We start from the raw sequence: 54620 nt of genomic DNA, 5'->3' as shown, positions 1-54620 counted from the left end.
ACAGCCCGGTCCCGTTTAACGGGATGCGCCCAAATAAAAACCCACTCAATTGAGCGGGTTAGTTAATTATTTTGAGCGATTTTCAATCCATTCTCGGGCATTGACAAAGGCTTCAATCCATGGCGAAACTTCGTCTTTTTTATCGCTTGGATAATGCGCCCAATTCCATGGGAAAGTAGAACGTTCAATGTGTGGCATCATCACCAAATGTCTTCCTGTTTTGTCACACATCATTGCGGTATTATAATCGGAACCGTTTGGATTGGCAGGATAGCCTTCGTAAGCGTATTTGGCTACGATATTATATTGACTTTCTTCGTATGGTAAATTGAATTTCCCTTCGCCATGCGAAACCCAAACCCCTAAGGTAGTTCCGGCAAGTGTTTTTAGCATTACCGAATGGTTTTCCTGTACTTTTACAGAGGTGAATATGCTTTCGTGTTTGTGCGAATCATTGTGCTTCATTTTACCGTGAACTTCGTGTTCCGGATTGATGACTTCCAATTCCATGAACAATTGGCAACCGTTGCAGATTCCTACTGATAAAGTGTCTTCGCGTTTTAGGAAGTTCTTTAAAGCGGTGTTGGCTTTTTCGTTGTATAAAAAGGCTCCGGCCCAACCTTTGGCTGACCCCAAAACATCGGAATTCGAGAAACCACCCACAGCTCCAATGAATTGAATATCTTCCAGGGTTTCACGTCCCGAAATCAAATCGGTCATGTGAACATCTTTGACATCAAATCCGGCCAAGTACATCGCATTGGCCATTTCGCGTTCGGAATTACTTCCTTTTTCGCGGATAATGGCCGCTTTTGGTCGTGGTTTTGTGTTGTCAATTTGCGGTTTTAAACCAGTGAAATGGCTTGGGAAGATATACTGTAATGGTTGATTACTATAATTGTCAAAACGCTCTCTGGCCTTATTATTTTTGGATTGCTTTTGGTCTAACAAATAAGAAGTTTCAAACCAAACGTCTCTCAAAGCTCTGATATCAAGCACTAAATCTTCAATAGTCAATGATTCTGAATCTTGAACTTTTCCTATTTTGAAGTATTCAATTCCTTCTAAGGCTTTTTCGAATGTGGCATCATCTTTAGCTTGCAATACCAATCCGATGTTTTCTGCGAATAGGATTTTGACTAAATCATTTTCTTCGAATGAAGAGAAATCGATTTTGGCCCCTAAATGATTGTCGGCAAAACACATTTCCAACAAAGTCGTAATCAAACCACCGCTTCCGATATCATGTCCGGCAGCGATTTGTCGGTCTTTGATTAAATCTTGAATGGTATTGAAGGCTTTTTTGAAGAAAGCGGCATCTTTAATGGTTGGTGTTTCCGAACCAATTTTATTTTGGGTTTGGGCAAATGAACTCCCGCCCAATTTAAATTCGTCTTGAGATAAATTGATATAATAAATCGAACCACCGTTTCTTTGTAAAACCGGCTCAACGACTTTAGTAATATTGGAACAATTTCCGGCTGCCGAAATAATTACCGTTCCCGGTGCAATCACTTCATCATTCGGATATTTCTGCTTCATTGAAAGCGAATCTTTTCCGGTTGGAATGTTGATGCCTAATTCGATGGCAAAATCAGAACAAGCCTGAACCGCTTCATACAAACGGGCATCTTCACCTTCATTTTTACATGCCCACATCCAGTTAGCTGATAAGGAAACACTTTTTAAGTTTTCTTTTAGCGGCGCAAAAACAATATTGGATAACGCTTCGGCAATCGCATTTCTACTTCCCGCTTTCGGGTCAATTAAAGCCGAAATAGGAGCGTGACCTATGGATGTAGCGATGCCTTCTTTTCCGTTGAAATCCAAAGCCATTACCCCTACATTATTCAGAGGCAATTGTAATGGTCCGGCGCATTGTTGTTTGGCGACTCTTCCGCCTACGCAACGATCGACTTTATTGGTTAGCCAGTCTTTACAAGCTACCGCTTCTAATTTCAAGACATCTCTTAAATAATCTTGGATGTAATCGCTGCTATATTCTAAATCGGTGTAATTTCTATCGATGGTTTTATCCGCCATGATGGTTTTAGGCGAACTGCCGAACATGTCTTCCAAGGCAAAATCCATTGGTTTGGCTCCGGTTGTTTTGCTTTCAAAAGTAAAGCGTTTGTTATCACTAACCTCACCAACCTGATACATTGGTGAACGCTCTCTGTCGGCGATGCGTTGTAATGTATCAATATCTTTTTGACCAATAACCAATCCCATTCTTTCCTGAGATTCGTTACCAATGATTTCTTTGGATGATAAGGTTGGATCGCCCACAGGCAATTTATCCAAATCAATCAAGCCGCCTGTTTCTTCCACTAATTCGGAAAGACAATTCAAATGTCCACCGGCACCGTGATCGTGAATGGAAACAATCGGATTGTTATCGCTTTCTACCAAACCGCGAATGGCATTAGCGGCGCGTTTTTGCATTTCAGGGTTGGAACGTTGAATAGCATTTAATTCAATTCCGGAACCAAAAGCACCGGTATCGGCTGAGGAAACTGCTGCGCCACCCATTCCGATTCGGTAATTTTCGCCACCCAGGATTACGATTTGATCTCCGGCTGTCGGTTTCTTTTTGATGGATTGGTCTAATTTTCCGTAACCAATGCCACCGGCTTGCATGATAACTTTGTCGTAACCGAGCTTTCTGTTTGTATTGGGTTCATCCACAAATTCGGATGGTTCTTGGTGTTCAAAGGTTAGAATCGAACCCGTAATCAAAGGTTGCCCGAATTTATTACCGAAATCGGAAGCACCATTGGAAGCTTTGATTAAGATGTCCATTGGGGTTTGGTACAACCATTTTCTTTCCGTCATCCCATTTTCCCAAGTTCTGTTGTCTTTCAAACGAGAATAAGCCGTCATATAAACGGCAGTTCCGGCTAACGGTAATGAACCTTGTCCACCGGCTAATCTATCACGAATTTCTCCACCCGAACCGGTTGCCGCACCGTTGAAAGGTTCAACTGTAGTTGGGAAATTGTGGGTTTCTGCTTTTAGCGAAATCACCGAATCAAATTCTTTGGTTTCGTAAAAATCAGGTTTGTCGGCGCTTTTCGGCGCGAATTGGGTCACTTTCGGACCTTTGACAAAAGCCACATTATCTTTATAAGCCGAAACGATATCGTTTGGATTTTCGGCTGATGTTTTTTTGATGAGTTTGAATAGAGAAGTTTCTTTTTCTTCGCCGTCAATGACAAAAGTGCCGTTGAATATTTTGTGACGACAGTGTTCTGAATTGGCTTGCGAGAAACCAAAAACTTCTGAATCGGTTAATTTGCGGCCAATCTTTTGGGCAACACCATTCAAATAATCAACTTCTTCAGAACTTAAGGCTAAACCTTCTTGTTGGTTGTAAGCGGCAATGTCCTCAATTTCTAAAATCGGTTCCGGTTGGATATTGATGGTGAAAATTTCTTGGGTTAACTCGCTGTATTTTTGAGAAAGCATTGGGTCAAAATCGCTAAAGTTTTCTTTTACTTTTTCGAATTCCTCAATTCTGATGATGCCTTCGATGCCCATGTTTTGAGTAATTTCCACAGCATTGGTACTCCAAGGTGTTACCATTGCGGCACGTGGTCCAACAAAAAAATCCGTCAGGGCGGATTTTTCTATTTTATGTGCGTTGCCAAAAAGCCAGTTTAATTTTGAGATAGTTTCTGCCGAAAGTTCGTTTTGCGCTTGCACGGCAAAAACAGTAGTACTTTCGTTTCCGAAGAAATGAATCATTGTGTTTTTATTAGTTGTTGTTGTAGGTGCAAATTTAGGGTAAAAAAACGAAACCCAAAATCAGTTTTGAAAAAATTAATCCTCAGGGAACACAATCGAATTGTAAGCTCCTAAATCAAACACACCATTGCGCAGATTTCCTAAAATATCATTTGGAACGCCAACGTCCACTCCAAATTCTTTGGCATCAGAATCGGCTCCGATAAACAGTTTATTGTTATAAATATCTAAGAAATCAGGAGTTCCGTTTTTAATGATTTCATTGGTGTCGTTTAAAAAAGCATAATCAGGATTATTGGTAAACTGATTGTTGGAGTTGTTGAATTTGATTTGGCATTTGCTGAAAATAGGTGCTGTCCAATTGGTATCCGGGCTAACTGTACTTTTGTCTAAAAACAATTCAATTTGATTGGACCCGAAAATGATACAGTTGTAAAAATTAGCTTGTTCTAAATCGAAAGCCACTTCTTGATTGGTTGTATTGTCGGTGTAATAATTGTCAATTCTTACCGCCAATTGTTGGGAACTCGACCAATTGTTGTTGAATGTACAATGTTTGAACTCATAACTGCCACCAAGCGTACACGCTAAAGCATATTGTCCGGCAGAGTTAATTACTAAGTTTTCGCCATATATTTTAGCGGTTTTAGCATAAATTCCCATATTCGAACAATCATAAATTTGACTGTTTTTGATGGTCGTGGTAGTACCGTCATTGTGGTCGATTAATAAACCAATAACGGCGTTTTTCAGGGTCAAATGTTCTATATAATTGTTGGTACTTCCGTCTGTTAACCAAATTGTTCCCCATTGTCCCGGAACGTCTGAGAAATCGGGTTCCAATCGGTCACCTTCAAAGATGACTTCGTTTTCCAGCGCTTCTGTGGTGGATAATTGACCGTTGACTCTTAACGAACCACCGCTACCAACAATCAATCCTGATTCGGCATGAAAATGAACTCTTGCGCCGGGTTGGACGTTGAGCGTTTTGCCATCAGGTACTGCGGCATAGCCATATACCACGTAAGGTTTGTCATTGCTCCAAACATATTCATTACCGTTAACAGGATCATTTTCATCCAGGAAAAAGCCATACACTTCGTCATCGCCTATGGGTAAGGTTTCGGTCGTGCCGTCATCAAATCGTCTTGGGTATAAGAAATACGCATCTTGAATTAAAGTGACTAAGTCCACATCTTGAACTTCTCCGTTAGCATGACGGAATTCAATAATATCAGTGTACAAAAAATCGGTCGGATTAGCTAAAGCTACATCGGTAGTAACTTCAATAAAAACATACATACTGTCTTTGGCCAATAATTCTACATCGTGAAAAATTCGGTTGTTTTCGCCTACCATACCATCAACAGTTATTCGGTATTTGGAATCTTGACCTCTTCCTAATTGAATGGTGGGAATTTTAATGTCTTTATCGCTTTTATTATACACTTTCAAAGTATAAGTACTCGAACCAATGTTGGTAAAAACCGTATCTAAATAAACCGTGTCTTTGGAAAAAGTCAAATCGCCTGTACTGGGTTCAAATTGAAAGTCTTCACGACAAGAGCTTACGGAAATGGCTAAACCAACAATGAAAAGGATAATAAGTTGACGCATGGATGTTGAAAGATTTTAGGTATAACGTAAATTTTGACGTAAAAGTATATAATTACTATGATTTATTAATCTTTATTGTTTGGGTTTGATTCGTTATCGGATTTGTGATTTTTAAAAAATAGATTCCTTTTGGAAATGGAAAATCAATAGAATTGGTTTTGGTTATAGTTTTTTGAAATGACATAATTTTTTGCCCTAAAGTGTTGTAAAAAGAAAAATCACAATCATTGACAACGGAATTGGCTTGGATATAGAACGAATCATTAACCGGATTAGGATAGAGTACAAAATTTAAATTTTCGGTCTCATTGGTTCCTAAGGCTGATGGATTAAACTTCACAATCCAATAATCATTAAGTCCTTTTGAATTGTCTGTTTTGTCGCCGAATATATCAGAAGCTGTCGTTATAGCGCAAACAACGCTATTGTCGGAAGTTATAGCAATAGAGTAGGTATAATCTTCACCGGTTGCTAAGAAATTTTTATTCCACATCATATGACCGTCAAAGTTTATCTTCGTAATACATGTATTGTAAGAAGAGTTTTGACTGTTGGTCGAATAGTAATAACCGTCATTACCTTCAACAACATCGGTTGCTGTACAATCTCCGCCGTCGGGTTGGATAGAATGGTCCCAAATCAAAATCCCATCAGTGTTGATTTTAAAAATTGTAGAATAGAATTGATTAGATAATGAGTTTGTCCTTGGTGCATATATGCCAAATCTACTTCCAGCCACTAAGTAATTTCCATCACTGGTTTCAATAATGGTGGACGTTTCGTCGAGATCATGTGACTTTTGCCAAATGATAGTTCCGTTCGCATCCAATTTTAAAATCCAAGAATCGGGTGGGGAATTGCTGATGGTTCGGTCACCGGATATTCCAGAATATGATTTTCCGGCCAAAATATAATGTCCAGAACTGGTTGGTTTGATAGAATTCAACCAATCATGTTGGTTTCCGCCTAATGTTTTTTGCCATTCGATGTTGCCTGAAGCATTTAATTTGACTATCCAATAATCAAAATTGCCTCTACAGTTTTCTGTTTTTTCTCCTGAAATATCAGAATTGGAATAGCCACCAAGAATGTAACCGCCATCGCTGGTTTGCTGTGCTTCGGTTAGTATTTCATATTGTGCGCCGCCAATCGTTTTTTGCCATTCTATAACACCGTTTGAATTTAATTTGACAATCCAAAAATCATTGTAACCTCTTGAGTTTTCGGTTTTGTCTCCTGAAATATTGGAAAAAGAATCACCTGCCAGTAAATAGCCACCATCATTGGTTTGGACGAGGTCCTTAATGTCATCAAAGCCGATTCCGCCAATTGTTTTTTCCCAAAGAATGTTGCCGCTTATATTGGTCTTCACTATCCAATAATCATAACCCCCAATTAAGTTTTGAGTTTTATCACCTGATATAGGGGAAACTGACCTGCCGCCAATGATATAACCATCATCGGTTGTTTTTCGAATTATTGAGGCGAGATCTTGATTACTTCCGCCAATGGTTTTTTGCCAATCAATAGCCGGAGCTTGACTGAAGCCGATAGTAATTCCAAAAAAAAATAAGGTAATATATCTAGTCATCATCAAACCGTTTGAATACCAAATATAAGGATTTTATTATCATAATTAAATCGTAACCGTAGTGACTTCGTTTTTTTGTAATTTTATAACCTTAAAAAAAAGCTATGTCCTTTGATAAAGAAAAAGTACTCCAATTATGCAACGAATGGTGTAACAATACTTTGATGCAAACCCTAGAAATAGAATACATTGATGCCGGAGATGGTTTTTTAACCGCTAAAATGCCGGTCAATTCGAGAGTTCACCAACCGATGGGATTATTACACGGCGGTGCCACGGTAGCTTTAGCGGAAAGTGTAGGAAGTGCGGCTTCGTTAATGTTTATCAATACCGATAAACAAGAAGTGCGTGGGATTGAGATTTCTGCCAATCATTTGAAAAGCAAACGTGAAGGTATAGTGTATTGTACCGCCCGAATTATTCACCAAGGCAGAAGTATTCATCTTTGGGAGATAAAGATTACTGATGAAAATGATAAACTCATTTCGCTTTGTAAGTTAACCAACATGATTTTACCCAGACGGTCATGACCGATTTATTCCTCAAAGTAAAAACGCAGCAAGAGCAACACTTGCCTTTTGTATTGTATGCGAAACCCAATTCGGATAAAATGATTGGTTTGTTTCAAAAGAATGACCATCTCTATTTTCTGGAAGATTTTACAGCAAAAGGATTTGTTTTTGCGCCTTTTGATGGCGACTTGATTCCTTTTATTCCTCAAAAGGAGTCGGATGTTTATGTCGAAAAAATGATTCAGACTGATTATCTGGTTGCCCCAACTATTTTGCCTGAAGTGGATGAAACCGCCAAAATTGTTTTTGAAAATTTAGTTCAAAGAGGTGTTGGTGCGATTCTAAAAGGCGCTTTTGAAAAAGTAGTTTTATCCCGAAAAGAAGAGGTGCTTTTGAGGCAATTCGATTTAGAAACCGTTTTTAAAAAGTTAATCTCCTTTTATCCTACAGCTTTTAAATATTGTTTTTTTCATCCAAAAATAGGGATGTGGATGGGTGCTACGCCCGAGCAGTTTCTCAAAATTAATCAAAGAGCATTGCAAACTGTCGCTTTGGCCGGAACGCAAATTGCCACCAATAAAGAGCAAGTCATTTGGCCGGAAAAAGAAACAGAGGAACAGCGACTGGTTACAGAATTTATAACCATGAGTTTGCAAAATAAGGTCAGTGATATGACCCTTTCGAGTCCGTATTCCTTCAGAGCAGGAAATCTTTGGCACATCAAAACCGACATTTTGGCTACCGCCAAATCTAAGAAAGCAATCAAGGATGTTATTTTGGCATTGCATCCTACCTCGGCAGTTTGTGGTTTGCCCAAGGAAGCCGCGAAAGCATTTATTCAAAAAAATGAAAATTATGAACGCGAATATTATTCTGGTTTTTTAGGAGAATTGAATGTAGATTTGGCTACATTTCGGACCGATCAATCCGATTTATTTGTCAATTTGCGTTGTATGAAAATCACTGGTGATACAGCAGAGTTGTTTATAGGTTGCGGGATTACCAAAGACAGTATTCCTGTCGATGAATTTATCGAAACGGTAAATAAATCGATGACGATGAGAAAGGTTTTGTGAATTGATAATTGATAATTTTGGCAATTAATAACGAATATAAAATATGAAACTAGATATATTAGCTTTCGGAGCGCATCCTGATGATGTAGAATTGGGTTGTAGCGGTACCATTGCCAAAGAAGTTTCCCTAGGAAAAAAAGTTGGTATAATCGATTTGACTCGTGGCGAACTTGGTACTCGCGGTTCGGTGGAAATCAGAAATAAGGAATCAAAGTTGGCGGCTGAGATTCTCGGGATTACTACTCGGGAAAACCTAGACATGCGTGATGGTTTCTTTGTTAATGATGAAGCCCATCAAATGGAAATTATCAAACGCTTGCGAAAATACCGTCCCGAGATTGTCATCTGTAACGCTATTGATGATCGACACATTGACCATGGGAAAGGCAGCAAATTGGTTTCGGATGCTTGTTTTTTATCGGGTTTGCGAAAAATTGAGACTACTCATGAAGGGCAAGTTCAAGAAGCATGGCGTCCCAAAGTGGTTTACCATTACATTCAATGGAAAAACATAGAGCCCGATTTTGTGGTAGATATCACTGATTTTATTGCTAAAAAAGAAGCTTCCATTTTGGCCTATAGTTCTCAGTTTTATTCTGAAAATTCTAATGAACCGGTAACCCCGATTGCTACGAAAAACTTTTTAGAAAGCATCCATTATCGCTCTCGAGACTTTGGCAGATTGATTGGCGTAGATTATGCGGAAGGTTTTACTGCGGAAAGGTATGTGGCTGTCAACAGCTTATCGGATTTGATTTAAAAAAATAAAAAGAATGTTTGCAAAAGATAACTTTTGCAGTATATTTGCACTCGCAAAAGAAGCTAAGGCTTTGGTAAGCGACAAATGGTGATTGTAGCTCAGTTGGTTAGAGCGTCGGATTGTGGTTCCGAAGGTCGCGGGTTCGAGACCCGTCTTTCACCCAAAATGATAAAGCCTCCGGTAACGGAGGCTTTTTTTGTTGCTATAGTTAATCGATTATGTTGTCTAAATCCTTAAAAATAAAATTGATGTTACTTGAATCCTGATGAATTTTAAAACTTAGATTTTTGAGTTCTGCACCAATATATCCTTTACCTTTATTTTCAATGATGCCTTTCAATTTAGGTTCTTCCTTTAGAATAGAGAGAATCCCTTTGGCACATAGGCTGTCTCCTTTTATCGCAACATAAAGATAGCGTTGGCCGTTTTTTTCTTGATATCCTTCTAAAAAATAAGTTAGTTTCTCACTATTGGCTAGTCTTAATTGTATGGCTAATTCTTTTTTGTAATCATTATTTTCCGGTAAAGACTCATCAAATATGGGGTTCGTGTTTTTACAGTCTTCTTTGCTACAGGAGATTATAAAACAACAAATGATAAAAGTGTACAAAGGTCGGATTAGACTATTCTTCACAGTTTATTTATCCTTTTTATCAACCTTTAACTTCTTATTTCTATTGGCAATTTCCCAAGCGATGGCAAAAGCATATTGGGTGCGTTTGGTTAGCGAATCAAATTCTATTTTACTAACATCATCACCGGGTTTGTGGTAATCGGCATGCGTACCATTAAATAAAAATACTGACGGAATGCCGTGCTTGGCAAAGTTGTAATGGTCAGAGCGATAATAAAAACGGTTAGGGTCATTTTTATCGTTGTATTTGTAATCGAGGTCGAGTTTAGTATATTCTTTGTTTACGCTTTCGCAAATGTTGTACAGGTCAGTGGATAAATAATCCGAACCAATGACATAAACATAATTATTGCTGTCTTTGTGGAAATCATCGCGGCGACCAATCATGTCGATATTGACATCGGCTACCGTATTTTTTAAAGGAAATAAAGGATTTTCAGAATAATAGCGCGAACCGTGTAAACCGTGTTCTTCACCCGTTACGTGCAAAATTAGGATAGAACGCTTTGGTCCGTGACCTTCATTCTTGGCTTTTTGAAAGGCCAGAGCCATTTCCATCAAAGCTACTGTTCCTGAACCGTCATCATCGGCACCGTTGTAAACCTGTCCGTTTTTAACGCCAACGTGATCGTAATGCGCAGAGATTACCACTATTTCATTCGGCTTTTCCGAACCTTCAATATAGGCCCAAATGTTCTCGGAATCGGGAAGGTTTTCATTTCTTTTGGCATTTAAAAATGCGGCCGGAACGGGTTGGTAATAATCTTTGGCGCCTTTAGGAAAAGCAATACCGTTTTTTTGGTAAAAATCAATTATGAACTTACCTGCTTTTTTTTGTCCTTCGCTCCCGGTTTCACGTCCTTCCATTTCGTCTGAAGCAATATAAGTTAGGTTCGTGCGCAAACTTTCGATAGAAATACTGTTAAGATAAGTGCTGATTTTTGCCGGTGTAGCCGATTTTTTAGTGTCTGATTTTTGGGCGTTGCAACTCGTTGACAAAGCCATTAGCGCTATGAAAAGAAATGTTTTTTTATACATAATTAATGAATGTTAATAAATGAAAAGAAGAAAAGACCGATTATGATAAAGGTTAGGATGATCATGTTAATAAAAAAGATAAAGATACCCTTGATTATGGTTTTAAATCTACTTTGTTCATAAAATCGATGATGTGCCGGGAAAAAGTAATAAAGGCTATAGATAATAATGACCGATTCAACGATGTAACTAATAATGTTCACAATTCTATATTGGTTAAAACATTCAAAAAAGAAATTGAACAGTTCAAGAATCAACGAAGCCAATAATAAAAACGAAAAATAATGCAAGGTAAAAATGCCGTGGTCAAAGTAATACCATCGCTTTTTGCTTTCAAACAACCATAGAACGAAGGCAAACAACGGCATATAAATGAATAAAGCTTTAGGGATATTTCGGAAAAAGGATTCCATCAATTTTTCATTAATTTCTTTTTTGGTTTTCCCTTTTTTGACCAATAAGATTTTTTTATTAATCCAATACTCCCAATCAGATAGTTTTTCATCGGCTTTGCCAAATTTTTGAATCGAGTCCAAGTGTTCCACCGAACGATAACCAAAATTCATATAATCGCTGGCGTCATCACTTTCTTCTCTCTGAACCACTCCTTTTTGCAACGAATCAGCAGCTTTCTTATCGATATACCCTTTTTTTTCCATATCGGCTATCCACTTCTTTTTTTTGAGATTGTCTTGCGCGATTGTAAGGGTGTCCGAAGTTACAACTGTTTCTTTAGCGGCGGTTTGATCGACTTCAACCATTTCGTCATTAGGGCTGTCTTGTATAATCGGAATCAAAAAGAAAGTAACAAAACTGATAAAAATATAAAGTCGAATAGGCGCCAAATAAGACATTCGCTTCCCGGAAAGGTATTCTTTAGTTAACGCCGAAGGTTTAAAAATTAAGTTTCGAATGGTTTTCCAAAACGAATTTTCATAATGGGTTAAGTCTTCAAAAAAATGAACAAATAACTGGACAAAAGTTTTGCGGCTATCGGTATTTTCCTGACCACAATTCGGACAGTATCGGTTTTCAACAACGTGTCTGCAGTTAAGACAGGTTTTATCTTTCCTTAATTCGTTTTTCGACATAACTTTGTAATAAAAATCAGTACGTAAATCTATAAAAATATTTCTACTTTTGAGAAACAAAATCTATTACCATGCAATCCAAAGCACCAACACCGCAAGACTATATTAATGAATTGCCGGCTGACCGTAAAGAAGTCATTCAAAAACTCCGAGAAACCATCAATAAAAACCTCCCTAAAGGCTTTAAAGAATCGATGGGTTATGGTATGATGGGCTATTGTGTGCCGCATACTATTTACCCAAACGGTTACCATTGCAATCCTAAAGATCCGCTGCCTTTTATGGGTTTGGCTTCGCAAAAAAACTTCGTGGCATTTTACCATATGGGCATTTATGCCGATAAAAATTTGTACGATTGGTTCGTTGAAGAATACGGTAAACGCTGTAAATACAAACTCGATATGGGGAAAAGTTGCGTGCGTTTCAAAAAGATGGATGATATTCCGTATGATTTGATAGCCGAATTGGTCCAAAAAATATCAGTAGAAGATTGGATAGCAACTTATGAATCGGCTTTTAAAAAATAAGGCATGATTGTAATTGAACAAAATTCAGATCCTAATTTTACCGATATTATAGCGATTGCTCAAGAAGTTTGGCCTAAAACTTATGGGGCTATTTTGGGTCAAGCCCAATTAGACTATATGATGGATATGATGTACAGTGTAGCTTCGCTTCAAAAGCAAGCCAATGAAAAGCAGCATCATTTTATTTTGGCTAAGGAAAATGAGATGTCGGTTGGGTTTGCGTCTTATGAATTTGATTGTAACGGAACCCATAAAACCAAGATTCACAAAATTTATATTCTTTCCACCCAACAAGGGAAAGGGATAGGCCGGTTTTTATTGGACTACATCGCCAATGAGGCCCAAAAGCACAACAACATAGCGCTGTTTCTCAATGTCAATAAGTACAATCCGGCGCAACATTTTTATAAGAAATTGGGTTTTGATATTACTAAAGAAGAAGTAATCGATATTGGTCAAGGATATGTTATGGATGATTACGTGATGGAAAAAAAGATAAACTAAGCAAGGTTAATGGCATTTTTAAAGAAAATAAACGGTAAAGCCAAAACGGATAGCAATACCGGATTTGGGACTAATGCAACGAGTTATGGCGGTCGATTCATCTCCAAAAACGGAAACGCTAATGTAAAGAAAACCGGTATTGGTTTTTTTGACAGTATCAGTTGGTATCACACCATGGTCAATATTCCCCGTTGGAAATTTATATTGATTATAGTGCTGTTTTATTTTGTGGTCAATTTTTGTTTTGCCAGTTTATACTACATGATAGGAGTAGAACATTTAAAGGGAATTAATGCTGTTACACCTTTAGATAAATTTGGACAAGCCTTTTTCTTTAGTGTTCAAACTTATACGACAGTAGGTTATGGTCATATTAGTCCGAGTGGTTTTTTAACCAGTTTTTTAGCGGCTGTTGAAGCCTTATTCGGTTTGCTGAGTTTTGCCATTGCTACCGGTTTGTTTTACGGACGATTTAGCATGCCGAAAGCTTTTCTGAAGTTCTCACAAAATGCCTTAATTGCACCGTTTGGTTCCGGTACCGCTCTGATGATTCGACTGTCACCATTCAAGAATACCAATCTTACCGATGCTGAAGCCAAAATGACATTGGCAATGACCATAGAAGAAAACGGAAAATTGGTGAATAAGTTCTACAATCTCGATTTGGAATTGGCTAAAATTAATGCTCTAACTTTAAGCTGGACTTTGGTGCATCCGATTACAGAAAGCAGTCCGCTTTATAATTTGACGGAAGAGGACTATCGCAATATTTCCGGAGAGATTTTAGTTTATATAAAAGTGTTTGATGATATGTTTAGTACAACCGTGGTAAAAAGAACGTCGTATTCCTTTCAAGAAGTGGTTTTTGGAGCCAAATTTTTACCTATGTTTTCCCGAAGTTACGATGACAATAGGACAGAGTTACATATTGACAAGCTAAATTCTTTTGAGAGCGTAACTTTATAAAAAAAATCCCCTGACAATTCAGGGGATTTTTTTATTTGAGTGTGAAGTCTAAAGTAACAGCAACTTTTTTACTCAGCTTTTTACTAACCACACTCGGAATGTCAATATCGAAATCATCGGTGTTGACGGTGAAATTAGAATCTATTTCTACACCATTGTCTGTTTTCTTAATCTTTGCAGTTATGGTGATGTCTTTTGTTTTTCCGTGTAGTTCCAACTTGCCTTTGATGGTATAATCCTTGGCGGTAGTCGTTAGTTTACTCAAGTCGAAATTGTCAATTTTACCTTTGAATGTAGCCTTAGGATACTGATCGCTTTCTACATAATTTTCATTGAAATGTTCTTCCATCAAAGCTACTTTAAAGCGAAAGCCTTTCATGAGTGCCAAACTGGCAATTTCACCCGTAGTCGGATTCAGTATACAAGTAACCGACTCGTTTTTGGCTTTTACTTCTTCAAATGCCGGAACCGATGCTTCAAAGGTTATTTTCCCGGTTTTGGTTACCAATTTGGTTTGAGCAAAATTTGGTAAAGTCACTAAAAATAAACTGTAAAAAAATATTTTTTTCATAGCCTGTAATTATTCGTTTAATCCTTGTGCACTCCAAGCAAAAACTTGGTCTATAACCGCTTGCGGCAAACGTGTTCCTCCGTTAGGCATCATCCCTTGTGCACCTTGAGGTCTGGATATTCGGTCTAACAAACCGCGTTCTAAAACTGCTTCTTTAACATTTTCGTAAGTAGTTAATGACATCGGTGCTCCGGCTACCGGAGTATCAGCATGACAAGCGATGCAGTTGTTATCAATAATACTCTTTACAGTATTAGTATACGTTACTTCATCAAGACCGTCAGTGCCCGATAAATCATCAGAAGAGTCATTGGTACAACTACTGACAAGAACTGTGCCGAGAGTAAGAGCTGAAATTAAGAGGTTATTCTTTTTCATGATTTTAATTTTTTTTGAATAAATTTAATAAATAAAATGACTTAAGTTTACATTATATAATTATAAATTAACGTTTTTATGAAGAAAAAGGTTTTTATTTTAGCTCTTATTATTTTGGTGGTTGGCTTTGGGGCTTATAAATATATTTATCAAAATCATAGGGATATAGCTTCTGAAGAAGCTAATTTTACTACTACTGTTCAAGATGTTTTTAAATCTTTTACAGCTAATGATAGTTTGGCTAATGCCAAATACTTAGATAAAACGGTTGCGGTTCGCGGAAAAATATCCAATATCGATTCAGAAAATAAAATCATTACGGTTGATGAAAAGTTATCTGCCCGATTTTCAGACAGGCTTCCTGAAAAGATAAAAATTCAAGATTCTATCAACCTAAAAGGTCGTTTGGTGGGTTTTGATGATTTACTTGAGGAGATTCAATTAGATCAATGTACTGTAGTCGAGTAAAAGTGCTCGATTGTAATTAAAAAAAATTGTATAAAAAATGTAATTATTAAACTATGAAAAAAACTTTATTATTATTATTGTTCCCCTTGAGTGTTATGGCGCAAGATGATTTGTTAAACGAAATCGACACAGCTGCAACTGGAAAGACTAAGGTTGAATCCGCCTTCAAAGGGTTGAAAATTGTCAATATCGAATCGACTAAATTGGCGGCCAAAGGAGATTTGTATTTTATAGTAGCCCATCGATTCGGTTCGGTTAAAGACGGCTTCGAAGGTTTCTACGGATTGGATAATGCGGTTACCCAATTGAAGTTTGTTTACGGATTAAACGATTGGTTGACTATTAGTGGTGCCAGAAGTGAGATTGCTTATGATTTTTCGGGTAAGTTTTTGCTCAAGTCCCAAGAAACCAATGGATTTCCTTTTGCAATAGCGGGTTTTACGAGTTTGGCTATCAACAATACTTTAAAAGAAAGTTTGTATCCTGAAATGGAGTTTAACAACCGATTGACTTATGTTGCCCAGCTTTTAGTTTCCAGAAAGTTTAGTAATAATTTGTCTTTGGAGTTGGCACCGACGTATTTTCACGAGAATTTTGTCATTGATGACAATCAAGACAATGGTCAATATGCTATCGGGATGGGCGGAAGATACAAGTTTGCTAAGCGTTGGTCTTTAAACATAGATTATGCAGCGCATTTGAATCGTGCAAACAGTTCACCATTTCGCGACCCGCTATCTATCGGGGTTGATTTAGAAACCGGTGGTCACGTTTTTCAGATGCATTTCAGTAATTCACAAGGTATGCATGAAGCAGGTTTTTTAGGCAGTTCAACCGGTGATTGGGGAACGGGAGATATTTTCTTCGGATTTAATTTATTGAGAGTATTCTAACTTATAGTATTAAATAAAAAAGTCCTCTTGTTTTCAAGAGGACTTTTTTTATAGTGTATTCGGAGTATTATTCTTTTACAAATTTTTGAGAATAATCTTTTCCTTGGGTATCGGTCAACTTTAAGATGTAAGTTCCTTTAGCCAATTGGTTTACAGTAATAGTTTGGTTTTGTACAGCGTTTTCCTGAACCATTCTTCCGTTCAAATCAAATATTTGAGCGGATGTAAATTCTACCGGATTTGCGGTATTGATTGCAATATTAATGTTGTTTTTAACCGGATTAGGATAAACAGTAAATACTGAATTCTCAAAAGCGTTAGTTCCTAAAGTAGCACCTTCTAAAGCAAACAACAATTGGTTAGGAGTAACATTGTTGTAAGTATCAACAATTCCCGATGGCCATCTGATGATTACTTGGTCAATAGTGGTAGCAGTACCAATTCCGAAGTGAACATTAAGTGAACTCATATATCTGAAACCTTCACCACTGCGAACATCTCTGATTTGTTTTCCCCAAGAACCATAAATTTCAACTCTGGCGCCAATTCCGTTACGGTTACTTTGAACACCTTGGAAAGCTACTTTAATCCAGTTGTTGTTGTTGGGTACAGCATAACGAATGGTACTTCCGTTTTGAATATCTAAGAAACCATCATTGTTTAAATCGCCAATAGCACCAGTACCAATTCCGGTATAAGAAATTCCGGCAAAAGTATTGTTTCCTTGGTTGAACATGATTTTGTTACCACCGCCCAAAACATCAACTTTACCATCATTGTCAAAATCATAAGCAACATTATCAATATTGGTTGACGTATTTGTATCCCAACCGGATCCTGAAGTAATGTTAGTGAATTGGCTTAAAGTATTGGTCGTTTCAAAATTATTTCTGAAAAATTTATGGGTACCTGCACTGGCAGTAATGATAATATCCATATCACCATCGTTATCAAAATCTGCAATGGCAGAAGACCATGTTTGAATCGGAGTGATTTCTATTCCTGCAAGAGCAGAAGCATTAGTGTATACATTACCTCCATCATATCGGAATAATTGACAAGGAGGTCCTGAACATTTTGAAATGAAAACATCCGAGTCACCATCATTGTCAAAATCTGTAAACAGAGTGGAATAGTTACCGCCGTCATTGGTCAAGGAACTCAAATTCATAGCGCCCGGCGTAGTATTCGATTGGTAATAAGTCAAATTTCCCGCACCATCGTTCAAGTAATAAACGTTAGCATCAATATCGTGACAAGAAAACAAATCTAAATTTCCGTCATCATTTAGGTCAGCAAAGTTTGTTCTTTGACAGAAAATGTATTGTCCCGGAGTAATACTGGTATAACTTGTTCCGTTATTAGATCTCCAAATACTGATTCCGCTTCCGTTTCCTAAAATCAAGTCGTTAAATCCGTCTCTGTTATAGTCACCTGCGGCAAGACTCCAGTTTGGCATCAAACTCGTTCCGGTAATTGGGTAATCTGTTACGGTTAATGTACCGCCTGCACCTTGGTAGTGTATTCTTAAATTGTTGTTGCTAACTCCAACAATATCATCCAAGTTATCACCGTTCATATCAGCTATACAGATGTTGTAGCCACTATTAATGGTACTTACAGTTTGGTTAGAGTAAGTAATAGGCACTACCGGAGGTACTACAATAGGAGCTTCTGATAATTGGAATGTAAATCCGTTATTATTTGCTGAAGTAATCCAACGGTTATCCCAGGCAATATAGTAAGTTGTTCCTGCAACAACATTGATAATGTCTACAGAAGAATAATTAGAACCGCCATCGTCATCTCCGCCAAAACAAGTCAAAGTACCACATGTTCCTGTGTAAACATGAAAACGGGTGTCAATTCTTGGAGTGTTTTGCGCAATATCTGTTGAAATTGTTACGGTGTAGTTTTGAGTAGGCGTGTAGGCATACCATTCTCCGGCAGGAACACGATTGGTTGAAGGTACAGCATCACCACCTTCACAAGGTGTTGGTACCTGCGATCCGTTGATCGGGCCAACTACATGCAAGCCTGCTGTAATTGTTAGTGCCGAGGCACAAGTGTCTTGCGCTTTTGTAAATGGAGCTACAAATAGCAAAACAAGAATTAAAGTAATTTTTTTCATTAGTAATGGTTTTTGATTGTTTGTTATTTTTACGGACAAGAGGTTAATGAATTAATCCATTCTTCTATAAGTGCAACGCCTTCCTCATGGATAAGTGTTCTTCCGTGTAGAGGCATTCTGTATGTTTCATCGGTGGTGTTGATTCGGTAATATAGCATAGAACGGTCAACATTTCCGGGTTTGATAATCGAGTTATAGGCTGCTGGAAAATCTTGCATGTCAGCAGTAGGAACGCAAACGCCCATGTTGGTATGACCATTGGCATTTCCGGTTTCGCTGTAAGCAAATCGCATTGGTCTGTAATCACAATGTCTGTCTTGCTGATGGCAATGAGCACAATTAATGTCTAAATAAGCACGAACTCTGGATTCTAATGGTTTAGAGGTGTCGTTATAATCTACCGCAGTGTTTTCCGGAGTAGGGAAAGCAAATCCATCTTCTAAATAACCTTGTTCAATCCATTTTGTTAATTGGTTTTTTGTTTCTGAACCGTAGTTGTAACTGAAGTTTAAGTTTTGAGGTTTGATACCAATTGGAATATAAGTGGTTACTTCACCTCCGGGAATTTCAACTCTTTCTTTGTGACAAACTATGCATTGTACCTCAGAAGGAATTCTGTAATTCACGTTTCGAATTACATTATTTTCATCTTTCCAACTAATGGGAACATAACTACCGGCCAAATCTAAGAAAGCTTCTGTTTGTTCTGCATTCCAAACATAGTCAGCAAAAATCCAACCCGAATCTTTGTGAATCATGATACGAGTTTCGATTATTTTAGTCACATTCTCAGGTTGTACATTGTCGTAATAGAAGTTTTTGATTAATACAGAACCAACAGGTAAATTTAAAATCTTTGCATCTCCATCAAAAGTCGCTTTAACACCGGTTGGCATCCAGACGAATCTTTTTTTGTGGGCATAATCACTAAAAAGCGCACTGGAAGGTTCGTAAGGAATTACATTCAAAGATGGGTTTAAGTCTTTCAAATCTCCTTCAAAAAATTTGTAGTCTGATAACTTAGGATAAGGCACTTGGGTCAAATCAACCACCACCGGAGAGACCGGTGTGTACTCGTCATCTTTGTCAGAACAAGAGGTGAAAACGGTAAAAATTAAAAATAGTGTAATCGCTTGTAGGTAATTCTTTTTCATAGGATTTTTAAAATGCAAACCAAAAATAATAAAAATTTTATAATAACCTATTAATTATCTAATTAGTCCTAAGATTTTTTTGATTTTAATAAGAATAGTTCAAGTATTGTTTTAAAATCCTAACAACTTTACATGGTAATTCTTTAGTTTTTCCATGGCTTCCTCCGATTTGTAATCGAAGATTTCTTCGTGTTGATTTTTATCTTTTTTGAGCGAAATCATTTTAATACAATTGCAAAAGCGTCTGATTTCATCATCATTGGATAATAGTAAACCAGGAACTGGTGTATTGTTTCCATTTTGGTCTTTGGCAACCATAGTGAAGTAACTCGAATTGCAATGCTTTACTATTCCGGTTTGAATGTTTTCAGCTTCAACGCGAATGCCGACAATCATGGAACTTTTGCCTACATAATTCACGCTGGCTTTCATAGTAACTAATTCTCCCACTTCTATGGGATTTAGAAAATCGACGGTGTCTACCGAAGCAGTTACGCAATAATGACCGGAGAATTTTGAAGCACTGGCAAAGGCAATTTGATCGAGCAAAGACAAAATATAACCACCGTGAATTTTACCGCTGAAATTGGTGTGCGAAGGCAACATCAATTCGGCTATCGTGATTTTGGAAGCTTCTACAGACTTGAATTCACTATTCATCTTTTTCGGCTCGGGTTAAGATATTTTCAGGTAATGCTTTTTTGGCTTTGGCTCCCATTTTTTTTAATTTTTCAACACTGGTAACCAAATTACCTTTGCCTTCAACCAGCTTGTTCATGGCACCTTGATATTCTACTTTGGCTTCATCCATTTTCTTGCCTATTTTTACTAAATCGCCCACAAATCCTTCAAATTTGTCATACAAAGCGCCTGCTTGTCGCGCAATTTCCAACGCATTTTCTTGTTGCTTTTGATTCGTCCACATACTGTCAATAGTTCTCAGAGTAGCCAAAAGGGTAGAAGGTGTAACAATCACAATATTTTTTTCAAATGCTTTGTTGTATAAGGTAGTGTCTTCATTCAAAGCTAAAGCAAAAGCCGATTCAATCGGGATAAAAAGCAACACAAAATCAGGGCTTTCCATTTGGTACAAATCCTGATAATTCTTTTCACTCAGTTGGTCAACGTGGCGTTTTAAAGCCATGACGTGTTCTTTTAAATATTGAGTTTTGGCCTCATCGTCTTCTTCATTGATATACCGTTCATACGCAGTCAAAGTCACTTTAGAATCGACTACCATTTTTTTGCCATCGGGTAAATTAATCACTACATCGGGGAACACGCGATTGCCTTCTTCGGTGACAAAACTTTGTTGGACTTCGTATTCACGACCTTTCTCCAAACCTGATTTTTCGAGTACTCTTTCCAAAATCAATTCGCCCCAATTGCCTTGCATTTTACTGTCGCCTTTTAACGCTTTCGTGAGGTTCAAGGTTTCTTTGCTCATTTGCTCATTCATCTCGCGCAAGCCTAAGATTTGTTGGCGCAAAGCCGCATGATAATCAATGCTTTCTTTGTGAGTATCTTCTACTTTCTTCTCAAACAATTGAATTTTGTCTTGAAGCGGTGTTAGGATATTTTTGAGGTTTTCTTTGTTTTGCTCAGTGAATTTTACGGTTTTTTCTTCTAAGATTTTATTGGCCAAATTTTCAAATTCTTTGGTGAATTTTTCCTGTAATTTTTCAACTTCTTCTTTTTGTTCTTTGTTGCGTTCCCAAAGATTCTCAAAATCGGTTTCTTTTTTTGATAATTGAATAGCCAAAGCTTCTTTTTCAGTACGAATTTTTTCGCGTTCTTGAATGGTCTGATTGACTTGGCTTTTGAGTTGCTCTATTTGTTGCAGCAGACCGTTTATTTTTTCTTCTAACGACGCTTTGTCTGATTGGGATTGGGCGGAAAATAGCGTTTTGCCTAGGAAAATACCAATGGCTAAAGCAATGATAAAGGCGAGGATAATCATTAAACTGTCGGTCATAAATTTTAAAAATAAGAGTCTAAATATACGCAGATTTAACTTAAATAAGAGTGGTCTTTTGAAAAATGTTTTTAAATTGGCATCGTTTTTGAAAAAGCCAAATTAGAGAAACAATAAATAAAGGCAACCATTTTAAACCCAAAAAACTATGATTAAAAAAATTACTTTATCCGCACTTTTGTTGATTTCATTTTCAACATTTGCCCAATTAAACGGACCGGTAGGTCATTTGACTATCTTTTCAGAAGACGGTGATAAATTTACGCTAATCCTCAACGGAGAAGTTATTAACGATATTCCGCAAACCAATTTAAGGGTAGAAGATTTAAACCAGCCTTATTACAATGCCAAAATTAAATTTGAAGACCAATCCTTGATGGATATCTCTAAAAATAATTTAATGTTGACTGATGTAGATGGCGTTTTTGCTGATGTTACTTATAAAATCAAAAGGGATAAGAACAACAAAACCAAGATGAAACTCAACTACTTTTCTTCTATACCGGTGCGTCCCGATTTTATTCCACCTTCCAATGTGCATGTAATTCATTATGGTCAACCGAGACCGGTGGCTGTTCAACAAACGGTTGGTGGTGTGTCTCAAACAACTACTACGACCACTACACAAACCGGTGGTGCTACTATGGGCGTTGGGGTAAATGTTGGCGGTGTTAATATGGGAATTACCATTAATGATACTATGGGAGGTGGTTCCGTTACCCAAACTACCACAACCACAACTACCAATGTTGGCGGTACTCACGCCGTAGATTATGACGAACCGGTAAGAGGTTGTAACGGCAGAACTTGTATGACGCCGGGAAATTTCAATGCGGCTTTGGCTACTATTAAAAAACAAAGTTTTGAAGATACCCGTTTGAAAACAGCCAAACAAGTGATTACAGCCAATTGTTTGAATGTAGATCAAATCATTCAAATTGCCAATACCTTTAATTTTGAAGACAACAAATTGGATTTTGCTAAATATGCTTACGATTATTGTATTGAGCCAAGAAATTATTTCAAATTAAACGGCATATTCTCTTTCAGCAGTAATGTTGATGAATTGTCGGATTATGTACAAAGCAGACAATAATATTTTTAAAATATAATGAAGAAAGACTGTCCTTTTCGGATGGTCTTTTTTATTTTTGTCAAAACTGTTTCATGCACCATCATTTCTTAATTCACAAACCACACGGCTATTTGAGCCAATTTGTTTACGAGAAAAAGCGACACAAAAAATTGCTTGGTGAACTTTATGATTTCCCCAATGGCACTATGGCTATAGGTCGTTTGGATGAAGATTCTGAAGGGCTACTCTTATTGACGACCGATGGTATGTTGAGCGAAATAGTGAGAAGCAACACTATCGAAAAAGAATATTATGCTCAAGTGGATGGTATCATCACTAATGAAGCGGTAGCGCAACTCAAAGCCGGAGTAGAAATCGGATTTAAAGGGATTCGTTATACTACAAAAAAATGCGAAGCAAAGTTGATTTCTAAACTCCCGTGCTGTATCGGTGAAGGCAGAAGAATACGAGACGAACGCCACGGACCTACGAGTTGGATTTCCATTACGCTAACGGAAGGAAAATTCCGCCAAGTGCGAAAAATGACAGCAGCAGTGGGATTTCCAACACTTCGATTAGTGAGAATTCGAGTAGGTAATATACATTTGCATAACCTAAAAGCCGGTGAAGTTGTAGCAGTATCTCATTTTCAAATAGCCGAATAACCAAATAATCGAATATGCTTAATATAGTGCTTGTCGAACCCGAAATCCCCAACAACACCGGAAATATTGGTCGTTTGAGTGTCGGAACCCAAAGTCGGTTACACTTGATTCATCCTTTTGGATTTGAAATCAATGATAAAAACTTAAAGCGCTCAGGATTGGATTATTGGGTGCATTTGGAAGTTACTGAATACCAAAATGTAGCTGAATGGATGGATCAAATCAAAGATAAATCGAGAGTTTTCCTGATGAGTTCACACGCCACAAAATCTATTTATGAAGCCGAGTTTCAAGACGAAGATTGGTTGGTTTTCGGCAAAGAAAGTGTCGGACTCAGCCAAGAAGTTTTAGCTCAATTTGAGAATCATCTGACCATTCCCATGTCGAATTTAATCCGTAGTTACAACATTGCCAATTCCGTTGCCTTTGTAGTGGGCGAAGCGAAAAGACAAATAAATTTGAAATAGTCTTCAGTTAAGAAATTACAAACTTCCCTTTTTCGCCATCAAAAGTGATGGAATCGTCTTTGAAAAGATTACTAAAAACACCTTGCGTAATGAGGTTACAAGGTTGGTCTTGCACAACGTTTTCCTCGGTCATGACAATCATTTCATCGCTCAATTGTATTGCCAAATCAATGTCGTGTGTAGAAAATAAAATGCATTTATTGGTTTCTTGTGAAAGCTTTTTAAGCAATTTAAAAACCGAAACTTTGTGTAATAAATCCAAGTGTGTGGTAGGTTCATCCAAAATGATTAGCGGTGTGTCTTGTGCCAATGCTCTAGCAATCAGTACAATTTGCAACTGACCGTCACTGATTTCTTGATGTTTTTCGGTAGCCAAATGCTCAATATGCGTAAGTTTAATGGCTTGATTGATTTTTTCATAATCTTCTCCCGAAAGCTTTCCCAACCAATTGGTATAAGGTTGTCTGCCTAAGGCGATTAGTTCAAAAACAGTCAGGTTGCTTGGTGGCAATTTTTCAGTCAGCACCAAACTTAAATGCTGTGCCAATTCCAAAGCCTGATACTCTCGGATATTCTTTTCATTCAGCAAAACTTTACCTTTCAAAGGTTTTTGTATACCGGTTAATGTTCGCAACAAAGTAGATTTCCCAACACCATTAGCACCAACCAAAGCAATCAATTGTCCGGTAGCCAAATTTAAGTTGAGGTTTTCGGCTATAACATTTTGACCCTTTTTGGATTGGTATCCAATGGATAAATTCTGAGAAGAAAGGATGTTCGTTTGATTGACCACTAATTAATTTTTTACTGAATACTCTTTTTTCTGACTATCAACCAAATCACAACAGGCGCGCCAACAATAGAGGTTATGGCATTGATAGGCAAAGTAAACTCAAAGCCCGGCATTTGGGAAACCGTATCACAAAATAACATGATGATAGCGCCAATCAATATGGTACTCCAAAATAAGGTTCGGTGGTTGCTGGTTTGAAATAACAGTTTAGACAAATGCGGAACGGCCAAGCCTATAAAAGCTATCGGCCCGGCAAAAGCGGTAATACTTCCGGCCAAAATACTCGTGGCAATGATGATGTTATAGCGGGCTTTTTTGATATTTAGACCCAAACTTCTGGCATAGTTTTCGCCTAGTAATAAAGCATCCAGAGATTTTAAAGTCAGTAAACTTATTCCCAAACCAATGACTATCGAAAGGGTTAACAAGCTGATATTCTGCCAAGACAAATTGCCAATGCTACCCATCGACCAAAAAGTATATTTCTGCAATTGTTCGGCTGTACTGAAATAACTCAATACACTCACAATAGCGCCTGTAAAACTACTAAACATCAGCCCGACAATTAATATAGACATTGTATCACGCAAGCGTTGGGAAACAATTAAAATCAGTAATAAAACCAATAAACTTCCCATACAAGAAGCCAAAATGATTCCATAAGAAGACAATAAAAACTGAGAAAAAACTGCGGGCAAAAGTCCTGCACCAAGAATCACAAAAGCCACGCCCAAACTCGATCCCGAGCTTAAACCTAATACATAAGGTCCGGCCAACGGATTTCGAAATAAAGTTTGCATCAACAAACCGCTAATTGACAATCCGACACCGACCAAAATAGCTGTAATGGATTTGGGTAACCTAAAATTCACTATGATATATTCCCAAGTGTCTTTTTCGGCCACGCCGCCAAACAAACTTTTAAAGACTTCTTTCACCGGAATTGACACTTGACCAAAAGAAATGTTCAAGAGTAATGTCAATAACAATGTCAATGACAATAGGGTGAAGAGGAAAGTATTTCGATGGATGTTTTTCAAATCTGGGTGTTATTTCAATTTCTCAAAGAAAAAAGTTTGATAACTCGGCAACAATTCAGGATGTAAAATCTTTACAATATCTTTTAATACTATATCCGGTCGGTTGGGTGCCAATTCATAATATAAAATGCCACCGGTTTTTCCTTTTTTCCCGCTAAACGAATATACATTTTTATTTTGAAACGCATCAAATTGGGCATAATGCGGATTCATTTCAGTCATCTCTTTGAGTGAATCAAATTGTCCTGAGGTAATCCAAATATCTGCTTTTTTGGCTTTTTCAAAAACGGCTTCAAACGACAAAGACAAACTGCCGGTGCCACTGGTTTCTTGCCATAAATAGTTCCCTTTGGCTTCTTTTAATAATAAACTTCCCCAACTCGTTCCCCTGGGCAAATACCAACGGTCTTCAAACATATCGCCGGCCAAAATAGTAGGCGAGTAGGTTACATTTTTGACAATTTTGATGGTGTTCAAGTAATCTTGTTCAATTTTGGTAAACAGTTCGTTAGCCTCTTTTTGTTTGCCGTATAATGCTCCGAAAAACTTAATCCATTCGGCTTTGCCTAGCGGTGTTTCTTCGTTCCAATCGCCATTGAGCATGACTTTTAAACCACTTTTTTGTAAATTATCTAATGTCGGATTGTTGTTGTCAATGCCGTAACCAATAATCACATCGGGTTGTAAATTGAGCACAACTTCAGTATTTAAATCTTTGTTATTGCCTAACTCTTTGACCTTTCCGGCTTCAATTCGAGCCCTTACTTTTTCGGAAGAAATGTAATCCAAATGCGGAAATCCAACTAATGACTTTTCTTCGTTCAACATTTCCAATGAAGGAATGTGCGTGGTTGAGGTAACCACTATGTTTTTTATTGGTACCGAAATAATGGTGTTTTGTTTTAGACTGTCCGGAACAATTCCTTCTTTTTCTTTTAGTACATAAGTATAAGTTTTTGTGGCCTTTGGCCAAGGATTTTGGACCGTCACAACTGTATAGCCGTCATAGTTTTGAATGGAAAAGCCTTTGGCATATTGCACGGTATTTTCTGTTGCAATTGTTGGTGCCGAATTTGTTTCGGTTTTGCAACCTGAAAGCGAGACAACCGAAATGACCGACAGTATTGAGTTAAAAAAGGTTTTCATCAAATTGTTTTTGCAAAAGTATTGTTTTGTTTTTAATTAATACTTTACCTTTGCGCCCGAATTAAGGTTGCGATTTCTGTTTTTCAAAATCGCATTAAAAGGGAATTTGGTTAAAATCCAAAGCTGTTCCCGCAACTGTAAGCTATCAAGCTTGTTGTTATCTGCAAAACCATTGTTCCGTTATCGGGATGAGAAGGTCAACAACAAGACGCGAGCCAGGAGACCTGCCTAATTCATCGAGTAACAAACTTTCGGGACAAAAGGTTTGGGTATGGGTAAATTCTATGCTTTTCTCCCAAGATTATCAAATTATTGTTGAATTAAAAAAATGAAAAAAACAGTTAGAGCAGTAGCTATTTTGGCTATGCTAAACACTTGTGCCTATGCGCAAGAACAGGATTCTACCAAAGTGAATTCGTTAAAAGAAGTGGTGATTTCCGACACCAAATTTGCGCAAAGCAAAGAAAAATCAGGAAAAGTAATTGAAGTCATTTCGGCCAAAGACTTAGAGAATAAATCAGGACAAAGTTTGGCCACAGTCTTATCCCAAGTAACCGGCGTAGAAATCAACGGTAACCAATCGGCTAACGGAAAGAACTTAGGCTACTACATTCGAGGCGGTAAAAACAGACAAGTGCTAATTCTCATTGACGGTATTCCGGTTACGGATGCATCAGGGATTAGTTTAGAGTATGATTTGCGATTGCTGCCGGTTGAACAAGTAGAAAGTATAGAGGTGATGAAAGGAGCGGCGAGTACTTTGTACGGAACGGGCGCGGCCACCGGAGTAATTAATATTACTTTAAAAAGGGCATCCAAGAAAACCATTGAGGGCAATGCTTATGTTAACATTGGTTCCAACAATACTACCGACAATAAAAAATACAACGGTCAAGATTTTAACCAAGGGATTTCAGTAAACGGAAGCTACAAAAAAGTCAATTACTTCGCCGGTTTCAACAGTACCGAAACCGGAAATATCTCTCAAATTGCTCCACCGGATGAATCTATAAAGTATGAAGAAGATCGATTTTCAAGACAAAATGCGATAGCCAAATTGGGTTTCAAAGCCACAGATAGACTGACTTTAGACTTCTTTGGAAACTATGACAAATTGAAAAATGGTTACGATTTTACTTTCGATAATACCGGTTTTAATGACACCAATATCAATACTACCACTTCAGAGCAAGTTCGTTTTGGATTCTCCCCGAAATTCAAATACAACAAAGGCGAATTTGTTCTGAATTCCGGTTTTACCAAAATTGCCCGTGATTATAGTGAGTATAACAGCTATACTTCGGTAACTGATTATTCCTTGTATGAATCGCGTAGCGTAGTGGTTGATGCCGTTAACAAATACAGCTTCTCCAACGAGTTTGCCTTGATTATGGGCGTAAATTACCAATTCAATGATATGTTGAGCGAAACGCCTTATGGCAATATCGATAACAAAACCACGAAGTTCAATATTGTAGATGGTTACACCACTTTTGTGTATAATCTTGACTTTGGACTCAATATCAACACCGGTATTCGATTGAACAATCATAGTGCGTATGGCAATAATTTGGTGGCCAATTTTAATCCTTCGTTCAATTTTAAAACCAAAATTCCTTTCAAAGTGTTGGCTTCTTACAGCACTGCCTATATCACCCCAAGTTTGTACCAATTGTACTCTGAATATGGTAACACCGATTTAACTCCTGAAAAGAACACGACAATCGAAGCCGGTTTTGAAACCCAATTGTTTAACAAAAAAATAAAATTTGACGCCGTAGCTTTTTACCGCGACCAAACTAATTCGTTTGATTTCTTTTTCGATTCAAACACTTTCGAAGCTTATTATATAAACATTAATGGCACCAACAAAGCCAAAGGAGTAGAAACCGAAATGACTTTTGAGGTAATGGATAAATTAAGGGTAAATGCAAACTATACGTTCACGCAGGTTGATAAAGCGTTAGACCGATTAATTCCGAAACACAAAGTCAATGCCGGATTGGATTTTCAGCCAACGCCAAGAACTTTATTCAATGTAAACTACCAGTATTTTGATGGGAGAAACGATGCTTTTTTTGATGGGAATACTTTCGGAACAAGCTTTGTAAAATTGGATTCCTACCAATTGGTTAATGCTTTAGCCAAATATGAATTAATTAAAAACCGCTTAACCGTTTTTGGTTCGGTGACCAATATATTAAACGAGAAATTCGTGGAAAACATCGGTTACTCCACCCGAGGAAGAAATTTCAAGTTGGGGATAAACATTGTTTTGTAATTGGTTAAACATTGTTTTAATAATTGTGGTGAAAAGGCTAATCGAAAGATTAGCCTTTTTTTAGGGAATGAGTTCAATTATTTTCTCTCTACATACATCTCACTTCGCAACGGATTAATCGCTTTGGCATCAGTAAAGTCACGTTCAATAACACTTGGTACTTGAGGAGCTCTTCTGCCGCTGGCGATGATTTGGTTGATAGCCGTGTTTAATAAAGGTTCGTTTATATCTCCTAAAACACCCAAATTAGTCATGTTTTCAGGTTGTAGAGTGGTTGGGGAAATCCCCGAGGTGTAATCGCCAAAACCGTTTTTATCTACAATTTTCAAAACAATAGGTTGCATGGCATATTTATGACTGGGATTCACATTTTCTTTGGCAAAGGTTGGTGAGTCATATAAAGTTACAGAGCCTACATTTTTTCCGGTGGTGATATCGCCTATCTGCACTACGGTTATATAAGGTTTCAAACAATTAATCACTAATTCGCTGGCTGAAGCAGAAGATTTTGTAGTTAAAATGTAAACTTTGTTGAGGTTCAAACTATTTAATCCTCCGATAAATTTATTGGTTAAACTTTCAGGGCTGTTGTCTTCAAAATACGATTGCGCTTTGGCATTCCATTGTTGTTTGGCAAACAATTGTCCGGTAAATTGTCCGGTAATCATACTGGCCAATTTGGTTGCTGTAGCAACAGAACCACCGGAATTGTATCGCAAGTCAAGCACCAAATCGGTTACGTTTTGGGATTGGAAACTACCAAAGGCTGCATTCAATTGGGTGTCATAACTTGAATAAAACCCATTGTACATCAGGTAACCAATGTTGTGCGCACCTTGTGTAATCACGGTACTCAAAAGGATAGGATTTTCGGCCAATTCGGTTTTAGTTAAGGTTACCGATTCTCCGTTGGGCGTAATATTCCCACCGTCATAATCGGCTAAGTTTAACGTATAAGTGTCATTGGCCAAAAGCGTTCTGTAATTATCTACAGTTAATGGTGTTCCATTGATAGCATAAAAAATATCTCCTCGACTTATTGGTTTAGTGGCAGCATCAGAGTTAGGTATGATGTAGCGAACCCAACCGTAAATATCAGTAGTGCTGCCCGACTTGTAACGCAAACCGTAATCCATACCGTTGTTCAAAGTATTGCCCGAAAGCACGCCCTCTAAAACGTCATAATCACTGTAAATTACACTAAATCGGTCAATGGTATTGTCTACTCTTAAGGCATTAAATAGAGTTGTCGGATCGTCAAATCCTTCTAAAAAATCATTCAAATCATTTTGAGAGGCAAAGCGATTGTCAGCCAAATCCGGAACATCTTCTTGCCACAAATAGTACAAATTCATTCCCTTCCATACAAAATCATTCACCTGTAAACCACTCGGAACCGGATTGTCATCCATATCCTCACAAGCGAATGGAATAGTAAAAAGGAACAGTAGTAAAACGCATTTCAATAAATTCTTCATAGCAGCTTTTTATTTTAATAAACGTAAATTTACTAAGTTTAGATTAATAATTGAAATTTGTTTGTAACAAATAAAAAGTTGTTTCGTCTCGACTTTATAACCATACCCGAGGCGTCAAACGAATTGTTTGGAGCATAGCGGAAAAAAACAAGAAAAGTTTTAATGAACCAAAAAGAGTTTATGCAACTGGTTAATCCTTTTAAGGATAAAATCTTTCGAATAGCGAAGCGATTGCTCGTTAGTACGGAGGAAGCCGAAGATGCGACTCAGGAAGTTTTGGTGAAATTATGGAACAAGAATGAAAGTCTGGACGAATACAAAAGTGTAGAAGCCGTTGCGATGACCATGACCAAGAATTATTGTTTAGACCAGTTAAAGTCGAAACGCGCCAGTAATATGAAGATTGTGCACAACAACTTCACCGACAGAGAAGCCGGTTTGCAACAAAAAGTAGAAGACCGTGACACTTGGAATTGGGTGGAAAAAATTATGAATGACTTGCCCGAACAACAAAAACTGATTGTTCAAATGCGCGATATTGAAGAAATGGAATTTGAGGAAATCGGCAAGATATTAGAAATGAATGAGCCGGCAATTCGTACGGCTTTGTCAAGAGCCAGAAAAACAATAAGAGAAACCATGATAAAAACACATCATTATGGCATTGGATAGAATAGAAAAATTAATAGAAAAATACTTCGAAGCAGAAACCACTTTAGAAGAAGAAAAAGAGTTAAAGGCCTACTTTTCTTCAGATAACGTTGCTCCGCCTTTAGAGCAATACAAGCCTATATTTGGGTATGCTACGCAAGCAAAACAAGAACAGTTTACCGCATCGATTCCATTAAACACTACAAAACGCAGAGGCGTATTTTGGTTATCAATTGCTGCATCTGTAGCCGTTTTACTAAGCGTTGGGTTGTTTACTTTTAATCATTATAATCAACCTGTATCTGAAGATTTAGGGACTTATGATGATCCTGAAGAGGCGTTCAGAGAAACGCAAAAAGCTTTGGCTTTGATTTCGGAAAGCGTGAACAAAGGCATCGGAAGTATGAGTTATATCAATGAATACGAACAATCAAAAAACAAAATTTTTAAATAAAAAAAATCAAGAAATCATGAAGAACTTAATCTTAACATTAGTATTATTAGTATCTGCAAACAGCCTCATGGCGCAGTCGGTTTTTGACAAGTTTGAAGACCAAGAGAAAATAAAAACCGTAATTGTCAATAAAAAAATGTTTTCCTTGTTGAGTAAAATGGAGGTTAAAGACAAAGAAACTCAGCAGTATGTAAACCTGATAAAAAAATTGGACAACCTTAAAGTGTTTGTCACTAATAGCGATTTAAAGGCCGGGGAAATGAAAGCCACAGCCGATAAATACCTTAAGTCTTCTGCCATGGAAGAGCTAATGCGTGTGAACGAAGGCGGAAAAAGCGTAAAAATTTATGTAAAATCAGGCGCTACTGACTCTCAAGTAAAAGAGTTGTTAATGTTTATTGACGGTAGCGGAAAAGAGGAAACCGTTTTAATGTCATTGACCGGAGATTTCGATTTGAATGAGCTTTCGGTATTGACGGATAAAATGAGTTTACCCGGCGGAGCAGATTTAAAAAAGGCCTCCAAAGGAAGTAAAGGTGCAAAAGGACCAAAAGGCTCAAAATAAAAAGTGATGAAAATAACCTATTTTATCGCAATGTTGGCTTCTTTGTTGTTGCTGAGTTGCAATAGCGAGCCCAGTCTGCAAAAGTATTATGTAGAGAATGCAGGTAAGAAAGATTTTGTTTCCTTGGATATCTCTCCAAGTATTATCAATGTAGATAAAGCAAAGTTGTCAGAAGAGCAAAAAAACGCTTTAGAGTCTTTTGATAAAATGAATATTTTGGCCTTCAAATTGGATGAAAAAAATAAAGCGAAATACCAAGAAGAAAGTCAAAAGCTGACCAAAATTCTGAAAGGAGAAGACTACCAACAACTCATGAAAATAGGAGAAGGTAAAGATGCAGCTTCCATCAGTTTTGTGGGTGACGAAGATAATATAGATGAGTTTATTTTATTTGCCAAAAGAGAAGAAAACGGTTTTGCGGTAGTCAGAATTTTAGGCAACGATATGAATCCGAATAACATTATGAACATGTTGTCAGTACTCAAAAGTGCCAACATTGATATGGAACAATTAAAACCCTTGGAAGGTTTGATGAAAAAATAATTTTATTATAGGTTAATAGTTAAAAAAGAAAAGTCCCGATTTAGTCGGGACTTTTTTTATTTTTTAAAGTATTTAAATGATTTGAGATTAAAAGGAAGAAGCCTTGTGGGCTTCAGGTATGTGAACTTCAGTTCACTTTTTTGATTTCACTTCTTAAAATATTTAAATGGTACAATGAGCATTCCAAAACACTCACCGTCTTCTTTCCCCAAATGTTTGTGGTGCATTTTGTGCGCTCGTCTTACTGCTTTCGCATAACGATTGTTGGCATTTCTGAATAATTTAAATCTTTGGTGGATGAAGATGTCATGAACGGTAAAATAAGCCAGTCCATAAGCAAATATCCCTAAACCGATGGCCAATCCAATTTCTAGTATGTCATTTTGCCAAAGCAAAAAGAATCCTATACTGACTACAGCATAAAAAATAAAAAAAGCATCATTGCGTTCAAACCAGGAATCGTGGTCTTTTTTGTGGTGATCGGCATGTAAACTCCAAAGAAATCCGTGCATGATGTATTTGTGACTAAACCACGCCATAAATTCCATGATGCAAAAAGTGGCTATAAAAACTATAATATGCAGCAACATAATCTTATAATAAGTTTAAACGATAATTAACATAACACTTCGCCAACAATCCGAATTTTTCGTAATCAGGCACTCGGATTCGGGTGTTTTTGATTTCCATTGAAGGCGTTTTTTTCAATTTCGACAGCAATTTTTTGTAGTAAACATAAGCCGTGTAAACCCCAAATTTAGCTTCCAAAGGCAATTTCAAAATACCTTGAAATCCGGCTTCGAAATCGGCTTCAATTTCTTTGATAATTTCACTTTTAGAACTTTCATCCAGTTTAGATAAATCGGTGTTAGGGAAATACGTTCGATTCAAATCTTCATAATCAGCCTTCAAATCGCGCAGAAAATTTACCTTTTGAAAAGCAGAACCCAATCGCATGGCAGCGTGTTCTAATTCGTTAAACTTTTGATTGTCTCCCTTTACAAATACTTTAAGGCACATAAGGCCAACTACATCGGCAGAACCGTAAATGTATTCGTTGTATTCTTCATAAGATTTATAATGGGTTTTATGCAAATCCAACTTCATACTCTTCATAAAAGCGGCAATCATTGAATGCGGAATGTCATATTGGTGAACCGTGTGCTGAAAAGAATTCAACACCGGATTCAAACTGATCTTGTTTTCCAGCGCATTGGACAAATCCTTTTCAAATTGTTCAAAAAGCCATTCTTTGTTGTAGTCGTGAAAAGTGTCTACAATTTCATCTGCAAAGCGAACAAATCCATAAATATTATAGATATCCTGACGGATTCCGGGTGCTAACATCTTTACAGCCGCCGAAAAAGAAGTGCTGTAAGACTTAGTCACATTTCTGCTGCAATCGAATGATACGGTGTCAAAAATTGATTTCATAAATGCAATAATTATAGATTTTTAGCAATAAGTTCGGCAACCAGTTTTCCTGAAATCAATGATGGTGGAACACCCGGGCCGGGAACTGTTAATTGTCCGGTAAAAAAGAGGTTATTAACTTTTTTACTTTTCAATTTGGGTCTTAAAAAAGCGGTTTGCAATAAGGTGTTGGCTAACCCATACGCATTCCCTTTATAAGAATTGTAATCTTTGATGAAATCTTTCACACAAAAAGATTCTTTAAAGATAACATTGTTTTTGACAGATTGTTGCGTTAATTTTTCAAAACGTGTTATTATTTTGTCAAAATACAAGTCTCTTAAGTCCGGTGTGTCTTCTAAACCCGGAGCAATCGGAATTAAAAATATCCCTGCTTCTTGACCTTCGGGAGCAGCATTCTCATCGGTTTTAGAAGGGAAACTGGCATAAAATAAAGGTTCTTTTGGCCATAGTGGTGTATCATAAATGGCTTTAGCGTGGGTATCAAAATCTACGTCAAAAAATAAAGAATGGTGTTCGACGTTTTCAATTTTTTTATCAAAACCAACATAAAACAGGAGTGAAGACGGAGCAAAAGTGCGTTTATCCCAATATTTTTCCGAGTAAGCACGGTACTTTTCATCCAGTAAACTCTCCGAATGATGGTAATCTGCACCACTTAGAATGATGTCGCCTTTTATTACTGTTCCGTTCACCACTATTGCGGTTGCTGTTCCGTTCTCGACTTCAATTTTTTCAATATTTGAATTCGTATGGATAACTACACCGAGTTCTATGGCTAATTTTTCCATAGCTAATATAACACTATACATTCCGTTTTTCGGATGCCATGTGCCCAAACCAAAATCTGCAAAATTCATGAAGCTATAGAATGATGGCGTATCTGAAGGTTTGGCGCCCAGAAAAAGTACGGGAAATTCCAGTATTTGGATTAGCTTGCTATTGGTAAATCTTCGGCGAATGTCTTTAGAGATGTTGCCAAAAAACTGATTGACCTTTTTGGCCGTTTCCAAAGTGACTAATTCCAACGGAGAAACGCCCGGACGATAAACCAAGTCCTTGATGGCAATGTTGTAATTGCTTTGGGCTTCTTTCATGAAAGCCTCAAGTTTTTTACCGCTTCCTTTCTCGATAGCTTCAAAAGTGTTGATGATTTCCGGAAGATTATCAGCAATAGTAACAAATTCGTTTATACCAAAATAAACTTGATACGCTGGAGAGAGTTTTATGAGCTCATAGTAATCAGATGGTTTTTTGCCGAAATCAGCAAAGAAACGTTCAAAGACATCAGGCATCCAATACCATGTTGGACCAATGTCAAAAGTAAAACCGTCTTTCTTCAACTGCCTGGCTCTTCCGCCTACGGTTGAATTTTTTTCATACACTACAACATCATGGCCTTGTTGAGCAAGATAGCAAGCAGCAGCAAGTGATGAAAAGCCGGAGCCGATTATTTTAATTTCTTTTTTCATAGTTTGTTTAACAAAAGTATAAAAAAGTTAAACAATAAAAAAAGATTTTTCTATATAAATTCAACTAATTCTCTAATGGAGCTAAAAGTAGTGATTTTATCTGTAATCATTTTGGCCTCAACATTTTCTGTCATTCTTCCTATCAGCCAGAGTTTGGAAGATTTTTCCAAAATTTGCTCATTCAAACTTTTGATGTAATTATTGACTTCATATTGGTTGGGTTCAACCGTCATATAACAAATATATGTAATGTTGTCAAAGTGTTTTTTCATGTCTTTTAAGCTGTCTGTAGGGACGCTCTCCCCAAGATAAATTGTTTTGTATCCTTGACTTAATATTTCATAATTCAGATACATTAAACCCAATTCGTGTATCTCATTCATGGGTAAGTATAAAACAAAAACCCTATCTGTTTTAGTAGGCTCAAGTATCTGAACTTTTTCAGTAAAGGTTAGTATTTTTTGTTTAATGAGATAAGAGATGAAATGTTCATGCGCCGGTGTGATGGTGTTGGTTTGCCATAGCAACCCTATTTCACCAATAAGCGGTATAAAAACCTCATAGAATATTTCTCTGAATGATTTTTCAGAAAGCAATTTGTTATAAGTGGTAAAGAAAAGCGAATGGTCAAAATTCATCATAGCCATCTTGAAAGCACTTATAGCATGATGTTTAGCGCTTTTTTCCGAAATAATTTCATTCACTAATTCCGGAATTCTTTCTGAAGAAAGTTCAGAAATTTTTGAGATTTTATAACCGTAGTTGTGCAGTAATGTAATGTTTAGTAATTTTTGCAAATTCTCCAAATCATACATCCGGATGTTGGTTTCTGTACGCATGGGTTCTAAAACATTGTACCGTTTCTCCCATATTCTAATGGTGTGCGCTTTGATTCCTGAAAGGTTTTCCAGGTCTTTTATACTGAATACCGACTTAACATTGTTCATCTTTTCGTAAAATTAGTTAAACAAAATTAGCAAAATAATTTTACCAAACAGGTTTTCTTTAAAATCTTTGCAAAAAAAAGCAAATCCAAGTTGAGTTTGCTTACAAATGTGACCACGATCAGATTAACTCCGTTTTTCTTGCAAAGCTCCGCTTTGAGAATACTTTGAACAAAAAAAAAACACTCAAGCGAGCTTGGTGTTTTTCTTTAATTTAATTGAAAACTTTAAAAATACCTGACTGCCACCGGCAGTCTTCCTTTTAATTTCACCCGAGCGCTAGCGAACTGGCGAAGCAAATGTGACCACGATCAGATTAACTACGTTTTTCTTGCAAAGCTCCGCTTTGAGAATACTTTAAACAAAAAAAAACACTCAAGCGAGCTTGGTGTTTTTCTTTAATTTAATTGAAAACTTTAAAAATACCTGACTGCCACCGGCAGTCCTCCTTTTAATTTCACCCGAGCGCTAGCGAACCGGCGAAGCAAATGTGACCACGATCAGATTCGAACTGACACGCTTTGCAGCACCACCCCCTCAAGATGGCGAGTCTACCAATTTCTCCACGTGGCCTAAAACAAAAAAAGTCAAACAACAGTTGTTCGACTTTTTGTGACCCGACTGGGGCTCGAACCCAGGACCCCAACATTAAAAGTGTTGTGCTCTACCAACTGAGCTATCGAGTCTTTAGCCTCAAAATAAAGAAAAATTGTGACCCGACTGGGGCTCGAACCCAGGACCCCAACATTAAAAGTGTTGTGCTCTACCAACTGAGCTATCGAGTCTTTTTCTTTTCTTGAATGCGGGTGCAAATATAAGACCTTATTATTTATATTTCAAAGCAATTTTATTATAAATTTGCCTTTTTTTAGGAAAGGGTCTTAATGGCTTAATTTATAAGGTTTTATTGCGATGCAGAAAATTGTTTTAGTAGGGTATATGGCAGTCGGAAAGTCAACCGTTGGCAAAATCTTAGCTGAAAACAGACAGATAAAGTGGGTAGATTTAGATAAAATTATTGAAAGCAATACAAAACTATCGGTTAGTGAAATTTTTCAAGAGAAAGGAGAAATTTATTTTAGGAAGCAAGAACACCTCGAATTTCTAAAACTGATAAAAGCTGAAGAAGATTTAGTCATCAGTACCGGCGGAGGAACACCATGTTACGCCAACAACCATTTACTGCTCAATGGCAATAATGTCGTTTCTTTTTATCTTTCAGCGAGTATAGATGCAATTTACTATAGGCTAAAAGAGCATACCGCCGAAAGACCTTTAGTAGCCAACCAATCCGAAGAAGAACTTAAAGAGTTTATCGCCAAAAACCTATTTGATCGCAGTTATTACTACCATCAGGCTACTTTTAAAATCAATACCGATGGCAAAACACCCGAGGCTATAGTTAAAGAAATTGAAGCTTTACTAAACTAAGTAAGCATGATTGTTGCCTTCCTCAAAAACCACATGCACATGTTCTTTGGAGGAAGTAGAAAGTGAAATACCTTTGAAGTCGGCTTTGACCGGATATTTTTTGTGGTTTCGGTCGATTAAGACTACCGTTTTAAACTTTTTAATTGGTACTTCTAAAAAATGTTTTACACCATAGACTAAGGTTGTTCCCGAATTCAGTACGTCATCCACCAATACTAAATTTTTTCCGCTGTAAGCTTCCTTGGATACCGAAGTTATAATTGGATTAAAAGGATGCTGTTTGTCAATTTTAACTTCACATAAAACAATTTTAATATCAGATATGTTATTTAAAACCGCACCAATTTTTTCCGCCAAAATATACCCGTTATTGGCTATGCCGGCCAATACGATTTCTTGTTCATCGGCAAAAGTTTCATATATCTGATAAGCAATACGTCTTATTTTATGCTCTATTTCCTGATGCTGAAGAATGATATTTTGCCCCATGGTGTTATTTTTTTCAAAGATAGAAAACACTTTGTTTTTTTTGAACTTTAATTTAAAAATATAGCCCGATGAAATTCTTTTTACATTTTATGGCTAACCTTCACGCGCTAAACAAATGTTTTTGTGCGGATTAAATTTACATAAGAGATGTAATCAATCACTAACTAACGAATATATAAGAATTGTATGAACTAAAAATTGTGAGATATCGATACTTTTTAACACTTTGACGATTTCTTTTAAAAATTAGATTTATAAACTTTTTATTTTAAAGATTTCCTATAAATTTACCGATTCCTGAAATGGAAATTAATCCCTTTAATTATTTAAAATCAAACAATTAAAAAGGATGTATAGCCTTTCAAATATTGCCTTGAATCAAAAAAGACAGATGAATACCACTACTAACAAAGAAAACATTTTCTCTGTAAAAAGACAGTTACGTGCTTTTTTTACAGCAATGCTTCTTGTTTTTATATCTAAGGGTTATTCCCAAGTCAGCACTTATGGCTTTGCAGAAGCAGTTACTACTTACACTGCACTTACAACCCCTACGGTTGCTTACGCTATTCCGTGGGACGATCATACTTCAGGTGCTGCACATCAAGCCAATATTGGTTTTAATTTTACTTATAACGGACTAACCCAAACCCAATGTTTCATTAGCCCTAATGGGTTTATTTCCTTTGGGGTACAACCTTTACCAACTACCTATTTGCCTTTGAGTGTAACCACAGTGTTTACCGGTGGCGGGACCATCAGTGCGCTGGGGATGGATTTGATTTCAACTACCGATGATATAGTTTATAAAACTATTGGTACAGCGCCCAACAGGGTTTTTGTGGTGCAATGGACCAATGCGCGCAGAAAGGCTTTAACCGGAAACTTTAACTTCCAAATCCGATTGTTGGAAACTTCTAATATTGTTGAGATTTCCTATGGAGCATGTGCTCCGGACGATGTTACAGTGCTCAATGCCCAAGTGGGATTAAGAGGTGTAACCAACGACTTTCTGCAAGGGGAAGTTAACAACAGATTGCAAACCGGAACCAATACCAACAGTACTTGGCTTGGGAAAACTACGGTTGGTATTGCCAACTCGAGTACGGTCAGAGTCAGTGTTACCGAATATCCTAACAGCGGTTTAAAATATACTTACACGCCATCGGCACCATGTACTACGCCAACCGGAACTCCTTCTGCTTTGGTGGTAGGAAGTACTGCCGTGAATGCGACTACGTTTTTAGGGAATAGTTTTACGGCTGCCAGTCCGGCACCTACCAATTATTTGGTCTTGAGAAGTACTGTCAATGTACCGCCAACCAATATAGAAGTACCAAACCGAACTTATTACGCAGTCAATAACATTATTGCCGGAACTTACACTGTGGTAAGTGTCTCTAATGCTACCACTTTTAACCAATCAGCATTAACACCTAACACAACTTATTACTATTGGGTTATCCCATACAATGCCGGTTGTCTTGGTGGTCCGTTTTATAATTTAAGCAATATGATTACCGCGTCTAAAACTACTTGTATAGCAGCGCCGACCGGAGTATTTGCTTCAACCATCGAAGGGAATTCTTTTACTGCATCTTGGTTACCGGTTACCGGTGCGACCAACTATTTGCTTGATGTTTCTACCAACATCGGCTTTACTGCCATATTACCGGCTTACAACGGAGTGGCTACCGGAATTACTACGGATTATGTGGTTTCAGGTTTGAGTCCGCTGACAACCTATTATTTCAGAGTGCGGGCTGTTGGAATTTCTTGTTCCGTTAATAGTGCTGTTGTGGCGGTGCCAACACCTTGTGGTGCTTTCCCAATTCCTTATTTTCAAAGTTTTGACACAACACCCATCAATACATTGCCTACTTGTTTCGTCATAACGGATACCAATGCCGATAGTGTAGCTTGGAAAGTACAGAATACTACTTCGGCTTCCAATCCTAATTCGATGCATTTGTTAACCAATACCGGTATTGATTCCGACGATTGGTTTTTTACTGCCGGTTTGGATTTAACCGCCGGAGTTACTTATCGTTTGCGATTCAAATACAACACACTAAGCGCGGGTTCTTATGCTGAAAACCTCAGAGTGCGTTTAGGAACAGGTCAGACTGAAGCTTTAATGAACAATACCATATTGGATTTGTCCAATATCATCAATACCGTGTACCAAACCGCTACCGTCGATTTTACACCGGTAACCAACAATATTTTCTACATTGGTTTTCAAGGGTATAGTTTTGCCAACCAAAGCAAGATTATGATTGATGACATAAGTGTAATCGTTTCGCCTACTTGTTTTGAGCCTACCAATTTGATTGTAACTACCGTAGGCAGTACTACTGCCGGAATTTCTTGGGATGCTTCATTTCCTGCACCAAGTAACGGTTACGAATATTATGTAAGTACTTCTAATACTACCCCGAGTGGTTCGGTAACGCCGACGGGTTCGGTTGGTGCCGGAATTACTACAGCAACTATTACAGGTTTAACACCCGCTACCTTATATTATGTATGGGTAAGAGGAAAATGTGACGGTACTGACCGAAGCGTTTGGAGTAATATTGAAACCTTTAGTACCGATTGTGCCACGCCAACTTCTTTAACTGTAACCAACGGAACTCTCTGCGGAGGTGGTTCTACTACTTTGCAAGCGGTTGGTGCTCCGGGCTCTACCATTGAATGGTATGCCGAGGCCACCGGAGATACACTGTTATTCACCGGAAGCAATTATGTAACACCAACTTTATTTGCAACCACAACTTATTATGCCCAGTCAAGAGCACCGGGCGGATTGGTTTTGGCCGGACCAATTTCTCCATTGCTGCAAGGCGGCGCTTTGGGTCTGCAACAAACCCCAACGTTTATCAGTTTTTCAGTCTCGGCAGCTACTACTTTACAGTCTTTTGATATTTATCCGCAAACTTCAGGGCAAAGCGGACAGATTGTGATTAGAAATGCTTCTAATGTGCAGATTGCTACTTATAACTTTGTTACTTCGGTATCGGGTGGAAGTACACCGCAAACTATTAATATGGCGCTCAATTTGGCGCAAGGTAATTACTTTGTTTACTTCAATACTTTACCGGCTTCCGGACTGGTTGTGAATATTGACAGTGCTTCTTATCCTTATACTTCTTCTATCGCCAGTATCGTTGGAAACGGTTTTGATAATACCTTCTATTTGTATGCTTATAACTGGAAGTTCTCTAATATTTGTCGCTCACTATTAACTCCGGTAACGGCAACGGTTACCGCAGCACCGGCCATTTCTTTCAGTTCTCCTTCTTCCATTATTTGTAAAGGTGAAGCCACAGGATTGGTTACCGTAACTGGTGCCGGTTCGTATAATAATTTTACTTGGAATACTACCGCAGGTTTATCGGGTTCGGTGGCTGCCGGATATACATTCCAACCTATTACCACAACAACTTATAATTTAACCGCTACCCAAACTTCGGGAAGTTTGTGTACTTCGGTCATTTCTCATACGGTAACTGTTAAGCCTGAACCACCGGCCATTACAGTGATACCGCCATCTGCTACTATTTGTGAAGGCGCGATTCAATCGCTTACCGGTAGCTTAGCAGCGGCAACTCCGGTCACTATTTACAGTGAAAACTTTAACGGTACTACCGATAACTGGATTAAAATCAATGCTTCCGTTGGCGGTACTATAGCCAATGCGGCTTGGACCAAAAGAACCAGCGTTTACACTTACACCAGTTCTTATTGGAATATCAACGTGAGCAGCAATGATGCGTCTAAATTTTATTTTTCCAATTCTGATGCGCAAGGAAGTCCGGGAACCAATCGTACTCTTACTTACTTGCAATCACCATCTATTAGTTTGGTTGGGTATACTTCAGCGACCTTAAATTTTTACCACTACCTCAGATACATTGGCGGAAACAAGGCTAGAGTAGAAGTGTCAACCGACGGTGGTACTACTTGGGCTATTCTCAGAAGTTTCTTGGCTACCCAAGGAACTGCTTCCAATTTCTCGAACGCAACTGTAGTGATGGACAGTTATGCAGGAAATCCTGATGTTAGAATCCGATTTTTATATGAAGCTACCTGGGATTACGGTTGGGCAATTGACAATGTCAAAATCAGCGGTAACCTAGCAGCCGAAGTAACTTGGACACCGCCAACCGGATTGTATTTCAATGCGGCGGCTACCGATCCTTACATTGCAGGAACTCCTACCGGTACTGTTTATGCCAAACCGGCCACTACCACCGTTTATACCGGAAGTGTAGTAGGAGCCAATGGCTGTTCGGCCAGTGCTTCTTCTACTATCACTGTGCTTCCGGCTCCGGCACCGGGTGTTTTATCCAGTGACCAAATCGTTTGTGCCAACTGGTCCGTAAACGATCTTACTTTAACCGGCTCGGGCGGTACTATAGTGCGTTGGGAATATGCCACCAATCCATCTTTTACTACCGGATTAACCACTATAGCCAATACCAATCCGACACTGACCGCTGCGCAAATAGGAACTTTTGCCGGAAACCGTTATTACCGTGCTGTCGTACAATCAGGAACTTGTCCGGTGGTTTATTCTAATGGTGTTTTTGTTGGTTTTCCTTCTACTACTTGGAATGGTTCGACTTGGAGTAACGGTTTACCGTCTGTAGGAATCAAAGCCATTTTTAACGGAAATTATTCTTCTTCCGGAAATCTAAACGTTTGTTCGGTTGAGGTACTTTCGGGGAATGTTGTCTTTAATTCAGGGCATACCTTAATTACCCAAAACGATGTGAAAGTAACCGGCGGTTCTTTGACCTTTCAAAACAATGCCAGCTTGGTACAAATCAATACACTTAACAACAACGGAGTACAATTTACCAACACCGGAAATATTACTTATAAAAGAAACAGTACACCGGTTAAAATTTTCGATTATATTTATTGGTCAACTCCGGTGAGTCCGCAAACCTTAATAGGTTTTTCGCCTGACTCGCCTTTGTTCTTTTACTTTGATGCCGCTGCAGGCAATTGGGCTTACGCCAATACCACAGCACCTATGGTTCCCGGAAAAGGCTATTTGATCAGAGCGCCCGAAAATGCGCCTTTCAATGAAACTACGCCAAATGTTTTTGCCGGTTCTTTTGTGGGTGTGCCCAATACCGGAAACATTAGTATTCCTGCCGTGGGCGGTGCCGATCAGTTTAACTTGTTTGGAAATCCTTATCCGAGTGCTTTGAGTGCCGATTTGTTTTTGTCGGATGCCGATAATGTGCCTTTGATTGACGCTACTATTTATTTGTGGACACACAATACGCCTATAGCCAATGGCAATTACAACGCAGCAGATTATGCCTTGTATAATTATGCCGGAGGTGTTGGCACGGGTTCGGCTGCGCCAAATGTGGGACTGAACAACAGTGTGCCTAACGGAAAAATAGCTTCCGGACAAGGTTTCTTTGTCAAAGGATTGGCTTCGGGGAATGTGAGCTTTAAAAACAGCATGCGTTTAACCGGTAATAACGATCAGTTCTTCAGAATGAATACGCCTCCAACAAATCATTCGGCTAATCTATTGGAACGCCACCGTTTTTGGTTGGATATTTACAACGAAGAAGGCGCTTTCAAACAACTTTTAATTGCTTATGTAGAAGGTGCTACCAACACCGGAATGGACCGCGGTTATGACGGTGAAATGGTAGATGTGGGTAACGCTGTAACCCTTTATACTTTGCAAGAAGAAAAGAAACTCTCCATCCAAGGACGCGCTTTGCCGTTTGCCATATCAGAGGTGATTCCGGTAGGGTATAAGTCATTGGCGGCTAGTACTTACACCATCAAGTTGTCTAACTTTGACGGCTTGTTTGACCACCAAAACATTTACCTCGAAGATACTTTACTTAATGTAATTCACGACCTCAAACAAAGCGATTATACTTTTGTGACTGAAGCCGGTACTTTTGACAGTCGATTTAATGTTGTGTTTACCAATGGAACTTTGGGCGTAGATAACGCAACATTCAACGCCAACCAAGTAGTGGTTTACAAAAACGCCGATGATAATTTTGTGATTCTAAGTGGTAACCTACCTATGCAATCTGTTAAGGTTTTTGATATACGCGGTCGTCTTTTAGGAGAACAAAAAGACATCAACGCTACACAAACTACGGTTAGCGGTGGCTTGGCCAACGAAGTGTTATTGCTTCAAATTACTACGGTCAATGGTGACGTAGTGACTAAGAAAGTCATTCGATAAAATTTCCAAACCTTTTTTTAGTTGGTACTAATGGCAATCCGTCATTACCTGCGCTATCCTTTATAAATCTTGTAGCAAAAAATAAGTAGCAAAAATAAATGCTACAAAAAAAATGCTACAAAGCAATTGGCGAAAACAATATGCGCTATTGTGTTTTCAATATGTAACAAAAAAACTTGTAACAAAATAAAATGTTACATAAAATATTGTTACATAAGTTTTAGAAAACACCAAGTCCGGAAAATTGGCATGAAATGATTATCACAACTTTAATTTAACATAAAGGGCTTTAAAATAAGTAAGGTATTTTTACACAAAACGCAGTCAAAAACCTAAAATGTGTTACAACTTATTAACAATTGTTGCAAAGTATTGACAATTTGTTAATTTAGCGCACCCAAAACTCCCAAAAAGTACTAAGTTTGAACAAGTTAATATTAAGTTTTGTTTAACATATTGTACTACTTTTATTATTTTTTATGCTATGTTACTTCCAATGAAGGCTGAGTAGGCTATCATTGGTCGATTGTATTGACCATTTATCGAAAAACGTTGTTTTTTGGTAAAGTCAATGTTAATTGAATGTTTAATATGATGTATTTTTAACATCTTAACCGTAGGGTAACACAGTTTATAAAGGTTACACTATATAATGACAATACCACAAAAACAAACAACTATGGAAAAAACTTTACTTACTGCCTCGGGTAATGCGATTTTATTAAAAACTACTTCTTTCCGATACCTACTGCTAGCCTTAACTTTTTGGCTGGGTCTTTTTCAACAAACTAACGCGCAATGTATTGGGCCTTATCAAGGGTTTGAGGGTGTTCCGTCTTCTATAGCAACAATGCAAGCAAATGGTTGGACCTTTGCTGGAACAACTAACTTTGTTCATAATACAACTACAACACTAGTAAGAAGTGGAGTTTTTAGTTTAAGACAGCCTACTAATAGTACATCAAATGCTTCAGTTACTTCGCCATTAATAATGACGCCGAGTTCCTTTTCTTTTTATATTAGGGGGGCTACTGTTGCTACAACTCTTTATTCTTTCCAATTTTCAGATGATGGAGGGGCTACGTGGTATAATATTGCTGCAGGAACTAATAATGTTACTACAGCATTAAATACAATTAGTGTAACTGGTGTGTTACCATCAATGAATACTACTTGGCAAGAGGCAAAGGTTACTGCGGCTTTTCCGGCTACTGCTCTAGGATATAAGTTTAGAGTAACTGATACCAGAATAAATCCAACAAATGGAGCTGTATGTTTAGATGATTTTGCCTGGACTTCTTCCGTAGCTTCTGAAAATAATATAATAGTACCTGCTTTAGGTAATGCAACAGCTTGTCCGGTAACTTTAGATGTAACCCGTACCTATTATTTTTATGATGTAGGTGGTGATTCTGATACTTCTGCTGGTAATCAATCGAATAGTATTTATTTCACACCATCGAATACGGCTTTCAAAATCAAAGCTACTTATGAGACTTTCAGTACAGAAGCTACTAATGACTATTTGCAATTATTTACCGACAATACTTATGCTACACAAATACCTGGTATGAACTTTTCCGGTGCAACAATCCCGGCGACTTATACTTCGGTTGATGCCAACGGAGCTTTGTTTTACAAGTTTACAACAAATGCAGGACTTCCAACTCTTCCGACTACTCAAACCGGTTTCAGAATTAAATTGGAGTGTGTGGGTTGTCCGGCACCAACCAGTTTGACGTTTAATCCTTCGGGAGGTATTTCACACGACAGTGCTTATTTGAATTTTACAGGTACTGCCAGTAATTATGATATTTACCACAGTACTTCTAATACAGCCCCTAATTCGGGTACAACTCCTACAGGAACCAGTGCTACTACTTCGGCTACTGTTACCGGTTTATCGGCTTCTTCTACTTATTATTTCTGGGTACGTTCTAATTGTGGAGGCAGTACGAGTACTTGGATCGGACCAATTTCGGCTACTTCCTTGTGTACGCCACAATCGGTAGTGTATTTAGAAAACTTCAATGGTTTACTGGGAGGTGTTTTACCAACTTGTACTTCTACGGATGGAGTTTTCCAATCTAATGCTACTAATGGTAACATTTACTCAAACCAAGTAGGAGATAGTTTCTACACCCAAGGGGTAACCTTAACGGCAGGAACTTTATACCGTATTACTTATGATTATTCTACCAACTTAAACGGGTATGCGAGTTTGGATGTGAATATTGGTAATCCGGCTAACAATACTGCGCCAACGGTTTCTAATATTAGCAATTCCATTGCCTACAATGGTTTCTTCTCGGTAATTAATTCTAATATCGTGAATTACACGCCATCAGTAACCGGAACGTATTACTTGCGTTTCTTTGTAGATGATTTAGAAGATCCTTCGGTACAATTAAACCTTGACAACATTCGTATAGAAGTAGAAACTTGTTTGCCACCTACTTATCCGGGATCACCGGTTTCGGGTGTCAATGATTTCGGAGCTACCTTAAACTGGAATGCACCGGCTACCGGAGCACCGTCAAATGGGTATGCTTACTTTATTTCAACTTCAAACACACCACCAAATTACAACGACGCAGGAACAGGAACCGTAGCTTCTAACAGCATTACTTTCTCTACCTTGTCTCCTAACACCACTTATTATGTATGGGTGCGTGCCAATTGTGGGGCTCAAATCAGTATTTGGACACCGGCTTTTGCCACCTTTACTACAACCAATATCACTACACCAACCACGATTAGAATTTCTGATCTTACTACACCATATAATGTAACTTGTGGTTCTAATATCACTTTTACGGATAGTGGTGGTACCGGAGGAAACTATGCTAATAATGAGAGAACCGGTAATCCGACTTATGCTCCTTATTCGTATACTTTTGTACCGGCGACACCGGGCGCTAAGTTGATGGTTATTTTCAACTCCTTTGCCACCGAGAACAACTGGGACGGTTTAATGATTTACAGCGGAACTTCTTCGGCCGGTACTTTGATGCCGTCTGGTAGAGCTGCCGGATTCTTACCGCAAACTTGTCCGGCTGATGCCTGGTCAGGAACCGCTTCACCGGGTAGCATCTTATCCACAGCGGCAGACGGATCGTTGACTTTTGAGTTCCGTTCCGACAGTTCAGTATTAGGAGCCGGATGGACAGCCTCTATTGTTTGTGTTAGCAATGTGCCTACCATCACCGGATTTACGCCTTCCGATAATGCTTGTGTAAGCGGTACAACCGTAGTTATTACAGGAACTAACTTTACCGGAATTACCGGTGTATTCTTTGGAGGTGCTTCAGCAACTTTCACGGTAAACAGTACTACTCAAATTACGGCTACTTTACCGGCAGGCGCAACCACAGGAAAAATTAGAGTGACTACTAACGTATTGTCGGTTAACAGTGCTACAGACTTTACGGTATTAGCACCGGCACCGGTTACTACGGGAGCTTCTATTTGTACCGGAGGTGCAGGAACCATTTCGAGTTCAACAGTTTGTGACGGTTACGGTAATGCTGTAAACGCTATCTCCGGGTCATGGACACTAAGTGATCCTTCAGCCCCAAGACCATTCAGTTCGAGTAATTCCACTACTTGTGGTTTTTCAACCAGCAGCCAGTTATATACTTCTGTAAACTTCCAAGTAAGCGTTACAGGTTCTTATACTTTTGATTTTACAAGTCCGCTTACTATAGACGCTATGGGGTACATTACCATAGGAGCCTTTACTCCGGGTAGTTGTGCTACCGGTACTTTTGTGATTGGAGATGACGACTCAGGAGTAGGATTATACCCTAGAATGGTAGTCACTTTAACTGCAGGAGTTACTTATACCTTATATACTACTTTCTATTCAGGAAGTACCGCTACTTCTTTCACCTGGAACATTACACCACCATCAGGAGGAAGTACTTTATTATACCAAAACTCTCAAGTGCAATGGTACACCGCTGCTTCAGGAGGTACTCCTATTGGCTCGGGTAGTCCTTTCAATCCGGTGGGTGTGGCAGGCTCAGGCTTAGCCAATACCAGTACTCCGGGAACATGGACATACTATGCGGCTTGTTCTTCTAATCCAACTTGTAGAACTGCAGCTACCTTTGTAATTGGTGGTGCCGTAGCCGGAACAGCTTCGAGCGATCAAAACGTATGTTCAGGAGTTGCAGCCGACTTAACTTTAACAGGTAATACCGGTTCGGTAGTGAAATGGCAGTATGCCAATGACCTTGCCTTTACAGCGGGTGTTACCGATATTGCTGCCAGTGCTTCTACTACTTTGACTTCTGCTCAAATAGGAACGTTCTCGGGAGCTCGTTATTTTAGAGCGGTAGTAAACTTAGCCGGTTGTTCTGATGTGTATTCGAATGTAGTAACCATTACTTTCAACAAAGCGATTTGGAATGGTTCGGCTTGGTCAAACGGTACCGGTCCGACTTCCACCATTGGAGCTGATTTCCAAGGAAACTATACTTCATCAGTACACGCCAGTGCCACTTCAGGAAACTTATCGGCTTGTAGTGTTACTGTAACCAGTGGTACAGTTTTATTCGACGTAGGAACTCTAACCGTGCAAAACGCTGTAGTAGTTTCGGGCGGAACTTTAACTTTTGAAAACAATGCCAGTTTGTATCAAGTAGTTGACGTAGCTAATGCGCCGGGTGTAGTATCAGGAGGTAACTCAGGAAACGTAACTTACAAAAGAACGACTACGGGTATTCGTCAGTTTGACTACACTTATTGGTCAACACCGGTGAATCCGCAAACGTTAGTAAATGTTTCTCCGAATACGCCATTTGATGCTTACTATCTTTATGATGCCAGTGTGAACAACTGGGCTTATGTCAATCCGACTTCTTTGATGGATGTGGGTAAAGGATATATTATCCGTGCACCATTTGATTATGATATCAATACGCCGGCAACTTATACCGCTTCGTTCAATGGTACACCTAATAATGGTACTTTAACCACGCCTATAGTAGGTGGTGCCGCTCAAATGAATTTAATAGGAAACCCTTATACCAGTGCGTTATCGGCTAGTGCTTTCATTTTAGACCCGGCCAATACCAACTTAAACGGAACCCTTTATTTCTGGACACACAATACACCAATTAATGCTACTTACCAATATACCGGTAGTGATTATGCGATATACAATTTAGTAGGAGGTACCAGTGCAGCTACCAATACCGGTTTCGGTGGCGGAGGAAGTAATGCAGTGCCGTTAGGCTATATTGCCTCAGGTCAAGGATTCTTTATCAAAGGATTCTCGAGCGGAACGGCTACTTTCAAAAACAGCATGCGTGCGGCCGGAAATAACAGTCAGTTCTACAGATTGTCACCAAACACCGCCAACAATGCTGAGGCAGAATTGAGCTTAGAAAAGCACAGATACTGGTTAGACATCACCAATACTGAAGGAGCTTTCAAACAAGCTTTAGTAGGTTATGTAGAATCGGCTACCAATGGTATAGACCGTTTGTTTGACGGTGAAATGGTAGATATCGGTAATGCTATTACCCTTTATACTATGGTTGACAACACTAAGTTGAGCATCCAAGGAAAACAATTGGCTTTTGATGTAAACGAAATGATTCCGTTAGGATACAAATCAACCATCAATAGTACTTACACTATTAATCTTGCTGATTTTGACGGTTTGTTTGCTTCGCAAAACATTTATTTAGAAGATTTAGTGTTGAATGTAATCCACGACCTTAAAGCAGCACCTTACTCTTTTGCGACGGAGAGCGGAACATTTGACAATAGATTCAGAATTCGTTATACTACCAATGCATTGGGAACAAACAATCCGGTATTCAATCAGAATTCGGTGGTGGTTTACCAAAACAATGGAGGATTACATATTAACTCGGGAACCGTTAACATGAAAAATGTAACCATTTACGATGTTAGAGGCCGAGAGCTTGCTTCCCAAAAGCAAGTAGATAACACAGTAACTGTGTTTACAACCTTACCTACTACCCAACAAGTATTACTTGTTAAAATTGAAGGAGAAAACGGTGGAACTGTAACCAAAAAAGTGGTATACTAACGCCAATAACATAGATACCTAACTGTTTTTAGTATAAACGGTTAGGTATTTTATTTTCTCAAACGTTTTTTATTCTTTTACTGGTTTATCTTATTTCTGTAAGAAAAATAGAAGTTGTCGTTTTGATTGAACGATGATAAGATACTTTTAATCGAATATGCTAATTATTATTTTAGATATAATTAACATTTTATATACATTCACATTTCTTATTAACCCAATTTTATAAATTATGATTAACAACTACACTATTTTGAATTCTCGTTCAACGACGGGATTCGGTTTGTGGCAGTCAAATGAAGGGAATAGCCCTATTTCATTGTTTGGCTTGCGTAAAATGTGGTTTGTGATTTTATTATTTGCGCTGAATCTTATTTCGATGCAAACGATAACGGCGCAAGTTTCATTTTCACAAAACTTTGATGTCAACTCTACGGGTTGGACAGGTTTTTCCAGATTTACGGGTACTACTGCTTGCGGTGGCACCGGTGGCTCTATGAGGTTTAACTTGTATTCAAGTTCTACATTTGGTAATTTAGTTTCGCCTTTAGTAGGTGTTGCAACTGGTGGTAATATCACCATAGGCTACAGTTACAAAGCAGCGAACTGGAGTGCCAATACAGTGGGAACTAATCCATGGGGTTCTTTTAATGTTCAGTATGCTTCTTCCACTGCAGGGCCGTGGACAACTATTGCAACGGTATCACAAGAAACTCAAAATGGATCTTGTATTAGCAAGACCCATTCATTCACGCCACCGGCAGGAAATCTTTACATTAGATTTTCGGCTTCTTGGTCATCGGGTGATTACTATTTGAACTTTGACAATGTTACATTGTCAGAATCGGTACCGGCTTGTACAGGAACTCCTGATCCGGCAAATATTACAGGTACTTCTGCCTTATGTGCTAATACAGGGACGACTTTGTCATTAAGCACTACTTATCCTTTTTCAGGAATTAGCCGTCAATGGAAATCATCGCTTACTCCGGGTGGACCTTATACTGACTTAGGTACTGCTCCTACACAAGCTACGGGTAATTTATCAGCTACTACTTATTATGTATGTGATATTATATGTTCAGGAGGAGGTACATTTACCACTCCGGAATTTACGGTTTTAGTAAATCAATTACCGCCTGTAACGGTTTCCTCATCCGCTTCTTTTTATTGTAATCCGGGAGGAACTGCAGTTAGTTTAATTGCAGGTGGCGCACTTACTTATACTTGGAGTCCGGCTGCCGGCTTATCTGGAACGTCTGGACAAATAGTTTCAGCTACACCAACTTCAACTACTACTTATACTGTAACAGGTACTGATGGGAATGCTTGTCAAAATACAGCTACAGCAACAGTAACTGTTTTTGGTGTTCCGCAAGGAGTATCGGCTACGGCTACACCTCCAACGGTTTGTATTGGAGGAACTACTACGGTTAATGCTTTCGCTTCTATACCATCAACGGTTAATAATTATGCTTTTGCTGCTTCTTCAGGAGCTGCTCTTGACCCAATGGTTGGCGCTACCCAAGTAATAGGAACCAATGTTGATGATACAGCTTCGGGTTCTTTGACTTTACCATTCACCTTTAATTTTAATGGGGTTGATTATACTACTTATACTGTTTCTCCTGACGGATGGTTAAAATTTGGAGCAGCAGGTAGCAGTGATTTTTCTAATCAAGTAACTGAGTCTACCAACTTACCTAAACTATACCCTCATTGGGATGATTTAGCTACAGGAACAGACGGTAATGTGAAAGTATTGACTATCGGTTCTGCTCCTAATAGAATTTTTGTGGTACAATGGTTTGTAACCAGCCCAAGAGCTACAACCGGTCCTGCGAATTCAACTTTCCAAGCTTGGATGTATGAAGGAAGCAACAAAGTGGAATTCCGTTACGGTGCTTTTGGAGGTGCTTCAGGTTCAGCTTCTGTTGGACTTACAGGTTCTTCTGCTCAGTATCAAAGCATCACTTTGTCATCAAATACTGCCAGCACTTCTGCTGCTAATGATAATAATAATATTGCACCGGTTGCAGGTACTTCTTATGTATTTACTCCTCCAACGGCTACCTTTACATGGTCGCCTGCCGGAGATGTAGTAAATGCTACTAGTCAATCTACTGCTACTAATCCTATAGCCGCTACCAAAACATTTAATGTGGTAGCTTCAAATAATGGATGTGACGCTGCTCCGGCATCGGTTACTGTATCCGTTAATCCTTTAGTTTGTGCTGCGGCTACTTATACGTCACCAAATTGTGCGGGAAGTGACTTTACGGTTACGGCTAATATTTCCGGTGGAGGTGCTCCTTATTCCTATGCATGGAGTGATGGGGCAGGAGGAGTTTATCCTGATGCTGCAACGATTACTGCTAATTTACCGGCAGGAACTTACAACTTTACTTGTGTTGTAAGTGATTCATGTGGGGCTTCATGTAGTTCTAATGTAACAGTGGTAGTAAATGCATTGCCAACAGTAACAGTAGCACCTACATCAGCTTTATATTGTAATCCTGGTACTCCAGTAGCTTTAACAGCTAGTGGTGCAGCTACTTATGCATGGTCTCCTGCTGCCGGATTATCAGCTACAACCGGAAGTGTTGTTAATGCTTCTCCGTCATCTGCTACTACTTATACGGTAGTAGGAACAGATGCTAACGGTTGTGTGGCGCCTTCGGTTTCTTCTGCTATTACAGTTCAACCCGGCCCAACAGCTATTGCTCTATCTTCAAGTGCTGCTACTGTTTGTAACGGTACAACAGTTACTTTAAATGCAACGGGTGGAAATATTTCTGTTACATCGCCATTATCGTTTGGTACCAATTTAAGTTCTAATGGATCAGTAACACTTTCAGTGCCTTTAGAAATTACGGGTATCCCATCTGGAGCTGTTATTTCTTCTGCTCAATTGGTTTTGGATAATGTTAGCGCCATCGGTGGTTCCTTTTTGAGTGAAATTAGAGTAGGATTATCGGGTGCCCATATACTTGACCCTGCTGAATCCATTTCAACACTAACCGGCGGTACACTTTCAACTGCTAGCATTGCATTACCTGGTTTTACAGCCACAAGTGGTACAGTTAATTTACTATTAAGTGAATCATTTAATGATGGTGGTGACGCTATAGACGCTACTTTTGGAGAAGTACGATTAGTTATATCGTACAGTGTTCCTGCTACACTTACATGGTCTTCTAACCCTGCGACACCTTTGTATACTGATGCAGCAGCAACTAGTGTTTACACAACAGGTAATTTTACTACGTTGTATGCTAAACCAACTGCTCAAACTCAGTTTTCTGTTGAAGCGTCACTTGGATCATGTTCTGTTTCAGGAAGCGCTACTGTTGCAGTGAATCAATTACCGGTATTTAGTGCAGCACCAATTACTATTTGTAATGGTACTACAGGTACATTATCGGCTTCTTCATTAGAAAGTAATTCATATGCTTGGACACCGGTAGGTGGCGGTGCTACTTTATCAGGTGCTTCTGTTATGGTTAGTCCAACTGAAACTACTACTTACAATGTTACGGCTACCAGTAATACAACAGTACCGGCATGTTCTAGTACTCAGCAAGTAACTGTGACTGTAAATGAGCCTGGAACTATTGTATCAGGTACAGCATCAAGAACAGTTTCTCCGGGTCAGTTAACTACTTTTGAAGTAGTAACTACAGGCTTGGTTACTTACCAATGGCAAGTAAATAACAATGTTGACGGATGGCAAAATATTTTAGCTGCTGAT

At 38.4% G+C, this 54620-nt stretch carries 41 protein-coding genes, 4 tRNA genes and 1 riboswitch (1 of these 46 cut by a window edge); of the genes, 21 read left to right on the top strand and 24 right to left on the bottom strand.

The window, feature by feature from the left end:
• Nucleotides 1-66: 66 nt before the first annotated feature.
• From purL to P7V56_RS11685, 3 genes are all read right to left on the bottom strand, one after another.
• Nucleotides 67-3747, bottom strand: coding sequence for a phosphoribosylformylglycinamidine synthase (gene purL, locus P7V56_RS11695; protein WP_171221994.1), 3681 nt, complete (start codon nt 3745-3747; stop codon nt 67-69).
• Nucleotides 3748-3822: 75 nt separating this feature from the next.
• Entirely contained in the window at nt 3823-5364 is a 1542-nt protein-coding gene (locus P7V56_RS11690; protein ID WP_171221993.1) for a hypothetical protein, read from the bottom strand.
• Between the two features lie 55 nt (nt 5365-5419).
• Complete coding sequence (locus P7V56_RS11685) at nt 5420-6955, bottom strand: T9SS type A sorting domain-containing protein (RefSeq protein ID WP_171221992.1); 1536 nt, start codon at nt 6953-6955, stop codon at nt 5420-5422.
• Between the two features lie 104 nt (nt 6956-7059).
• On the opposite strand from P7V56_RS11685, the gene P7V56_RS11680 reads away from it, so the two are divergent.
• The 4 genes from P7V56_RS11680 to P7V56_RS11665 all read left to right on the top strand — a co-directional run bounded on the left by P7V56_RS11680 (nt 7060) and on the right by P7V56_RS11665 (nt 9465).
• Nucleotides 7060-7485, top strand: a complete 426-nt coding sequence (locus P7V56_RS11680) for a PaaI family thioesterase (RefSeq protein WP_171221991.1) — start codon at nt 7060-7062, stop codon at nt 7483-7485.
• Nucleotides 7482-8543: a chorismate-binding protein gene (locus tag P7V56_RS11675; protein ID WP_171221990.1), complete on the top strand. Its 1062-nt coding sequence runs from the start codon at nt 7482-7484 to the stop codon at nt 8541-8543. Before P7V56_RS11680 ends, P7V56_RS11675 begins: the two co-directional genes overlap by 4 nt.
• Nucleotides 8544-8586: 43 nt before the next feature.
• Nucleotides 8587-9303 (top strand): bacillithiol biosynthesis deacetylase BshB1, encoded by a 717-nt coding sequence (gene bshB1, locus P7V56_RS11670; RefSeq protein ID WP_171221989.1) that lies wholly within the window; start codon nt 8587-8589, stop codon nt 9301-9303.
• Between the two features lie 86 nt (nt 9304-9389).
• Nucleotides 9390-9465: transfer RNA gene (locus P7V56_RS11665), tRNA-His, on the top strand.
• A 46-nt stretch (nt 9466-9511) separates the two neighbouring features.
• Here P7V56_RS11665 and P7V56_RS11660 read toward each other — a convergent pair.
• From P7V56_RS11660 to P7V56_RS11650, 3 genes are read right to left on the bottom strand one after another with little or no spacing between them, the layout of a single operon-like run.
• Complete coding sequence (locus P7V56_RS11660) at nt 9512-9937, bottom strand: KH domain-containing protein (protein WP_171221988.1); 426 nt, start codon at nt 9935-9937, stop codon at nt 9512-9514.
• Between the two features lie 3 nt (nt 9938-9940).
• Nucleotides 9941-10975 (bottom strand): M28 family peptidase, encoded by a 1035-nt coding sequence (locus P7V56_RS11655; protein ID WP_171221987.1) that lies wholly within the window; start codon nt 10973-10975, stop codon nt 9941-9943.
• 2 nt (nt 10976-10977) lie between these two features.
• Nucleotides 10978-12066: a DUF3667 domain-containing protein gene (locus P7V56_RS11650; RefSeq protein ID WP_171221986.1), complete on the bottom strand. Its 1089-nt coding sequence runs from the start codon at nt 12064-12066 to the stop codon at nt 10978-10980.
• A 71-nt stretch (nt 12067-12137) separates the two neighbouring features.
• On the opposite strand from P7V56_RS11650, the gene P7V56_RS11645 reads away from it, so the two are divergent.
• Genes P7V56_RS11645 through P7V56_RS11635 form a run of 3 tightly spaced genes read left to right on the top strand, consistent with a single transcriptional unit; the run spans nt 12138 to nt 14063 of the window.
• On the top strand, nt 12138-12593 hold the full coding sequence (locus tag P7V56_RS11645) for a DUF1801 domain-containing protein (protein ID WP_171221985.1): 456 nt from the start codon (nt 12138-12140) through the stop codon (nt 12591-12593).
• 3 nt (nt 12594-12596) lie between these two features.
• Nucleotides 12597-13097, top strand: coding sequence for a GNAT family N-acetyltransferase (locus P7V56_RS11640; protein WP_171221984.1), 501 nt, complete (start codon nt 12597-12599; stop codon nt 13095-13097).
• Nucleotides 13098-13106: 9 nt separating this feature from the next.
• On the top strand, nt 13107-14063 hold the full coding sequence (locus P7V56_RS11635) for an ion channel (RefSeq protein WP_171221983.1): 957 nt from the start codon (nt 13107-13109) through the stop codon (nt 14061-14063).
• 31 nt (nt 14064-14094) lie between these two features.
• Here the strand turns inward: P7V56_RS11635 and P7V56_RS11630 are convergent, their stop codons facing one another.
• The gene (locus tag P7V56_RS11630; RefSeq protein ID WP_171221982.1) at nt 14095-14634 is read right to left on the bottom strand and encodes a YceI family protein; all 540 of its coding nucleotides are present in this window, start codon (nt 14632-14634) and stop codon (nt 14095-14097) included.
• Between the two features lie 9 nt (nt 14635-14643).
• Nucleotides 14644-15012, bottom strand: a complete 369-nt coding sequence (locus P7V56_RS11625; protein ID WP_171221981.1) for a hypothetical protein — start codon at nt 15010-15012, stop codon at nt 14644-14646.
• A 78-nt stretch (nt 15013-15090) separates the two neighbouring features.
• Between P7V56_RS11625 and P7V56_RS11620 the strand changes: the two genes are divergently transcribed.
• Nucleotides 15091-15480, top strand: a complete 390-nt coding sequence (locus tag P7V56_RS11620) for an OB-fold protein (protein ID WP_171221980.1) — start codon at nt 15091-15093, stop codon at nt 15478-15480.
• A gap of 53 nt (nt 15481-15533) precedes the next feature.
• Nucleotides 15534-16373: a DUF5777 family beta-barrel protein gene (locus tag P7V56_RS11615; protein WP_171221979.1), complete on the top strand. Its 840-nt coding sequence runs from the start codon at nt 15534-15536 to the stop codon at nt 16371-16373.
• Between the two features lie 67 nt (nt 16374-16440).
• Here the strand turns inward: P7V56_RS11615 and P7V56_RS11610 are convergent, their stop codons facing one another.
• From P7V56_RS11610 to P7V56_RS11595, 4 genes are all read right to left on the bottom strand, one after another.
• Nucleotides 16441-18504, bottom strand: a complete 2064-nt coding sequence (locus P7V56_RS11610) for a T9SS type A sorting domain-containing protein (RefSeq protein ID WP_171221978.1) — start codon at nt 18502-18504, stop codon at nt 16441-16443.
• 29 nt (nt 18505-18533) lie between these two features.
• Complete coding sequence (locus tag P7V56_RS11605) at nt 18534-19658, bottom strand: hypothetical protein (protein WP_171221977.1); 1125 nt, start codon at nt 19656-19658, stop codon at nt 18534-18536.
• 111 nt (nt 19659-19769) lie between these two features.
• Entirely contained in the window at nt 19770-20318 is a 549-nt protein-coding gene (locus P7V56_RS11600) for an acyl-CoA thioesterase (RefSeq protein ID WP_171221976.1), read from the bottom strand.
• Nucleotides 20311-21633 (bottom strand): DNA recombination protein RmuC, encoded by a 1323-nt coding sequence (locus P7V56_RS11595; protein ID WP_171221975.1) that lies wholly within the window; start codon nt 21631-21633, stop codon nt 20311-20313. Before P7V56_RS11595 ends, P7V56_RS11600 begins: the two co-directional genes overlap by 8 nt.
• Nucleotides 21634-21781: 148 nt before the next feature.
• On the opposite strand from P7V56_RS11595, the gene P7V56_RS11590 reads away from it, so the two are divergent.
• The 3 genes from P7V56_RS11590 to P7V56_RS11580 all read left to right on the top strand — a co-directional run bounded on the left by P7V56_RS11590 (nt 21782) and on the right by P7V56_RS11580 (nt 23840).
• Entirely contained in the window at nt 21782-22729 is a 948-nt protein-coding gene (locus P7V56_RS11590; protein WP_171221974.1) for a proline and serine-rich protein 1 family protein, read from the top strand.
• Nucleotides 22730-22800: 71 nt separating this feature from the next.
• Nucleotides 22801-23373, top strand: a complete 573-nt coding sequence (locus P7V56_RS11585) for a pseudouridine synthase (RefSeq protein WP_171221973.1) — start codon at nt 22801-22803, stop codon at nt 23371-23373.
• 14 nt (nt 23374-23387) lie between these two features.
• Nucleotides 23388-23840, top strand: coding sequence for a tRNA (cytidine(34)-2'-O)-methyltransferase (locus P7V56_RS11580; protein ID WP_171221972.1), 453 nt, complete (start codon nt 23388-23390; stop codon nt 23838-23840).
• Nucleotides 23841-23847: 7 nt separating this feature from the next.
• Here P7V56_RS11580 and P7V56_RS11575 read toward each other — a convergent pair whose 3' ends face one another.
• From P7V56_RS11575 to P7V56_RS11565, 3 genes are read right to left on the bottom strand one after another with little or no spacing between them, the layout of a single operon-like run.
• Nucleotides 23848-24633 (bottom strand): ABC transporter ATP-binding protein, encoded by a 786-nt coding sequence (locus tag P7V56_RS11575; RefSeq protein WP_171221971.1) that lies wholly within the window; start codon nt 24631-24633, stop codon nt 23848-23850.
• 11 nt (nt 24634-24644) lie between these two features.
• Entirely contained in the window at nt 24645-25673 is a 1029-nt protein-coding gene (locus P7V56_RS11570; protein WP_171221970.1) for an iron chelate uptake ABC transporter family permease subunit, read from the bottom strand.
• A gap of 9 nt (nt 25674-25682) precedes the next feature.
• Nucleotides 25683-26819, bottom strand: coding sequence for an ABC transporter substrate-binding protein (locus P7V56_RS11565; protein WP_171221969.1), 1137 nt, complete (start codon nt 26817-26819; stop codon nt 25683-25685).
• Between the two features lie 47 nt (nt 26820-26866).
• A riboswitch (cobalamin riboswitch) is annotated at nt 26867-27065 on the top strand.
• Nucleotides 27066-27147: 82 nt separating this feature from the next.
• Between P7V56_RS11565 and P7V56_RS11560 the strand changes: the two genes are divergently transcribed.
• A complete protein-coding gene (locus P7V56_RS11560; RefSeq protein WP_171221968.1) occupies nt 27148-29100 on the top strand; it encodes a TonB-dependent receptor plug domain-containing protein in 1953 nt (650 codons plus the stop codon).
• A 77-nt stretch (nt 29101-29177) separates the two neighbouring features.
• Here P7V56_RS11560 and P7V56_RS11555 read toward each other — a convergent pair whose 3' ends face one another.
• A complete protein-coding gene (locus tag P7V56_RS11555) occupies nt 29178-30578 on the bottom strand; it encodes a GFO_1087 family putative carboxy terminal peptidase (protein ID WP_171221967.1) in 1401 nt (466 codons plus the stop codon).
• Nucleotides 30579-30740: 162 nt separating this feature from the next.
• On the opposite strand from P7V56_RS11555, the gene P7V56_RS11550 reads away from it, so the two are divergent.
• Genes P7V56_RS11550 through P7V56_RS11535 form a run of 4 tightly spaced genes read left to right on the top strand, consistent with a single transcriptional unit; the run spans nt 30741 to nt 32791 of the window.
• On the top strand, nt 30741-31250 hold the full coding sequence (locus tag P7V56_RS11550; RefSeq protein WP_171221966.1) for a GFO_1088 family ECF-type sigma factor: 510 nt from the start codon (nt 30741-30743) through the stop codon (nt 31248-31250).
• The gene (locus tag P7V56_RS11545; RefSeq protein ID WP_171221965.1) at nt 31237-31683 is read left to right on the top strand and encodes a PG0215 family putative anti-sigma factor; all 447 of its coding nucleotides are present in this window, start codon (nt 31237-31239) and stop codon (nt 31681-31683) included. The genes P7V56_RS11550 and P7V56_RS11545 overlap by 14 nt, the downstream gene beginning before the upstream one ends.
• Before the next feature lie 16 nt (nt 31684-31699).
• Nucleotides 31700-32248: a GFO_1090 family protein gene (locus tag P7V56_RS11540; RefSeq protein ID WP_171221964.1), complete on the top strand. Its 549-nt coding sequence runs from the start codon at nt 31700-31702 to the stop codon at nt 32246-32248.
• A 6-nt stretch (nt 32249-32254) separates the two neighbouring features.
• Nucleotides 32255-32791, top strand: a complete 537-nt coding sequence (locus P7V56_RS11535) for a GFO_1091 family lipoprotein (protein ID WP_171221963.1) — start codon at nt 32255-32257, stop codon at nt 32789-32791.
• A gap of 146 nt (nt 32792-32937) precedes the next feature.
• Here the strand turns inward: P7V56_RS11535 and P7V56_RS11530 are convergent, their stop codons facing one another.
• The 7 genes from P7V56_RS11530 to P7V56_RS11500 all read right to left on the bottom strand — a co-directional run bounded on the left by P7V56_RS11530 (nt 32938) and on the right by P7V56_RS11500 (nt 37426).
• Nucleotides 32938-33381 (bottom strand): sterol desaturase family protein, encoded by a 444-nt coding sequence (locus tag P7V56_RS11530; protein WP_171221962.1) that lies wholly within the window; start codon nt 33379-33381, stop codon nt 32938-32940.
• Nucleotides 33382-33385: 4 nt separating this feature from the next.
• Complete coding sequence (locus tag P7V56_RS11525) at nt 33386-34225, bottom strand: phytoene/squalene synthase family protein (protein WP_171221961.1); 840 nt, start codon at nt 34223-34225, stop codon at nt 33386-33388.
• 11 nt (nt 34226-34236) lie between these two features.
• Complete coding sequence (crtID, locus tag P7V56_RS11520; RefSeq protein WP_171221960.1) at nt 34237-35697, bottom strand: bifunctional phytoene desaturase/3,4-desaturase; 1461 nt, start codon at nt 35695-35697, stop codon at nt 34237-34239.
• Nucleotides 35698-35747: 50 nt separating this feature from the next.
• Entirely contained in the window at nt 35748-36644 is an 897-nt protein-coding gene (locus P7V56_RS11515) for a MerR family transcriptional regulator (protein WP_171221959.1), read from the bottom strand.
• Nucleotides 36645-37132: 488 nt separating this feature from the next.
• A tRNA-Leu gene (locus P7V56_RS11510) sits at nt 37133-37214 on the bottom strand.
• A gap of 40 nt (nt 37215-37254) precedes the next feature.
• Nucleotides 37255-37327, bottom strand: a tRNA-Lys gene (locus tag P7V56_RS11505).
• Between the two features lie 26 nt (nt 37328-37353).
• A tRNA-Lys gene (locus P7V56_RS11500) sits at nt 37354-37426 on the bottom strand.
• A 127-nt stretch (nt 37427-37553) separates the two neighbouring features.
• Between P7V56_RS11500 and P7V56_RS11495 the strand changes: the two genes are divergently transcribed.
• Entirely contained in the window at nt 37554-38072 is a 519-nt protein-coding gene (locus P7V56_RS11495) for a shikimate kinase (RefSeq protein WP_171221958.1), read from the top strand.
• Here the strand turns inward: P7V56_RS11495 and P7V56_RS11490 are convergent.
• Nucleotides 38064-38561, bottom strand: coding sequence for a phosphoribosyltransferase family protein (locus P7V56_RS11490; protein ID WP_171221957.1), 498 nt, complete (start codon nt 38559-38561; stop codon nt 38064-38066). The genes P7V56_RS11495 and P7V56_RS11490 overlap by 9 nt on opposite strands.
• 391 nt (nt 38562-38952) lie before the next feature.
• On the opposite strand from P7V56_RS11490, the gene P7V56_RS11485 reads away from it, so the two are divergent.
• From P7V56_RS11485 to P7V56_RS11475, 3 genes are all read left to right on the top strand, one after another.
• Nucleotides 38953-44802, top strand: a complete 5850-nt coding sequence (locus P7V56_RS11485; RefSeq protein WP_171221956.1) for a RemA C-terminal-like gliding motility protein — start codon at nt 38953-38955, stop codon at nt 44800-44802.
• Between the two features lie 679 nt (nt 44803-45481).
• Entirely contained in the window at nt 45482-50869 is a 5388-nt protein-coding gene (locus P7V56_RS11480; RefSeq protein ID WP_171221955.1) for a RemA C-terminal-like gliding motility protein, read from the top strand.
• A 232-nt stretch (nt 50870-51101) separates the two neighbouring features.
• On the top strand, nt 51102-54620 hold the start of the coding sequence (locus P7V56_RS11475; RefSeq protein WP_171221954.1) for an NIDO-like domain-containing protein. It continues 4704 nt past the right edge of the window; 3519 of the gene's 8223 nt are visible here — the first part of the coding sequence; its start codon is at nt 51102-51104; the stop codon falls past the right edge of the window.

The organism is Flavobacterium sp. IMCC34852 (genome assembly GCF_030643905.1).
Taxonomy (GTDB): Bacteria; Bacteroidota; Bacteroidia; order Flavobacteriales; family Flavobacteriaceae; genus Flavobacterium; species Flavobacterium rivulicola.
The sequence above is the reverse complement of the archived record's forward strand: the minus strand, read 5'-3'. Positions and strand labels throughout refer to the sequence as shown.

Bases quoted from the DNA above. Each gene is read 5' to 3' on its own strand.
- bshB1 (WP_171221989.1), top strand. From the start codon at position 8,587: ATGAAACTAGATATATTAGCTTTCGGAGCGCATCCTGATGATGTAGAA.
- P7V56_RS11615 (WP_171221979.1), top strand. From the start codon at position 15,534: ATGAAAAAAACTTTATTATTATTATTGTTCCCCTTGAGTGTTATGGCG.
- P7V56_RS11540 (WP_171221964.1), top strand. From the start codon at position 31,700: ATGAAGAACTTAATCTTAACATTAGTATTATTAGTATCTGCAAACAGC.
- P7V56_RS11605 (WP_171221977.1), bottom strand. From the start codon at position 19,658: ATGAAAAAGAATTACCTACAAGCGATTACACTATTTTTAATTTTTACC.
- P7V56_RS11480 (WP_171221955.1), top strand. From the start codon at position 45,482: ATGGAAAAAACTTTACTTACTGCCTCGGGTAATGCGATTTTATTAAAA.
- P7V56_RS11625 (WP_171221981.1), bottom strand. From the start codon at position 15,012: ATGAAAAAGAATAACCTCTTAATTTCAGCTCTTACTCTCGGCACAGTT.
- P7V56_RS11610 (WP_171221978.1), bottom strand. From the start codon at position 18,504: ATGAAAAAAATTACTTTAATTCTTGTTTTGCTATTTGTAGCTCCATTT.
- P7V56_RS11555 (WP_171221967.1), bottom strand. From the start codon at position 30,578: ATGAAGAATTTATTGAAATGCGTTTTACTACTGTTCCTTTTTACTATT.
- P7V56_RS11550 (WP_171221966.1), top strand. From the start codon at position 30,741: ATGAACCAAAAAGAGTTTATGCAACTGGTTAATCCTTTTAAGGATAAA.
- P7V56_RS11685 (WP_171221992.1), bottom strand. From the start codon at position 6,955: ATGACTAGATATATTACCTTATTTTTTTTTGGAATTACTATCGGCTTC.
- P7V56_RS11680 (WP_171221991.1), top strand. From the start codon at position 7,060: ATGTCCTTTGATAAAGAAAAAGTACTCCAATTATGCAACGAATGGTGT.
- P7V56_RS11545 (WP_171221965.1), top strand. From the start codon at position 31,237: ATGGCATTGGATAGAATAGAAAAATTAATAGAAAAATACTTCGAAGCA.
- P7V56_RS11645 (WP_171221985.1), top strand. From the start codon at position 12,138: ATGCAATCCAAAGCACCAACACCGCAAGACTATATTAATGAATTGCCG.
- P7V56_RS11595 (WP_171221975.1), bottom strand. From the start codon at position 21,633: ATGACCGACAGTTTAATGATTATCCTCGCCTTTATCATTGCTTTAGCC.
- P7V56_RS11590 (WP_171221974.1), top strand. From the start codon at position 21,782: ATGATTAAAAAAATTACTTTATCCGCACTTTTGTTGATTTCATTTTCA.
- P7V56_RS11530 (WP_171221962.1), bottom strand. From the start codon at position 33,381: ATGTTGCTGCATATTATAGTTTTTATAGCCACTTTTTGCATCATGGAA.
- P7V56_RS11525 (WP_171221961.1), bottom strand. From the start codon at position 34,225: ATGAAATCAATTTTTGACACCGTATCATTCGATTGCAGCAGAAATGTG.
- P7V56_RS11585 (WP_171221973.1), top strand. From the start codon at position 22,801: ATGCACCATCATTTCTTAATTCACAAACCACACGGCTATTTGAGCCAA.
- P7V56_RS11580 (WP_171221972.1), top strand. From the start codon at position 23,388: ATGCTTAATATAGTGCTTGTCGAACCCGAAATCCCCAACAACACCGGA.
- P7V56_RS11655 (WP_171221987.1), bottom strand. From the start codon at position 10,975: ATGTATAAAAAAACATTTCTTTTCATAGCGCTAATGGCTTTGTCAACG.
- P7V56_RS11675 (WP_171221990.1), top strand. From the start codon at position 7,482: ATGACCGATTTATTCCTCAAAGTAAAAACGCAGCAAGAGCAACACTTG.
- P7V56_RS11535 (WP_171221963.1), top strand. From the start codon at position 32,255: ATGAAAATAACCTATTTTATCGCAATGTTGGCTTCTTTGTTGTTGCTG.
- P7V56_RS11620 (WP_171221980.1), top strand. From the start codon at position 15,091: ATGAAGAAAAAGGTTTTTATTTTAGCTCTTATTATTTTGGTGGTTGGC.
- P7V56_RS11565 (WP_171221969.1), bottom strand. From the start codon at position 26,819: ATGAAAACCTTTTTTAACTCAATACTGTCGGTCATTTCGGTTGTCTCG.
- P7V56_RS11495 (WP_171221958.1), top strand. From the start codon at position 37,554: ATGCAGAAAATTGTTTTAGTAGGGTATATGGCAGTCGGAAAGTCAACC.
- P7V56_RS11560 (WP_171221968.1), top strand. From the start codon at position 27,148: ATGAAAAAAACAGTTAGAGCAGTAGCTATTTTGGCTATGCTAAACACT.
- P7V56_RS11600 (WP_171221976.1), bottom strand. From the start codon at position 20,318: ATGAATAGTGAATTCAAGTCTGTAGAAGCTTCCAAAATCACGATAGCC.
- P7V56_RS11635 (WP_171221983.1), top strand. From the start codon at position 13,107: ATGGCATTTTTAAAGAAAATAAACGGTAAAGCCAAAACGGATAGCAAT.
- purL (WP_171221994.1), bottom strand. From the start codon at position 3,747: ATGATTCATTTCTTCGGAAACGAAAGTACTACTGTTTTTGCCGTGCAA.
- P7V56_RS11630 (WP_171221982.1), bottom strand. From the start codon at position 14,634: ATGAAAAAAATATTTTTTTACAGTTTATTTTTAGTGACTTTACCAAAT.
- P7V56_RS11490 (WP_171221957.1), bottom strand. From the start codon at position 38,561: ATGGGGCAAAATATCATTCTTCAGCATCAGGAAATAGAGCATAAAATA.
- P7V56_RS11515 (WP_171221959.1), bottom strand. From the start codon at position 36,644: ATGAACAATGTTAAGTCGGTATTCAGTATAAAAGACCTGGAAAACCTT.
- crtID (WP_171221960.1), bottom strand. From the start codon at position 35,697: ATGAAAAAAGAAATTAAAATAATCGGCTCCGGCTTTTCATCACTTGCT.
- P7V56_RS11690 (WP_171221993.1), bottom strand. From the start codon at position 5,364: ATGCGTCAACTTATTATCCTTTTCATTGTTGGTTTAGCCATTTCCGTA.
- P7V56_RS11650 (WP_171221986.1), bottom strand. From the start codon at position 12,066: ATGTCGAAAAACGAATTAAGGAAAGATAAAACCTGTCTTAACTGCAGA.
- P7V56_RS11640 (WP_171221984.1), top strand. From the start codon at position 12,597: ATGATTGTAATTGAACAAAATTCAGATCCTAATTTTACCGATATTATA.
- P7V56_RS11485 (WP_171221956.1), top strand. From the start codon at position 38,953: ATGAATACCACTACTAACAAAGAAAACATTTTCTCTGTAAAAAGACAG.